This window comes from Roseateles sp. (assembly GCF_039595295.1).
In the GTDB taxonomy this organism is placed as follows: domain Bacteria; phylum Pseudomonadota; class Gammaproteobacteria; order Burkholderiales; family Burkholderiaceae_C; genus Roseateles.
Genome location: NZ_JBCNLU010000019.1, coordinates 57,672 through 102,989 on the forward strand (window position 1 = coordinate 57,672; position 45,318 = coordinate 102,989).

34 protein-coding genes (1 of these 34 cut by a window edge) are annotated in these 45,318 nt (G+C 63.2%); 18 read left to right on the forward strand and 16 right to left on the reverse strand.

All coding sequences use genetic code 11. From position 1 onward, the window contains the following. Window positions 1–2,897, forward strand: partial view of a calcium-binding protein gene (locus ABDW59_RS15080; protein ID WP_343630655.1) — the final stretch only. It extends 7,846 nt beyond the left edge of the window; the window shows 2,897 of its 10,743 coding nt (coding positions 7,847–10,743); its start codon lies off the left edge, out of view; its stop codon occupies window positions 2,895–2,897. Window positions 2,898–3,795: 898 nt separating this feature from the next. Here ABDW59_RS15080 and ABDW59_RS15085 read toward each other — a convergent pair. The 3 genes from ABDW59_RS15085 to ABDW59_RS15095 form a co-directional block, all read right to left on the reverse strand. Then, entirely contained in the window at window positions 3,796–4,599 is an 804-nt protein-coding gene (locus ABDW59_RS15085; RefSeq protein WP_343630656.1) for a hypothetical protein, read from the reverse strand. 161 nt (window positions 4,600–4,760) lie between these two features. Next, complete coding sequence (locus ABDW59_RS15090; protein ID WP_343630657.1) at window positions 4,761–5,882, reverse strand: hypothetical protein; 1,122 nt, start codon at window positions 5,880–5,882, stop codon at window positions 4,761–4,763. Beyond that, window positions 5,882–6,451: a hypothetical protein gene (locus ABDW59_RS15095; protein ID WP_343630658.1), complete on the reverse strand. Its 570-nt coding sequence runs from the start codon at window positions 6,449–6,451 to the stop codon at window positions 5,882–5,884. The genes ABDW59_RS15090 and ABDW59_RS15095 overlap by 1 nt, the downstream gene beginning before the upstream one ends. 393 nt (window positions 6,452–6,844) lie before the next feature. Between ABDW59_RS15095 and ABDW59_RS15100 the strand changes: the two genes are divergently transcribed. The 3 genes from ABDW59_RS15100 to ABDW59_RS15110 are packed head-to-tail and all read left to right on the forward strand — an operon-like array spanning window position 6,845 to window position 9,758. Then, a complete protein-coding gene (locus tag ABDW59_RS15100) occupies window positions 6,845–7,648 on the forward strand; it encodes a class I SAM-dependent methyltransferase (RefSeq protein ID WP_343630659.1) in 804 nt (267 codons plus the stop codon). Next, window positions 7,648–8,793, forward strand: a complete 1,146-nt coding sequence (locus ABDW59_RS15105) for an MFS transporter (RefSeq protein ID WP_343630660.1) — start codon at window positions 7,648–7,650, stop codon at window positions 8,791–8,793. Before ABDW59_RS15100 ends, ABDW59_RS15105 begins: the two co-directional genes overlap by 1 nt. Beyond that, window positions 8,790–9,758 (forward strand): hypothetical protein, encoded by a 969-nt coding sequence (locus ABDW59_RS15110; protein ID WP_343630661.1) that lies wholly within the window; start codon window positions 8,790–8,792, stop codon window positions 9,756–9,758. The genes ABDW59_RS15105 and ABDW59_RS15110 overlap by 4 nt, the downstream gene beginning before the upstream one ends. Before the next feature lie 289 nt (window positions 9,759–10,047). Here the strand turns inward: ABDW59_RS15110 and ABDW59_RS15115 are convergent, their stop codons facing one another. After that, window positions 10,048–10,494, reverse strand: coding sequence for a hypothetical protein (locus ABDW59_RS15115; RefSeq protein ID WP_343630662.1), 447 nt, complete (start codon window positions 10,492–10,494; stop codon window positions 10,048–10,050). A 351-nt stretch (window positions 10,495–10,845) separates the two neighbouring features. Beyond that, a complete protein-coding gene (locus ABDW59_RS15120; RefSeq protein ID WP_343630663.1) occupies window positions 10,846–11,055 on the reverse strand; it encodes a hypothetical protein in 210 nt (69 codons plus the stop codon). A gap of 859 nt (window positions 11,056–11,914) precedes the next feature. Between ABDW59_RS15120 and ABDW59_RS15125 the strand changes: the two genes are divergently transcribed. Next, on the forward strand, window positions 11,915–12,223 hold the full coding sequence (locus ABDW59_RS15125; RefSeq protein WP_343630664.1) for a helix-turn-helix transcriptional regulator: 309 nt from the start codon (window positions 11,915–11,917) through the stop codon (window positions 12,221–12,223). On the opposite strand, the gene ABDW59_RS15130 is transcribed toward ABDW59_RS15125, so the two are convergent. The 3 genes from ABDW59_RS15130 to ABDW59_RS15140 form a co-directional block, all read right to left on the reverse strand. After that, window positions 12,224–12,535, reverse strand: a complete 312-nt coding sequence (locus ABDW59_RS15130; RefSeq protein WP_343630665.1) for a helix-turn-helix transcriptional regulator — start codon at window positions 12,533–12,535, stop codon at window positions 12,224–12,226. It lies immediately after the preceding gene. A 157-nt stretch (window positions 12,536–12,692) separates the two neighbouring features. After that, window positions 12,693–13,013, reverse strand: a complete 321-nt coding sequence (locus tag ABDW59_RS15135; RefSeq protein ID WP_343630666.1) for a hypothetical protein — start codon at window positions 13,011–13,013, stop codon at window positions 12,693–12,695. A 716-nt stretch (window positions 13,014–13,729) separates the two neighbouring features. Further along, window positions 13,730–14,212: a hypothetical protein gene (locus ABDW59_RS15140; protein ID WP_343630667.1), complete on the reverse strand. Its 483-nt coding sequence runs from the start codon at window positions 14,210–14,212 to the stop codon at window positions 13,730–13,732. 17 nt (window positions 14,213–14,229) lie between these two features. On the opposite strand from ABDW59_RS15140, the gene ABDW59_RS15145 reads away from it, so the two are divergent. The 4 genes from ABDW59_RS15145 (at window position 14,230) to ABDW59_RS15160 (ending at window position 18,637) form a co-directional block, all read left to right on the forward strand. Continuing rightward, window positions 14,230–14,415, forward strand: a complete 186-nt coding sequence (locus tag ABDW59_RS15145; RefSeq protein WP_343630668.1) for a DUF3606 domain-containing protein — start codon at window positions 14,230–14,232, stop codon at window positions 14,413–14,415. Window positions 14,416–14,432: 17 nt separating this feature from the next. Next, on the forward strand, window positions 14,433–17,855 hold the full coding sequence (gene ligD, locus ABDW59_RS15150; protein WP_343630669.1) for a DNA ligase D: 3,423 nt from the start codon (window positions 14,433–14,435) through the stop codon (window positions 17,853–17,855). A 6-nt stretch (window positions 17,856–17,861) separates the two neighbouring features. Continuing rightward, the gene (locus ABDW59_RS15155; RefSeq protein ID WP_343630670.1) at window positions 17,862–18,206 is read left to right on the forward strand and encodes a hypothetical protein; all 345 of its coding nucleotides are present in this window, start codon (window positions 17,862–17,864) and stop codon (window positions 18,204–18,206) included. A gap of 158 nt (window positions 18,207–18,364) precedes the next feature. Beyond that, the gene (locus ABDW59_RS15160) at window positions 18,365–18,637 is read left to right on the forward strand and encodes an ATP-binding protein (protein WP_343630671.1); all 273 of its coding nucleotides are present in this window, start codon (window positions 18,365–18,367) and stop codon (window positions 18,635–18,637) included. Between the two features lie 25 nt (window positions 18,638–18,662). Here ABDW59_RS15160 and ABDW59_RS15165 read toward each other — a convergent pair whose 3' ends face one another. Further along, window positions 18,663–19,058, reverse strand: a complete 396-nt coding sequence (locus ABDW59_RS15165; RefSeq protein WP_343630672.1) for a hypothetical protein — start codon at window positions 19,056–19,058, stop codon at window positions 18,663–18,665. Between the two features lie 55 nt (window positions 19,059–19,113). Between ABDW59_RS15165 and ABDW59_RS15170 the strand changes: the two genes are divergently transcribed. The 3 genes from ABDW59_RS15170 (at window position 19,114) to ABDW59_RS15180 (ending at window position 21,136) form a co-directional block, all read left to right on the forward strand. Then, window positions 19,114–19,386: a hypothetical protein gene (locus ABDW59_RS15170; protein WP_343630673.1), complete on the forward strand. Its 273-nt coding sequence runs from the start codon at window positions 19,114–19,116 to the stop codon at window positions 19,384–19,386. Between the two features lie 491 nt (window positions 19,387–19,877). Next, complete coding sequence (locus ABDW59_RS15175; protein WP_343630674.1) at window positions 19,878–20,252, forward strand: hypothetical protein; 375 nt, start codon at window positions 19,878–19,880, stop codon at window positions 20,250–20,252. A 131-nt stretch (window positions 20,253–20,383) separates the two neighbouring features. After that, window positions 20,384–21,136, forward strand: a complete 753-nt coding sequence (locus ABDW59_RS15180) for a hypothetical protein (protein WP_343630675.1) — start codon at window positions 20,384–20,386, stop codon at window positions 21,134–21,136. A gap of 264 nt (window positions 21,137–21,400) precedes the next feature. Here ABDW59_RS15180 and ABDW59_RS15185 read toward each other — a convergent pair whose 3' ends face one another. The 3 genes from ABDW59_RS15185 to ABDW59_RS15195 all read right to left on the reverse strand — a co-directional run bounded on the left by ABDW59_RS15185 (window position 21,401) and on the right by ABDW59_RS15195 (window position 27,580). Next, a complete protein-coding gene (locus ABDW59_RS15185) occupies window positions 21,401–21,862 on the reverse strand; it encodes a hypothetical protein (protein WP_343630676.1) in 462 nt (153 codons plus the stop codon). 41 nt (window positions 21,863–21,903) lie between these two features. After that, the gene (locus ABDW59_RS15190) at window positions 21,904–24,204 is read right to left on the reverse strand and encodes an ATP-binding protein (protein ID WP_343630677.1); all 2,301 of its coding nucleotides are present in this window, start codon (window positions 24,202–24,204) and stop codon (window positions 21,904–21,906) included. A gap of 1,429 nt (window positions 24,205–25,633) precedes the next feature. Beyond that, window positions 25,634–27,580: a diguanylate cyclase gene (locus ABDW59_RS15195; protein WP_343630678.1), complete on the reverse strand. Its 1,947-nt coding sequence runs from the start codon at window positions 27,578–27,580 to the stop codon at window positions 25,634–25,636. A 274-nt stretch (window positions 27,581–27,854) separates the two neighbouring features. On the opposite strand from ABDW59_RS15195, the gene ABDW59_RS15200 reads away from it, so the two are divergent. The 3 genes from ABDW59_RS15200 to ABDW59_RS15210 all read left to right on the forward strand — a co-directional run bounded on the left by ABDW59_RS15200 (window position 27,855) and on the right by ABDW59_RS15210 (window position 34,068). Beyond that, a complete protein-coding gene (locus tag ABDW59_RS15200; RefSeq protein ID WP_343630679.1) occupies window positions 27,855–28,229 on the forward strand; it encodes a hypothetical protein in 375 nt (124 codons plus the stop codon). A gap of 289 nt (window positions 28,230–28,518) precedes the next feature. Next, a complete protein-coding gene (locus ABDW59_RS15205; RefSeq protein WP_343630680.1) occupies window positions 28,519–33,555 on the forward strand; it encodes an ATP-binding protein in 5,037 nt (1,678 codons plus the stop codon). A gap of 126 nt (window positions 33,556–33,681) precedes the next feature. Then, window positions 33,682–34,068 (forward strand): hypothetical protein, encoded by a 387-nt coding sequence (locus ABDW59_RS15210; RefSeq protein ID WP_343630681.1) that lies wholly within the window; start codon window positions 33,682–33,684, stop codon window positions 34,066–34,068. Between the two features lie 105 nt (window positions 34,069–34,173). Here the strand turns inward: ABDW59_RS15210 and ABDW59_RS15215 are convergent, their stop codons facing one another. After that, window positions 34,174–34,716 carry a hypothetical protein gene (locus tag ABDW59_RS15215; RefSeq protein ID WP_343630682.1) on the reverse strand — a complete coding sequence of 181 codons (543 nt, stop codon included), beginning with the start codon at window positions 34,714–34,716 and terminating at the stop codon, window positions 34,174–34,176. A 405-nt stretch (window positions 34,717–35,121) separates the two neighbouring features. Next, window positions 35,122–36,339 carry a tyrosine-type recombinase/integrase gene (locus ABDW59_RS15220; protein ID WP_343630683.1) on the reverse strand — a complete coding sequence of 406 codons (1,218 nt, stop codon included), beginning with the start codon at window positions 36,337–36,339 and terminating at the stop codon, window positions 35,122–35,124. 141 nt (window positions 36,340–36,480) lie between these two features. Here ABDW59_RS15220 and ABDW59_RS15225 point away from each other — a divergent pair, with 141 nt between their 5' ends. After that, complete coding sequence (locus tag ABDW59_RS15225) at window positions 36,481–37,521, forward strand: DNA-binding protein (RefSeq protein ID WP_343630684.1); 1,041 nt, start codon at window positions 36,481–36,483, stop codon at window positions 37,519–37,521. A 47-nt stretch (window positions 37,522–37,568) separates the two neighbouring features. Next, complete coding sequence (locus ABDW59_RS15230) at window positions 37,569–41,903, forward strand: hypothetical protein (RefSeq protein WP_343630685.1); 4,335 nt, start codon at window positions 37,569–37,571, stop codon at window positions 41,901–41,903. A gap of 69 nt (window positions 41,904–41,972) precedes the next feature. On the opposite strand, the gene ABDW59_RS15235 is transcribed toward ABDW59_RS15230, so the two are convergent. Then, window positions 41,973–42,128, reverse strand: a complete 156-nt coding sequence (locus ABDW59_RS15235) for a hypothetical protein (RefSeq protein ID WP_343630686.1) — start codon at window positions 42,126–42,128, stop codon at window positions 41,973–41,975. Window positions 42,129–42,236: 108 nt separating this feature from the next. Further along, window positions 42,237–43,850: a TIGR04141 family sporadically distributed protein gene (locus ABDW59_RS15240; RefSeq protein WP_343630687.1), complete on the reverse strand. Its 1,614-nt coding sequence runs from the start codon at window positions 43,848–43,850 to the stop codon at window positions 42,237–42,239. Window positions 43,851–44,854: 1,004 nt separating this feature from the next. Between ABDW59_RS15240 and ABDW59_RS15245 the strand changes: the two genes are divergently transcribed. Next, window positions 44,855–45,318 (forward strand): hypothetical protein (locus tag ABDW59_RS15245; protein WP_343630688.1); only part of this gene is annotated, 464 nt, incomplete at its 3' end.

A 45,318-nucleotide genomic window follows, 5' to 3' on the forward strand; every position in this document is an offset into this window, starting at 1 on the left:
CGATTCGCTGGAACGGACTCGCGGCTTTCTACAATTCGTATGAGTACACAGGGTTGCCGCGAGGTCTTCGCTGGCAGTCGGGCCTGACGCTCAGCTACGGGTCGAGTGGAAGCGCTTTGACGATTGGCGCCTTCAATTACACCTGGTCGCCCACGGAGGGCTACTACCCGCAAGGGCTCTTCGGGATTGATGGCGTAGCCTTTGCCGACGGGAGCTCGCGTTCGCTCGATAGCCTGGTGGCCGAGGCGAACACGGTTACCTCCGGAGATGACTTCATCCTCGACGCACTTGAGAAGAATGCCTTCCGCGCGGGGGATGGGAACGACACCATCTACGGCTTCGGCGGCGCGAACCGGCTCGAGGGTGAGGGCGGCGACGATCTGCTCATTGGTGGTGATGACGATGACTCGCTGATTGCCGGCGGTGTTGGGAACGATACCCTCGTCGGCGGGCTTGGCTCCGACCTGCTGGACGGCGGTGACGGAGATGACTCGCTCTATGCAGGCACCAATCGGTTTGGAGCCGGTCTCCCATGGAACTCGCAGCTCCCCAATGAGGAGCACAGTGCAGACCGAGATACGCTGATTGGGGGGGCCGGGAATGACCGCCTGTTCGCAGCCGATCGGGATGTGATCTTCCAGTTCGGCAGAGGCTTTGGACACGACATCGTGTCTGGTGGGCAGAAACGCGGCTACACCACAACGCTGCGCTTCGACTCAACCATCAGTGCCAACGAGGTCAAGTTCTCACGCGGCGTCCAACGAGCGCTGGTCATCTCGATTCCGAATACCGATGATCTCGTCACGATTCCGGACTTCTTCATGTATGACGACGACGGAGTCGATGCGAGTTCCTCCTACGCGACGATTCGTTTCGAGTTCTCGGACGGAAGTGTGGTCTTCGGTAGTGATATGGCTCAGCACCTGGTGTCGATCCATACCTTGGATGCGGACCTGTTCCTGGGCGGAGCTGGTGCCGATGTTCTCACTGGCGGGAAGCCCACCGATCGCCTTGTCGGAGGGGAAGGAGACGACCGTTTGACCGGTCCCGGGCTGATGATCGGTGATGCGGGGAATGACTCCTATGTCTTTGACTTCACTCGCTCACCGATGAGCGTGGAGAACAACCTCATCGTCGAAACAACGGCGCTGGACGAATCGGGTGAGAGCGATGAGTTCGTCGTTGCCGGCGGCGTTCAGCCTGAGGATCTCGTCGTCACCGTGGGAGACGTGTCGACTCCGAAGGGGATGCGATGGGGCTACACGCTCGAGTCGCGTACTACAGGGGCCAAGGCGGTACTCGTTGGCGTTGAGACTGTCAGGTTTGCCAATGGCGTGATTTGGGGTGATGCGGAGCTTCAGGCGAAGGCGACCGAACGATTCGGAACCGCCGGGAATGACACCTTGGAAGGCGATGATCAGGCCAACCGCATGAGTGGCCTCGCCGGGAACGACTCACTGGTTGGATATGGCGGAGACGACACGCTTGACGGTGGGCTGGGTGCGGATACGCTCAAAGGCGGAACGGGGGACGACCTGTACTACGTCGACAGTACTGGTGATGTCGTCTCGGAGTCCTCGAACCAAGGGATCGATACGGTCTTCTCCAACGTGACCTACACGTTGACCACCAATGTCGAGAACTTGACGCTGGGAGGCGACGCCAACATCAACGGCACGGGTAACGCACTGGCCAACATCCTCACAGGCAACGCCGGAGCCAATGTGTTGTCGGGCGGCACGGGCAACGACACCATGAGCGGCGGGCAGGGCAACGACACCTATGTCGTCGACGCGGTGGGTGATGTGGTGATCGAGAACGCTGGCGAGGGGATTGACCTTGTGCAAAGTGGCGTCACCTGGACGCTCGGAGCGAATGTCGAAAACCTGACCCTGACGGGCACCGGGGCGATCAATGGCACCGGCAACACCTTGGACAACGTGCTGACCGGCAACAGCGGTGCCAACAAGCTCGACGGCGGAACTGGGGCCGACATGCTGATCGGCGCGGCCGGCGCAGACTCGCTGACCGGAGGGGCTGGCAACGACACGCTCGACGGCGGAGCTGGCAACGACACGATGCTCGGCGGCGCGGGCGACGACACCTACTATGTGGACGCCACCACCGACGTGATCACCGAGAACGGAGGGGAGGGCATCGACACAGTGTTCACCACCGCAACGCTCACGCTGGCCACCAATGTGGAGAACGTGACCTTGCAGGGCACTGGAGCCCTGAGCGCGACGGGCAACAGCAGCGACAACCTGATGATCGGGAACTCCGGCGTCAACACGTTGACCGGCGGCGCAGGCAACGACACGCTGCAAGGCGCAGGCGGCAACGACTCGCTGGTCGGCGGAGCCGGGGCAGACCTGTACGTGTTCAGCAAGGGTGACGGGACTGACACCATCCAGGACAGTGACTCGACGGCCAACGTGCTGGACCAACTCAGCTTCGGCACGGGCATCACGCGCGGAGCCACGACCTTCAAGAAGGTGAACAACAATCTGGAGATCAGTTTCACCGGGACCACCACGGACAAGGTGGTGGTCAAGGACTGGTACCTGGGTGCTGCCAACCAGGTCGAGCGGGTGGTGTTCGCCGACGGCACCGTGCTGACCAATGCGCAGGTCAACACGGCAGCCGGGCAGGCGTCCACCGCCAAGGTGACCATGGTCCGCATGGAGAAGGAGCTAGGCCTGTTTGAGGACCTCGGCGACGACGCTTCGCTTGGCGATGCGTTCATCGAGGCCTTCGACGTGGATGTGACTCGGCAGGCCGACGCCCTCATCGCGGCGATGGCGTCGTTCGGCAACTCGCCCTCCATGGCGACGAACGCTGCGTTGCCAAGTTACTGGCGCGATGAGGGGACGCTGATCGCCGTGGCCGCGCGTTGAGCGCGCCCCTCGGTAAGTCGATAGAACATCCCGCCTCATGGCGGGATGTTCTGCTTCATCTGAAAGATCTCACCAGGACGCCACCTTCGCGGCTCTGCCGCTCTGCGCCGCGGCTCTAGGGGCACCCCTCGCCGCGCGGGCACCATAGGGGGATGTTGGGCCGCCAGTCCGTCGAAGACTAGAAGGCGCCTACGAGCATCAAGAGCTTGCACGAATGGCTTTTCCAGACGCTATGGCCACCATGATGCAGAAGTCGCAGGCCCAGTGAGCTCCGCTTTGAGCGAAGCGAGGAAGTGGCTGCTTCAGGCTGACGGCGTGTGGAAACGAAGTTTGACTGCGGCCCGCCACGAGCTCGGGCCGCGCACGTTCCCTGCGAAGCGCTGACGGGCTCTCCGAGGTCTCGTCTGAGCTTGAGAGGTGCTCTTGGCATCCGAGCCGCGATGCGGGGCTCAAAAGGCGCTCACGCGCCCCCCCAGTCTCATCGCCTGCGCTGCTTTCTTGATGCCCAAGATCTGCATCACCCGTTTGGGGGTGAGCTCGGTTTCAATGCAGCTACTGGGGTTAGCGTCTGCGGGATAACCCCCGGTCATCGCTCCCTTTCCCACCGCTTCCAAACCGGCTTGATGGTCTGGCTGAAGAGGGACGACGCAAGGTGCACCAAGGGGAGCGAGCTTGGGTGCGAACAGAGAAATTACGGTCGCGATCTACGCCAAAGAGCCTGCTGCCCTAAGCCGGTCGTGCTCCCGTTTTTCCGTGAGCGCCAAAACGCTCAAACGCCGAGCTGACCGACCCCTGGAAAAGCCGAAAGGGCCGCGGAATTCCGGGAGCCCCTCCAGAAGATTAAGGCGACGGCCTTTCATTCTCAGTGTCCCGTTCTCGCCCAACGTCGGCCCCAGGTCTAGGAAGCCATCAGCTCGCGCCTCCAGACATAGGGCGTCGTCGTGGACACCTTCACCAGTCCGGCCGCTTCGAGGATGGGTCGCGAGAACTCGGTCGAGTCGCTGTGGATCAGTGTCTTCCCCGCTGCTAACGCGGCCTGAGCCCGCGCGGAGGTCAATGCCCGATAGATGCCTTTCCCGCGCCATGCGGCGCGAGTGGCGCCGCCCCAGATGCCGGCGAACGCCGTGCCGCGGACAGGCTCCAGTCGGCCCGAGGTGACGATCTCGCCGCCTGCCTCCGCGATCCACAACGACATGCCGTCCTTGAGCGCGAGCCGCCTCAGCAGCGCCTGCGTCATCGCGTCGGACTCCACGTCGGCAAAGACTTCAGCCTGCATCGCGCACATGCGCGCGACGTCGTCGGGCGAGTCGATGGTGCGCAGCGTCACGCCTTCAGGCAAGGCGACGTCGCTGACCAGCGACCTGACCTCGCCGACCATGATCGACTCGGGCTCTTCCGGAATGAAGCCATGCGCGACGAGCGCGTCGTGCAATCCGGGCGCGCGGTCATGGCCTCGCGTCTTCCATTCGACGATGCGGAACTCGGGATTGCCGGTGAAGTGGCGATGCGCGCCTTCGACCAAGCGGGCGATGTCTGCGGCATCCGCCCCGCCGAGATCGCGGTAGGTCACGAAGCCGCGGCCTCGCGCGAAGGAGACAAGGCGAAGCGGCCCGAGCCTTGTCACCGCGATCGCGGTCGGTGTTTCCGCATCAGAGCGAAGCTGGTCATCGTAGGCTGCGAGCAGGGAGCTGGAGTCTTGCATGCGGCGCGATGGTGCCGTGCATGTGGAAGATGCGCAATGGGCACCACGCTCAGCGCTAAAGGCGGGTTGGTCCGCGTTGATCACTGCTGCGTTCACAGCCCAGATGCCGAGCGAAAGCCCCCGTAGAGGGTTGGCCGATGGATGAGCGAAGCCTCTGGCCTTCAAGCCGCAAGCTTGCTGATCACTTGGCGCTTGTCGCTTCTGAAATGCTGCGCGAGATGGGCAGGTGTGTGCTCCGCGTAGACGGCGTCAAGCAATTCATCCATGTCACGCGACAGCTCATTCAAGCTGAGGAGCTTTTCTCGTGTATCGAAGATCAGGCGGCTACCGTCGGGCACGTACAAGGTCCGCGCAAAATCGTGGTCGCAGGCTAAATGGTCGAGGTGACGCTGGGTCTCGGCAAGGATCGAAAGCTCGAAATAGATGCCGAGCTGCAGGGCATCCATGTTCGCGTGATACATGGTCGAAGCAATGTCGAAACTTGGCAGCATGATCTTGCGATCAGAGTCGGCCTTGACGTTCTTGCACAAGCGAATTGCCTTGCGCAGACCGCCTCCGATGCGGTCGCAGCGCGTGCCGATGAGTTCGATGTGGCGGAAAGGCTGGTTGTCGATCGTTGTGCCGGCCTTCTTGTCCAGAATTTTGGTCCCACGATCCGAGGCGAGGCCGGACTGTTGATACTGCGCAGTATCGAACCAGACGGCAGGCACTACGTCGACGTCTCGCGCGAGCGATCCCCCGGAGATCTTGACGGCCTTGGCGCCCGCTTTGTCCACTTTGGCTGCGGGAAAGGCGTCTTGCAGATCGATCTCGACGAAGCCACGCAGTTCTTGCAGCACAGCAAGCGCCGTGCGCTTCGCCGGATTGCGGTACTCACCCCGCAGCGCTTTGGCGCCGTGCGCGTCGTACGAAAACAGCTCGGTGGCCAGCGCCAGCAAATCCACGTCGCTGACACCCTTGATGTGAACGTCCAGCGGTACCGATCCTTGCAGCTTGAACTCAGCGCCGACGCCGCGCTTGCCCAAACGTTCGTTCAGTTGCTTGGCGACGCGAAACGCGGTCTCCTTGCTGACGCGGGTGTAGGTGTCGCTGACGGCCTGCATAGAGCCCAGCGCGTATCGGGTGTAGGGCTGATTCGCTTGGCCGCGGGACTCCCACGATTCGGCGGGAGTCGCGGACTCGGCAAAGGTCGCGTCGAGTCCATATGCATCCGTGGCCATGCTGCGCGTGCCATCGCGGCGCGTGCGCAGTTGCTGGATTCGCTGGTTGATGTCACGCGCCATCACTGTCTCCGGGTCCAAGTCATCTTGCCGAACGTAGCCCTCCCAACGCCGTTGAAGTACTCGGCGGCGGCGGAGGTGAGATCTTTGGAGAATGTCGCGCTGCAGGTGCCGACGTGCGAGCTCAACTCGGGCTCGCCGATCTTCGGGTCGTTGCGGTACTGATAGAGCAGCAGCCAACCGTCGACGCTATCATGCGTCAGCGCGGCCGCCATGCTGTTCGAACCCGACTGCGAGGTTTTGAGCCGCACGCGAAGCTTGTCCCAGCACTGGATGATGGTGACCTCGGCTACCCATGCGTAGGTGACCTTGCCGTCTCGATCCAGGGTCTCACCCTTGCAGTCCCAAGTGCCGGCGAGGTTGGGAACCTTCAGAAGCGCCGCCAGCGGGCGCCATTTCCACGCGTGATTTTTGAGCAGCCAGAACAGCACGGTATAGACAGCGCCGGCCCCGACGAGCGACAGAACGATCGGCGGCAGGTTCACGTCCAAGCCCATCTTCTCGGCATAGTCCTGCGCCTGCAGCAGCACAAAGACCAACCCTGCGGAGATCGAGCTAGACAGAATGGCCAAGTAGCGGCCGATGCTGGCGCGGTTAACGCCTCCGAGCACCGCGTACTCGTGATCTCTAAGTGACGTCAAGATTCATTCCCGGATCGTTGCTGTTGGGGCGGGCCACTTACTGCAGGTCCAAGCGGGCGTCCGCGCAGCGGCTCACAAGAACGGCGCGCAGCCCCCAGCGGCTCTACAGATCGGGACGCGAAAGTAGATTCCATCCCCCGCGAGCAGGGGCCGGGAAACCCCTATACGGGGCGATCTTGGATCCGAAGCAGGGCGCGGGACTACACGGCACCCCCATTGGGGGGGATGTTCGAGAGTCGGGTCGGAACTTGACCGCCCGGTATTGCGATTGCTCGTCAAGCGAGCCTCCGACGTGGAGGCGATATGGCCTCACGGAGGACGCCAATGAGCAATCAGCAATACGTGGATATGGCTCGCGACGCATGGAATGAAGTCGCGCCGATCCATTGGCAGCATACGGAGCAGTTGATCGACAAGTTCAAGGACCCGGCCACCAGCTTCCTAACGCCTGTCTTTGCAGCGGAGCTGCAGCGCCTCGGAGTCCAGGGCAAGCGGATCGCGCAATTGAACTGCAACAACGGGCGCGAGTTGATTTCAATCTTGCGACTGGGCGCCGCCTCGGGGACTGGCTTTGACATCTCCGAGGAGTTCATCAGCCAAGCCCGCAAGCTGGCGTCGTCGGCGGAGGTGAACGCGTCGTTCGTCGCGACGGACGTCTATCAGATCGCACCGGAGTTCAACGAGCGCTTTGACCTTGTGGTCGTGACGTCAGGTGCGCTTTGCTTCATGCCCGATTCAGCCGCGTATATCGCGGTGGCGGCAAGGATACTCAAGGCCGGCGGCCACCTGGCCATCTATGACTGTCACCCCATCACCGACCTCTTCGAGCTGGACCGGGACCGAGGCGACAAACCGGTCGAGTTCGTTCGCTCCTACTTCGACAGCACTCCGGTGAGCCATACCACTGGCCTCGACTATGTCGGATCGACCACCTACGAGGCGTCAGAGATCTTCTACTTCCACCACACGCTTGGCGACATCATCCAGGCGTGCCTTGCTGCAGGGCTAGCGATAGAGCACTTTGACGAGACCGCCGAAGACCCGTCCGGCGCTTTCCCCAGGCTTGCGCGCAGCAAGATCGTGCCGCCGCTGAGTTTCCTTCTGACGGCCCGCAAAGAGCCGGCGTGATGGCCAAGCGTTTGGAGCTTGGGATCAGCGTCGGGATCGCCGGCTATTCGGTCGGCCTTAGCGCGACCTATGCCGCGCTGGCCTTGCACCTGCAGTCCCAAGGGCACTCGGCCTTCGACGTAGCGCTCAATGCAGCGGCATCGCCGCTGGGGATGGTGCTATGCGCCGCGCTGCTTCCCCGGATCTCGCGAGGCCCTGCGCACAAATGGCTGCTGGCGAGTGCCTTCGTGTCAGCCGGTGCTCTCGTGCTTTGCGCGCTTCTCCCGACGTTCTGGGTCCTTTGGCTGCTGCGCTTCGTCCTTGGGCTATCGACCAACGTGATGTTCGTCGTGGGAGAAAGCAGTCTCATGACGATCGCCGAAAGGAGCGCCGTCGGTAAGACGATGGCCCTTTACAACGCCTTGGTGACCCTGGGCTACGCATGTGGTCCATTGCTGGTGCTGTCGGGGATAGGACATGCGGGCACGTTGGCAGCGGCTTCGGCAATCATGTTGGGGTTGTCGGCCCCTGCGCTCCTCAGTCCAGAGCTGCGTCAGATTGACCTGAGCCCCTCCAGAGACAAAGTTGCTTTGAGCCGTCTCTCATGGCTTGCAAGGCTGCTACCGCTGATTCTTGCCACGGCCGCCGTAGCCATCTTTGACAACGGCGCACTCTCGTTTTTTCCCACCAGTGCAATTGCGCTGGGATACGGGGAGCGCGTGGGGGCTAGCCTGGCGTCCGCGGCTCTCGTGGGCGCGGTCGTCATACAGATTCCCGCAGGGATCCTTGCGGACCGGTACCGAAAGGCCTCCGTGTTGTCGGCGTTCGCAGCTGCCGCATTCCTATCGTGCAGCGCAATCTACACCTTCGCTCTTGCTGAGGCGGCCCTTCTGCTCGCCGCATTCACGGCGGGTGCGGCCGCATTCGGTCTGTACACCGTCGTCTTAGCCAGTGTTGCGGAGCAGTTCAGCAAGGACCTGCTAGTCACCGCCAACTCCATGCTTGCTCTCGCGTGGGGTCTGGGCAGCCTGATGGGCGTGCCAACCGTCGGGGCTGTGATGGACGCCTTGGGCTCGAAGTATGTCGGCGTAGCCCTGGCGAGCCTCTTCGCGGTCGCGCTGATCCTCTTCTGGCGCAGAAGCGATTCAAAGCAGGAGCTCGCATGACGACCAGTCTCGGCATGACCCCGCCACACCTTGTGTCAGTCGCGTCGATGAGTGCGGATCAAGTTGACTCGCTGATCACCGACGCTACTCAGCTGGTCGATGCTGGTCTTGCTGCTGAGTTTCCCCGCCTGGATGGGCTCATCGTTGCGACGCTGTTCTTTCAGCCCAGCACGCGGACGCGACTGAGCTTCGAGTCGGCCGCTATGCGTCTGGGCGCGCGATGCCTCTCCTGCGCCGACGGAGCGACACTCAGAGCCGGATCGGCGTGGCAAGAGTCGCTTGCCGACACTGCTCGGGTAGTGAATGCGTATGCAGACATCGTCGTGCTCCGACACCCGGCCGCCAACGCCGCCAGTGAGTACGCCGCCATGTCCAAGATTCCAGTGATCAACGCGGGCGACGGCACGGAGCACCCCACACAAGCGCTGGCCGATGTCATGACGCTCTGGCGTGAACTGGGGCGTTTGGACCACCTCCGCTTGATGCTTGTGGGAGATCTTGACCAGCGGTGTGCCCGCTCGTTGCTGCTGGCGCTGTCGCTGTATGGCCGCGTCCGGGTACTTGTTGTGCCGCACCCCGGAAGCGATCTGGACCCCGGGTTGGCCAAGAAACTGGTCGACCGAGGCTTACTCATCGACTACGGGACTAGTATCTCTGCGCATCTGGAGCAGGTTGATGCGGTCTACATGGTGGGGATGAACGACCCGGCCAAGCAGCCTCTGCCTCGGTATTGCCTGGACCCGATGGCCCTGACGCGTTGCAAGCGCGTGCCCATCATCTTGCATCCCCTTCCCAGAGGCCCGGAGGTACCGAAGGCCCTGGACGGTTCGTCGTCTGCAGCGTACTTCCGGCAGGCGGCAAATGCAGTTGCGCTGCGCATGGCGCTGATCAAGCGCATGGTCGCGACGCCCACTCGGCGACTCGACATGGCCCCTCCGGAGGGGGCCCCCAAACTCCATTCGTGATAGGCATTCCACGCACTGCTTGTGCGACGACCGAGCGGCTATGGGAGAAGCGCTATCACTCAGTGCCTCCGGGGTACGCCGGCAGCAACTCTCTGACTCGCCGGCTCGGAGGTCCTGCCGACGCTGTTGGAGGAGGCCGTCTATGTTGATCTGACGCCTCGGACGCGGGCCCCTGCAGCCTTGTGTCTTCCTGTCGGACGGTGCCCAGAATCGCCTAACGGAGCGCCCCCTGCCGAGCTGTCGCTATGGGCGAGTCGGACGGGAGCTGAAGATGCGCTCGTGGTCGGGCTCAGTACTTGCGAGCCTCGTGTTTTTTCAGCACGTCTGCCTCCGCCGAGGCCGGCAGTTTTAGGTTTGTGCAGAGCCCGGCGATGTAGCGGGCGAGCTTCTCGTCAGGCTTGCCACCAACGATGCTTCCGATGTCCGTGCCAATCTCAGAGAGAGTCCAAGAGATGCCATATTTGCTCGACCAACGTGCCAAGCTGGAGACGACGAAGCGCGTGTCGCGGCAGACCATCAAGGCCTCTTCGTCACGCGGCACCTCGACGAGGCCGTAGCCTCCCAAGCGGATGCGGGTCGACCCTTGAAGGCGCCGGTCCCTCTGGCGCAGGTCAAGACTGATGGGCTCGGCCCACCAGTCGTGTTCGTCGACGAGCTGAACCGCATGTCGGATCATCAGAGCCGCGGTCGGCTCCGGTACAGGGTCAACCGACTGGTAGTCGAGCGTGATGCTCATCGTTAAGTTCTCCTTCGCTGTGTTGTCGCCGAGCCGCTTGGACCGAACTTCCCCCGGCAGGATCCTCGGACGCAAGCGACCTCGGCGGGGCGGGCTCCTGGTGCGTCGGTCAAGCGCTCTTGAAGAGCTCGTGAAGGGCAAGTAATAGCTTCCGCAATGGCAAGCAGGCTGGCCATTTCCCGGCATTTTGGCCAGGCTACTTGCCAGCGCAGCTATACGTGCGCGCACTCACCAGTCCATCATCCAGGTTAGTCCTGCGCAGCACTCAAAGGGCGATGCAGTTCTCGCACTACCCGGACTCCCTAGGTAGTGGCGCTCAAGTTCGCTGGACGAGGCTGCCGTTGGCCGGAGCTACTGACCGCCGCCCGCCATCGCCTTGATAGCGGCCCGCGCTGCAGCGCGGGCTTCGTCCGCGCTGGGGTGCTCGCCAGCGAGTGGAATACGAGCCGGCACCTCCTCAGGACCCTCAGCTTCCCGAATGCCGAGCACAAGCACTGCCCGAAAGAGGTCTGCCCCAACTGGCTCGACTTCCACGTCAACCCAGAACTCGTCGTCGTCCATGAGGTCGGTTCCTTGAAAAGAGGCTAGTGTCACCGGTAAAGGTGCTTAAGTCGGGTGCTTGTACGTGATGCGGACTAGCCGGTCGATCCAGCCGTCTGCTGGACCCGCAGACGCTCGATCTTTCGTTGAGCGGCACTCGGGATGCAATTATTGGCCGTGTCCGCCGCTCCGAGTCCTCGTGCTGGAACGGCGCCGACTCTAGCAACCAAGTGCCGACCATGAAGCTCCATGTCGCTCGGCAGCTCGGCCTCCTCCTGGTCCATTATCAGAAAGTCTTGCCCGGCCACGTCCGTGAAGATGGTGATTGGCCAGCGGTCGCGCGTTGCCACCCAGACCGCGGCAATGCGCCGGCATGCCCATCCTCCCTCCAAATTGCGAGGTGAGTAGCACTGGATCTGGAGGACCTGGTTCTGTGGCGACGCCCTGATCCGACCGACCAGCTCCGCACTAGTTGACGCGAAGATCTGCTCGACATGCCTGTCGACGCCACTTCCCTTGGCGATCCACGCGCATAGCCAGGGGGCGGAGCTGGCCATCCCGAGAACTCGCCACAGTGCATGAGCCGGCGCATCGCTGGGCACGGGGGGCGGTGGCGAGATTCCTCGCGGCGAGACAAACATCATCGAAAGGGCTCAGAAGAGCCGCGCAATGCGCGCCGCCCCAGGGCACATGCAGCGGCTGTCAATCCAGGTCGCTCACCCTTGAAGATGGGACGACCGCGTACGGCACATATGCCGTCAGCTATTCTCTCGACGTCGCGGCGGGGATAGCAAATCCCGGGCCAGTTGGTGCACCGTCGTGCAGGCGAATAGATGCACTTTCCGGATATTCCGCGGAAGGGATAGCGTGCTCGACAGCCATGCACAAGTCTCTGTACAGCCGTCCCAACGATGTCTTCCTCATGCTGCTGCGCGATGTGCGCATGTCCAAGCGTCTGCGTCAGTCGGACCTAGCCGTGCGCCTAGGCCGATCGCAGGCCATCGTGAGCCGAGTTGAATCGGGCGAGCGGCGTTTGGACATCACAGAGCTTGTTGCCTGGCTCGCGGCCATGGATACCGACATCGTGACATTCGCGAAGCAGTTGCACGCTCGCCTTCAAGGAGATATCGCTGGGACCGGCCGCCGGGGTCAAAAGCGCCTGCGGCCTGCCGCCCATCGGGGACCGTGATCAGCTCCTTGTGCGCCTGCGGCTCGGCGGCTGGTCCATCAACGCCTCCGCCTGCGCCAGAAGCTCGGCGCCCGTCACATCGAGTGCCTTCGCGATGCGAAGAAGCAGTCCCACGGTCGGCTGCCTCTCTCCACGTTCAAGCTTGCCGTAGTAAGAGCGGTCCACCCCGGCGTGCAGGGCGAACCCGTCCTGGGAGAACTCGCGAGCCTCCCGAACGATGCGGATGACGGTGCCGACGGCGCGCGCAACCTCGGGCTCGAACGAAGTCGAGCGCTTGGTTGTGGTTGCGGTGATGGCGGCGTTCTTGGGCACGGCGCGCAGGATCGGCGCCCCGTCGCTTTCAGGCCACGGCATATAAGCCGTATTTGTCGATCGACTCGCCGCGGTCGCGGCGCCCCCGAGCTGTTAGTCGCAACCTAGTCTCTTAGTTGCAACTAAGAGTCCACTTTCATCCAGCGCGAGCGATCGCCTACCCCCACGAATGCAGCTTTTCTTCCTCAATGAACGAGACGCGCCAGACGTCGCCCAGCAGCCCGATGTAGGTCTTCATCATTGGCGTCTGTACCGCGCGGCCGACGGTGCCATGCATATATGCGCAGAGATCGCGCCGGGAACGATGCGCATCACCACGCCGGTCGTCGCCCTTGAAGTGGCCACCGCCAGCTGCGTCACGTTCTCCGGACGGCGGTACCGGCTGTGCTGTGCCCCAGAGACTGGAGAGCTGCTGCGCGCATTGCTTCAGGCAAACGCAGAACGCCGATTGGTTGAGCCGGTCGATGTCAGTGTGCAAATTTGGGAAGAGATTGCGTGCCGAAACGAGGCCGCTTCTCCCTCGCGGTGCATACCTTGACGAAGCCTGCGACGTTGCGCGGGCGTCCTACTTTGTCCGTCGCGTCGTGCGCAAGACGGAACACGGCCGACGCAGCCACCGCGCCGCGCACCAACTTCGCTGGACTGGCGCGGGCTGCACTCGGTCCACGATTCACAGCGACCGCCGCCAGACTATGACCTTCCGCCGCGTTTTGTTCGTCGATTTCGATGGGGTGCTCCACCCCTCTGGCGGCCCGCCTGGACAAGCGCTTCCGTTCGAGTGGGTGCCCGTCTTGGCCAAGCTGCTGGCGCCATTTCCTGACGTCAGTGTGGCAGTGCACTCCAGCTGGCGAGAGCAGTTCGCTGCGGACCTTCTACGGGACTTTCTCGAGCCTATGGCCGATCGCATGCTGGATGGCGTCCCGCCCGGGCCCAAAGCGGTGGCGATCACCACGTTCCTCCATGCGCATCCTGAGATCGAGGATGCCGCCGTCCTTGACGATCAACCGGCCGACGTGTTTGGCGCTGGCGTCCGAGTCCTTGCTTGTGACCCGCTCACGGGAATCTCCAGTCCTGAAGTTCAGGCGCAGCTGAGAACTTGGCTAGAGCGAGGGAGGTGACGCGAGCGACCGAGGCCGCGGACGTGGGCCGACTTGTGCGAGGTGCCCGCCATTCGTCAGCACCCTGTGCCGCCTGCTATTGCAGACCTTGATACGAGCGCTTCGCTGGAACGGTCACCGTCTTGGCAAGGGCGTCGGCGCGGCCCTCAAGACGCGACGTCCACGCCTTGACCTGGGAATTCAGGACACCCGGATCACGCACACTGAGGCCCGATAGCGTGCGAGCCATCTGACAGTCGAATGCTTGGCGCAGCGATCTTGGGTCTGGGTGCGTGTCCACTGCGGCGCAGGCGATGGCCTGCAGGCAGACGTTTTGCGCGTGCAGCGAATAGATCGCCTCGCTCATCAGCCGAAGCTGCTCTTGCAAGGCGACGATCGCCTTGACCACGTCATTCTCTTCAGCCATGTCGATTCCCGGTCGGCCCGATTGGCGGACAAGGGGCAATTTTCCCTCCTTGCTAGACATCACCATTTCAGAGCGAAACGTGAACCGGCCAAGCTTCCGCTCCAGCAGCCAGGCAGCTAGGCGGGCAGGATTTTTGCCGTGGTGCGGAATCAAGAACTCTGGAGTGACCGATGTCCGACGACAAGACCAAGTCTGGTGGCCAAGACCGCTCGCGCATCAACGTCCACGAGGAGTATGAGCTTCGCGACTGGAGCAAGAAGTTTGGCGTTTCGCCCGACGAGCTGAAGCAGGCGGTGGCTGCCGTGGGCACGAAGGCCGATGACGTACAGGCCCACCTCAAGGGACGGCAGCGCTGAAGTCGCGCTCGTCTGCCGTGCTCGTTGCGACCTGGAACGTCAATAACGTCCGCAAGCGTCTGGACCAGTTGCTCGACTGGCTCGAACGCCGCAAGCCGGACGTCGTTGCGTTGCAGGAACTCAAGGCGGTCACCGAAGACTTCCCCGCAGCCGAGCTTCGCGCAGCGGGATATGAGTCGCTGGTCATCGGCCAGAAGAGCTGGAACGGCGTGGCCCTGCTTGCGCGTGGGCACGAGCCGCTCGCGGTGCTCGGCTCGCTGCCCGGAGACCCCAAGGACCGGGAGGCGCGCTACATCGAGGCCGCCATCAGCGGTGTCCTCTTCGCCTGCCTGTACGCCGTCAACGGAAACCCTTGCCCCGGGCCAAAGTTTGACGCCAAGCTGCGATGGCTTGAGCGCATGCGGGGCCGCGCTCAGGCGCTATGGGTCACCGGCCAACCCGTGGTGCTCATGGGCGACTGGAATGTCGTGCCCACGGACGCGGACATCTACAAGCCCGACACGTGGCGGGACAACGCGCTGCTTCAACCCCAGGCGCGTGACCTCTTCGCCCAGATCCTGGTCCAGGGCTGGACAGACGCCGTCCGCGCCGTTCATCCGGAGGATCCGCCCCCGTTTACCTTCTGGGACTACCGGCGCAAGCGCTGGGAGCGCGACGCAGGGCTTCGCATCGACCACATCCTCACCAGCGCCGCGTTCAGTGTCGTCGACGCCGGCGTAGACAAGGACGAGCGAGGCTGGGAGAGTCCGAGCGACCACGCGCCGGTCTGGGCAGAGTTGGGACCGGTGACGGCGAGCGCCAAGAGGAAGCGTTCGAGCAGCCGGCAGGCGTCAGCGCCACCGCCGCTGCCACCCGCCGGCGCCACCGCGCCGCTGGCCAAGTACAACCAGAAGCGCGACTTCACCAAGACGGCCGAACCGGCGGGCACGGTGCCGACTCGTCGACGTGGCAAGGACGAGCCCCTGCAGTTCGTCATTCAGAAGCACTGGGCCAGTCGGCTGCATTACGACTTCCGCCTGGAGCTCGACGGCGTGATGCTGTCCTGGGCCGTACCCAAGGGGCCGTCGTATGACCCAGCGGTCAAGCAGATGGCGATTCACGTCGAAGATCATCCGCTCGACTACAACGAGTTCCAGGGCACCATTGCGCGCGGGGAGTACGGCGCCGGCACGGTCATCGTCTGGGACCGGGGCACCTGGACGCCGACCGCTGATGCGCGCGAGGGCCTGGCCAAGGGCAAGCTCATCTTCAAGCTGCATGGGCAAAAGCTCGCCGGGCTGTGGGAGCTTGTGCGTATCTCCAAGCCGGGGGAGAAAAAGCAGGACCAGTGGCTGCTCCTCAAGAAGCGGGGCGACGCCTGGGCCAGGCCGTCCAGCGAGTACGACGTCATCACCGCGCTGCCCGACAGCGTCGTCGACAAGCCGCTCGGCCTGATCGAGGAGCGGGAACCCCGCGAAGTGGTCGTCGCCGCGCCACATGCGGCCGTCGACGCCAAAGAAGACCTCAAGCGCGCGAAGAAGTCGGCGCTGCCGGAAAAACTTGCGCCGCAGCTCGCCACGCTGACCTCTTCCGTACCGCCCGGTGACTGGGTCGTTGAGACCAAGTTCGATGGCTATCGGCTGCTGGTTCGTATCGACCGCGGCGCGGTCAGACTTTTCACGCGCAACGGCAACGACTGGACGAGCAAGTTCAAGCCGCTCGTGGCCGCGCTGGCGTCACTGGGCATCCGCAGCGCGTGGCTCGATGGCGAGATCGTGGTCATGAACGACCGCGGCGTCCCCGATTTCAATGCGCTTCAGAACGCGATCGACAACAGCACAAGCCAGAGCATTCAGATGTTCCTGTTCGACGCGCCGTTCCTGGATGGGATGGACCTTCGCGACGTCGCGCTGGTCACCAGGCGTGCGCTACTCAAGCAGCGCCTGGCGGAGCGAGGCGCCCCGGGTCACGCCGACAGCGGCCTCGTGCACTTCAGCGAGTCCTTCGAGGCGTTGCCGCAGCAGCTTCTGCATGCGGCGTGTCAGCTGGGGCTTGAGGGCGTCATGCTCAAGCGCGCGGATGCACCCTATGCCTCTCGTCGTACGGAGACCTGGCTCAAGCTCAAGTGTCAAATGAGGCAAGAGTTCGTCGTCATCGGGTTCACCGATCGCTCAGGTTCGAAGTCGGAGGTCGGCAGCCTGCTGCTGGCCTATCACGAAGGCGGCACATTGCGCAGCGCCGGCTCTGTTGGGACCGGCTGGAACGCGGGGACAGGAAGGTCGCTGCACGCGATGCTCAGCAAGCTAATCACGCACAAGCCGGCGGTGGATGCCAGCGGGCTCAAGCCGGGCCGCTGGACAAAGCGCACGCCCGGATCAGAGCGATGGGTGAAGCCCACCACGGTGGTCGAGGTTGCGTTCTCCGAATGGACGCCCGATGGTCAGATTCGCCATCCCGCGTTCCGCGGCGTGCGCACCGACAAACCCGCCAGCGCCATCATTCGGGAGCGAGCCAGCGGCGGACCCGCACAGCCGGGCGCCAAGCGTGCAGCCGGCGTCGCGGCCCGCAAGCGTTCGGGGCCCCCGGCGCCAGCGCTCAAGATCACCAATCCGGACCGCGTGATCGATCCCTCGACCGGTCTGACCAAGCTCGACTTGGTGCGCTACTACGAGTCGGTGGCGGACTGGATCCTCCCGCACATCAAAGGTAGAGCCATCTCGCTCGTGCGGGCCCCGCAAGGCATCGGCGGGCAGCTGTTCTTCCAGAAGCATCCCGAGGTCAAGATGCCGGGACTGACCCAGCTCGACGCAGCCTTGTGGCCAGGACACAGCTCTCTGATGTCGGTGGACTCGCCGCAAGCGCTTCTCAGGGCGGCGCAGATGAACGCGGTGGAGTTCCACACCTGGAACTCGAAGGCCAAGGACATCGACCGACCCGACCGGGTGATCTTCGACCTGGATCCCGGCGAAGGCGTCACGTGGACAATGCTGCAGGAGGCAGCGGTCCTCATGCGCGCACTGCTCGACGAACTGGGCTTGGCCGCTTGGCTCAAGACCAGCGGTGGCAAGGGGCTGCATGTGGTGGTTCCGCTCACCCCGCAGCTTCCCTACGATGAAGTCAAACGTTTCTCCCAGCTCGCCGTGCAGCACATGGCCAAGACGATTCCAAGCCGATTTGTCGCCAAGGCTGGCGGGGCCAACCGGGTCGGGCGGATCTTCATCGACTACCTGCGCAACGGCCACGGGCAGACCACCGCAGCAGCGTTCTCCGCGCGCGCGCGGCCCGGCATGGGGGTGTCGATGCCTGTCGCCTGGGAGCAGCTCAAGGAACTCAAGAGCGGTGCCCAGTGGACGATCGCAACGGCGCGTGAATACCTGTCGTTTCAGCACGCTGATCCCTGGCAGGCGTACTGGAAGAAGCGGCAGACGGTGGGCAAGGCGATGAAAGTGCTCGAACCGTGAGCGCCCATGAACGGCAAACGCTATCCGGTCACGCCGGACGGAAGGTACTTCGTCGTCAGGGGGCGGCTCTGGAGATGCGCTAATCCCGATCTTCCTGAGCCCGAGCGCCAAGCGCTCGTTGCGTCCCTGATGCGCGCCCGGCGCCAGCTACGCGATGCCAGCGGCTCGATGCGCCTGGCTGCCAAAGCGGAAATCCAAAGAACCAAGATGGCACTGGGTGAACGGGGCCCGGTTTGGTGGGATGACGGGGCGCCCGACTACAACCGCTGCCTTGCCAAGAACACCCCTTATGCGCTTTGGTGGAAGCATCTCGACGGTCAGGGCGCCGGCGGCCCGCCGTCGCGCCGCTAGACGTGCAGCGCCATGTGACAAGTCATACAAAATTCGCGATCGATCAGATCAGGGAGAAATCATGGCGCCGCAAGTGGGCGACTTCGTCGACGACACGTCGGCGAACGGTCAGTTGGCGCCGGTGATCAGACTGCTAGATCGCACAGGAGCGCCTGCGCTTGCGGCGCTTCCCGGTGGAGCGGTGCTCGCTGCCAATGCCGCAGCCCGTCCAGATCACCGATTTCGGCCAAGGGATCGAGCGAGCGCACTTGGGCCGCGTCTTCGACAAGTTCTATCAGGTCGGATCCGGAGCGTCGCGCAAGAACGGCCAGGGCCTGGGCCTGACGCTCACTAAACACACTGTCCAAGAACATGGCGGCACCATTGCCGTGGATGGCGCGGGGCTAGGAATGGGCTGCGCCTTCACGGTTACGCTCGCGAGTGTGGCTTGATCTCCGCGCAGGGACTGCCTCTGGTTCACGCCATAGCATCGAGGGCGTCGAGCAGTCGCCGCACCTCGGGGCTGCTCACGGACGAAGGCGGCTTTTCGTCTTTCGGCTCGGGGGGAAGCGGCCACGCCCACAACACCTGCACGTAGGTCGTTCGCTGCTTCCGGTTCCAGAACTCCTCATGACCGCCGATCAGCACGCCACGATCCTCGATCCGCAGCACCCTCGCTGAGTACAGTTCAACGATGGGGGCAAGGCCTCCTGTTGCAGGCATCAACAGGCACACCTGTCTTCCGCGGCCATCGCGCCCCTGATAGGCGCTGTCGCGCAGGCGAAGCGCGCCCAACAAGGGCACTTGGGCGCGCAGTTCCGAAGCTGAGCGTCGCTGCCCTTGCTGCCGTAGAAGAAGTGCCTGAACCAACATGTGAATACTGTATGCATATACAGTATAGTCCAAGCATCAACCTCAAGGGGCTCTCATGCTGCTGGACTTGAACGACGCTTCAACGATCGTGGAATGGTGGGCTGTTTTCCCTCAGCGCCATGGGGAGCTGCTTGCCGACTGGGCCCACCGGCGACCTGAGCATCGACACGCCATCATGGAGGCTCGGCGGCGAATCAGCGCAGATCCGCTGAAGCGTCACTTGCTTGAGCGCAGCCGGGCTGAGCAGCAGCACAACGAGCCGGTGTCCGTTCCGCTCACCCAGGACGAAGTCGCAGCCGGTGAAGCTGGTGACGTCGCTCAAGGATGAAGGGCTCCCGCCTGCCCCCCGCAGAACTGCTCACTGCGACGTGGGCGCGGCACCAGTTCGAGTTCACGCTTCAAGTCGAGCTGGCTGAGCACGACCCTCTCATGGAGCCGCTGCTTGCGCGTCTCGATGAAGCATGTCTTGAGACCTTGGTAGGCGCGGGTGCGACGTGCTGCATCGAGCTCCAGTTCGTGGCGCCGGCGCGTACTGCTGAAGGCGCCTTGCGCAGCACCGCAGAGGCGGTTGGTCGGGCATTCCCCGGGGCGAGAATCGTCCGAATCGTTCCTGCTCCGGATACTCCATCGGCTTCAGACGCCGGCCCGGAAGTGAGACTCGCACGCTAGGAACGGGTCGCATGCGTTGATGCATCTCTTGCGCGCCTGAGAGGCGATGGAAGCAAGAGCTCTCGAATATTGATAGCCGAATCGCTTCGATCCAAAGGCGCAGACGCCTTCATATGCTCCGACGGCAGACCGCGGTGCCAAACGTCGATCGTGACGGCTTACGGTTCACGGGTGGTGCCCTGCGATGAGATCAGCCTGACCGATCTCTTGCCTATCGGCATTTCGAATGACAGCCGCGGCGGTCTCGTCGAGATCGTGGCGGCTGTTCAAGTGGATGACCTGGGAAAGATTGCCAGCATCGCAGCCGGCGAGTGGCGCAAGAACATTCCCTGCGTGAAGCCAGGCGAGTCGGGGCCTGCTTATGGGATTCGCGCGAAGGCTGATTGCACGTCCCACGTGTACGATCAGCTGCCGACCCTTGGAACGCTTGGACAAAGGCAGACCGCTGCCGCTCAGGCCTGCAACGCGCTCAGCGCGGAGATCGCGGAGCTATATGCGGTGGGCAATCATCAATGCAGTGGTTGACGCGGAATCGATGGACAGCTGCAGCTTTCGGAGCTGTAGCTGTAGTGGTGCTGACGTTACTTCTTCTGAAGGACAGCGATAGTGATCACCCTCGTGTACCGGTGCCCCCAGGTGGTCGGCCGTCCGCGCCCGTGACCGCAGACACATTTCACGGAGGTGCGGCATCCACCCCCGCGAGCACCTCACCGGTTCATCCCAACAGCTCCGGGTGGCCGATCGACCCGGACCTGGTTCGCCTCGATCAGATGCTTGAGGCCGCAGCCAAGTCCCCGGAGGATTACGACCGGTGGGTGGCGATGCGCATCGCGGCCACCTGCGCAGCGCTGCCCGAACAGGCCGTGTCGGAAGAGTCGGTGAACGTGAGTGTTGGCGGAACGCAAGAACGCAAGCGTGCCGTCGCGGAGGCTGCCCGGCAAGCCTATGGGCGCCTGCAGCGTTTCTGCGGAACGGGCGACTCGGCGCAGTACCTTGAGGACGTGAGGGACAAGCGACTGGCCCTGGGAACTATCGGGCCGAGCAGCCGAGCAACGACCTCCAGCAGCCCCTCTGACCGGCTGCAATGGATCCCAGTGGTGCTGGGATCACCACAGCGCTATGCAGCGTCCGCAGAGCTATGGATTGAGGAGGTGGCCTCAAGGTCGCTTCCGCCGCAATTGGCAGGCAATCCGGATGCGTCGGCGTTCATCGCCGAGACGCTCTCGGCCCGTTTGCTAGGTGGCACAGCCTCCAATTCGGTCACGGCACTTGGCCGCTGTGCATTGCAGCTGAGGTGCCCTGGCCTCAGCGGTCTCTCCGAGGCTCAGCTAGATGTCGCTGGCTCTGTTGTTGACCAGATTGAGAACGACGTCCGTCGCCAGCATTGGGATGCACTGTCCGCTCGCTGACCCGGCACACGGCAGTCGCCTGTTCCTCGCCCCGTGTGCCGGCTGGCCCGGCATGCCTCAAGGATGGGCTGGGCCGGATTCGTCCAGGTAGTCATATCGGCCACCGTCCACACGCAGGTGCGATACGTCCACGAGCAGGCCGATCTTGTAGACCGCAAGTTGTTGGGCCATCCTGGCGAAGCGAGATTTATAGCTGGAGTGTGGCCAGTACTCGCAGGAGACCCGGATCGCAAGCGGCTTGCCAAAGGCCGCACTGCATGCTGTTCAACCCAGTTGCCTTCGCGCTTGGATCGACATGCGCAGCGCTGATGCGAACCCGACACCTGCCGCTCCCCAGACGAGCGCCGCGACGATCTCGAATGTGTTGCGCAGTTCAGGATGCGTGACGGCGAGCACCGGAAGAAGAAGCGCTCGAACCAGGCAAAGCGCAGCCATCACGGTAAGCCCGGTTCTCAGCAGCGGTGGCCGCCAGACCCATCCCAGAGCCGAAGCCGCGTAGTACGCGCACATCCCCATGAGAGCGGCAATGGCCAGGCCGCTCACCGGCGCTAGCCAGGTCTCCGCACGGGCAGACGCGATGACGGCGGGCGGCGCGTTGAAGAACACGAACCAGGACTCGCCGGCGATGAGGGCGCCGGCATGAATTACCACCCCCGCAGCCGCAATCAGTATGGCCATCGTTGCCCAGATGCTGCTCAGATTCGTCTTGCCGTGTGGGGATGTCATGAGGATGTTGCCAGCTTGAGAGAGAACGAGTCTGCCCCTGGTCAATCTTCTGCTCGGGGGCCATCGAGCTCGTTGAAACCGGAGTCCGCGCCCGGTCGACGACCGCTGATTGCGGCCATGAGCCGCTTGGCAATGTAGTCGACGTCGTACGGTTTGGGCACGAACACGATGTCCGGGGCGCCTTCGACCCGCATGGGGTGGCCGCTTGCAAGAATCACGGGCAAGGTCGGCCTGAGAACGGCCAATGTGCGAGCAAGGTCCACCCCGCTGCGAGTGCCCGGCATCACGATGTCGGAAAGCACGACATCCACCGCCGATCCGCCTTGCAAGTGCTCCAGCGCAGCATCTGCAGTCGGCATCGTGACGACGGTGAAACCTCGCTGCGACAACGCGCTGGCTGTCACTTCACTCACCAGCGAATCGTCCTCGACGAGCAGCACCACGCCGCTAGCGGATTGGGCGGACGGTGCGGGCTCTGGCGGGGAGGCTCGGGGAGCATCAGGGGGCGCGGCCACCTCCGCCGTTTGGGGAAGCCAAATGTCCACCTGTGTGCCTTGACCTGGCGCGCTTTCAAGCATCACAGAGCCGCCTGCCTGCGTCGCAAACGAGTAGACCTGTGCCAGACCCAGCCCCGTCCCCTTGCCGACGGGCTTGGTGGTGAAGAACGGCTCAAAGACGCGAGAAAGCAGTTCCGGGCTCATCCCTTGTCCATCGTCCTTCACGGAGATGACCACGTAAGGTCCAGCCCTCAAGCCGGGCCGATCAATGTCAAGCCCCTGCATCCTGCCTTTGACGCAGATCGTGCCTCGTCCCGCGATCGCATCGCGAGAATTGAGAACGAGATTGAGCAGCGCCATCTCCAGGTGCACGGGATCGATCCTGACGCAGCCGATGCCTTCCTGCACTTGGAGCTGCAGATCGATGGCGCTGCCGGCCGCGCCGCGAAGCAACGGCGCGAGGTCCGCGAGTTCCTGCGCAACGTTCAGAACGACTTCGTGCCCGGCTTGCCGACGGCCAACAGAGAGCAGCTGACGCGTGAGCTGCGCGGCGCGTGCCGACGCCCGCTGGCAGGCGTCAAGCGCTGCATCAGCCCGCTTGTCGTGGCTCAGGCGCCGCGCCAGTTGAAGACCTGTGGTCATGGTCTGCAAAAGGTTGTTGAAGTCGTGGGCGATGCCTCCCGTGAGACGCCCAAGTGCCTCCAGCTTCTGGCTGCGCAGCACGGCTTCCTGCGCTGCGCGAGACGAGGACACGGCAGCGTCCACCTCGCGCTTCATGCGCTGATCCGCCTCTTGTCTCTCCTTGCTCGCTTTGGCCAGGGCGGCCTGCACCGTGTCGATTTCTGGCACCCCACTTGAGGACGGCGCCACGGTAATCCCTTCTCCAAGCTCGCGGGCATGCACGGTCAGTTGGCGCAAAGGCGTGAGCACGGACTGAGTGATGCGCCGCGCTACCCACAGCAGGAACAGTGCGAACGTGAACGACAACACGAGCGTGGATGCGAAGGCAGCCCATGCCCCTTGAGCCAGCCGAGAGCGGTATAGAGATACCAGGACCGACCAGTCGTTGCCCGGACTTTTTGTGAACACGCCGAACACGGGGCGACCGTCGAGATTGTTTGCCTCAACCACGCCGCGGCCGTTTGCCATGATGGCGCGCCGGGTGGGCTCGCTGATGCGCTGCCCCACCCGGCGCTCGCTGTCCTGCGTGCGGGCCGCCACCTGTCCCTGGCTGTCCAGCACGGTGCCCATCCAGCCCGCGGGCAAAGGCTGCTCTTTGAAGAGCGCCTGAAGCTGAGAGGCGCTGCTCACGAGCGCCAAGGACATCGCCTCACCGCGAACATCCACCGGCACCCGCACAGCGAAGATCGCGTTGCCCGTCGCGCTTCGATGCAGATCTGACACCGCAGATGTTTCGTTGGTGCGGAAGGGGTTCTGCTGCGGCAGTGTCGCGCCCCAGGCGACGGCGGTGTTCATGATCTGCCGTCCGGACGCATCGAACAGAACGATGGCGTCGCTCGGATCGCGCTTGACGTCCTTGGCCTCGCGCCAAAAGGCACCCAGCTCGCCAGTGCGAAGTGTCGGCGAGGCGGCCAGGCCTGTCAGCAAGGCAGCGCGCACCGCCATCTCCCGCTCGACCACGGCGGCCAGCGCCTGGGAGGTCTGGGTCGCGGCATGGACCGCAGCATCCTTCTCGGCGCGAAAGACGGCATAGCCGGAGAACACGCTCAGCAGCACACATGGCAAAGCCATCAGGGCGACAAGGCCCTTGAGCTTCGCGCTGATCGTTGAGAAGGGGCGATGCGGCTGCTCCTGCGGCAGACCGTTCACAGCTGAATCGTCCATCCGATGATTCTAGGAGCGCGCTCTATGGCACAGACTTGGCACTGACTGAGGTGCACTCGTGACCTGGAGATCGCGACATCACCACGCGGCTGCGCCCATCGATGCGGATAACAGCGAGCGAACGTCCTGCGTGCCGCCCTGAAGCGGTAGCGGCTGACGTGGAAGCTCGCGGCGGTGAGCGACGATTCCGTGCAGCTTTCATCGCTTGCGGCCACAACATGCCCGTGTCGGGCGATGCCCTACATGGCTTTGAGCGAGTGGCTCATGGAAACCGCAACGACCCACCCCCACACTCCGTTTCCCACAGGGAACTCACTTCATCATGAGGATCGTTGTCGTATCTGACCGTGCTTGTATGCGCCGAGCTCTCCTTGATCGACTTCGCGATGAACCGCTCATCGCCGTCGCTGGCCAAGCCGCAACGGCGAACGAGGCTGTTGTCACCGCCAGGCTATGCCGGGCCGGTGCGGTGGTGGTTGACGCTGGACTCTCAATCGAGAGCGCCGATTTCGTTCTAAGCCGCTTGGCTGAAAGAGGCTTCTGCGGCCAGGCGCTTGTGGTGGCTCGCGACTCCGATGAAGGACCCAGGGCCGCGGCGAAGCACCGCGCCGCGATATCTGCGGGATCTCGGAGTTGCAGGCGGTACTCGGTGGACCGAGAGTTGGAGCACCTTGTGGCCGATCTGCGCATGGTCGCCTTGGATTTGCGCCTACCCCAGGGTTTGGCGCACACCCCGATGGCTTCGAGAGCCGCCTAGACTAGCCGAGTGCGACCCGGGGACCGGGGCAACTCTTCATTCACGCATCAGTCGCTGCTTGCCGCGGCCGTGAGTGTGCCGTTGGCGGTCGCCACCTGGCTACCGGACTGGACGTTCACGTCGGTCTTGCGCGCTGGTCTCGACCCGCGCGCACTGAGTCACGATGCCGTCGAACTGGCCAGAAAGCGCGTTGGCGGCGCGCATCGTATTCGCCTACAACAACGGAGCGCTCGGCGAGCGTTTGCAGCGTCTCAAGTAGCACCCGTACGTCACGACACGAGGTGGTTGAACGCGCCGCCAGCGACCTGATCTCCGAGGCCACGATGGAGAGGCGGCGCTGCGCTCTTCCGGTTTGGTAGGCGTCGGCATGATCCGGCGCTAAAGCTTCGATGGTGGCGTTGATGCCCAGTATGGTGGGCACGCTGGAGAGGTCCGCCGTGGCCTACACCAGGCGCTGCGTCTCAAACGGCGCCGCTGCCGTCGCCAGGCCCCGTACCGGGGGCAATAGCAAAGCAAAAGAAAAGGCGCCGGACAAGCCAGCGCCTTGAATACTGTCGCCGCTCAGGGAGGAAAAGCGTGATGCAACAGCCGACTTAGTCTAGCTGCTGGCCGACCTGGCGACAACCTGCAACGCGCACCAAACCTTCACGAGGACACACGAGCCATGGGCGTTCACGCAGCGACGGTCAGGTCAGACCGAATCGGCCTGATTACGCGGTCGTCGGATCGCTGCTCCACCAGCTCCGCAACCTGATCGGGCTCTCCGCTCTGGCTGGTATATGCCGCGCGCAGTCCGTGGAACTGGATACGGCCTTTCCCGGCGCGCTTGGCCGCATACATGGCGGAGTCAGCATCGCGCATCACCTGAGAGGTAGGGCAAGACCCGCTCGCGATAGCCACGCCAATGCTCGCGCTGACGTGAACCAGCTGACCACCTGCAAGCTCGATGGGGCGCTCGATCTCGAAAAGGCATCGCTGCAGCACGGCGCGTGCGGACTCCGCAGTGCCGCTGGCCGGAAGCACCAGCGCGAACTCGTCGCCTCCAAGGCGTGCCACCACGTCGGTGCCGCGCAGCACCTCCTGAAGTCGCGAGGCGACTTGCTGGAGCACGTGGTCGCCCGACTCGTGGCCGTAGACGTCGTTCACGGGCTTGAAACCGTCAAGGTCCAGGTAGCACACCGCCACCGGGTTGCCGCTGCGTGCCGCGCCTGCTTGCGCGTCAGCGAGCTTCTCCTCCAGCAGGCGGCGGTTCGGCAGGCCTGTCAGGGAGTCACGGAACGCCATGCCGAAGGCGGCTTCCTCGCTGCGCTTGATCGCATCCACATCCACCATCAGCCACAGGCTCTCGTCCTCAGACACCTGCATGCCGCTCAAGTCCACCCACAGCGCGCTGCCGTCCTTCTTGCGCATCTGGATCTGCGTGCGATAACGGCCAAGCGTTTTGAGTGCGGCGTAGCCGTCGACCCCAATCCTGGCAAAGGCTTCTTCGTCCAGGTAGAGGTCCCGCATAGAGGCGCCTCGCAGCTCGCCGCTGGCGTAGCCGAAGATCTGAGCCAGGGCCGGGTTGGCCCACTGGATGACGCGGTCACGAAGGCGAACCATGCCCACCAGATCATTCTCAAGAAGCAGCTGCTGTTCTTTGGCCAATCTGTCGACGGCCAGGCGCCCCGCGCGCTCACCGGCCTGGCGTCGATACAGATGCACGGACACACCAGCGATCAGGCCGATGAGCAGCACGACGAAGCCCGCCATCTCGGCCACCTGACGGCGCCACGGCTCCAGGTACTCGCTCGTGCTCAAGCCGGCGAAGACGAGGAAGGGGTAGCCCTGCACGCGGTGGTAGGCGGTAATGCGATCCACCTTGTCCAGCGCGGTGGGGGTGATGTACCAGCCGCGCTCCTCGTCCTCGCTCAGGCTCTTGCGCAGCGCGTCCGACACGGTCACGCCGCCAAGTCCCTTTGACGAGCGAGGCTCGAAGGCGGAGTGACGAGCGACCAGGCGTAGGTTATGGTCGGTGCGCATCGAGATTGCGCCGGACGTGCCCAGCTCCATCGTGCTGAAGAGGTCTGCGAAGTGGTCCGAAGTCACCACGGCGAACACCACCCCGGCGAACTGACCGTCCGAACCGCGCAAGGCCCTGGCCACGCTGATGACCCAGTCACCCGAGAGCTTGCTGAGCAGAGGCTCTGAAACGATGGTGCCCTCGGTTGCCTTGGCTTGCAAAAAGTACTCGCGGTCGGCCACATTGCTGGCCGGCGTCCCCGGCTCATTGCCCAGCACCACCTGGCCCTGGGGGTCGGCCACCTTGAGCGCACGAACGTGCTTAAGCAGTTGGCGCTGTTTGCCCAGCATCTCGCTCAGGACTTGGGCTCGGACCGCTTGGCTGCGCTCGCGCGTGAAGCGATCGGACACCGTCTCCAGCGCGTTGTCGATGAGGCGAAGCTCCGCGCCAACTTCCGTGCTCATGCTGCCGGCCAAGTTCTGAGCGGTCAGCCGTGCGGCGCTCTCGTCGCCCTTCCTTGCGTTCTCCAGACTGACCCAAGCGCCGGAAAGCAACGCTGCGGCCACGAGCAAGTTGCCCACGACCAGCCAGCGCTTGAGCGTGCGCAGCGGGGGCATCGGTAGGGTGTTGCGGTGTGGCATGGTCAGCAGGGCAAGAGTGATGAGGAGATCTACTCAGCGTGACCGCAGTTGTACTGCCTCCCGGTCGAGCGTCCTATACGGCGTCAGCTAAATGCGCTGTGAGGAGATTGCCTACACAAGGATCAAGCGAGCCATTTGTCATGGGGCCGACGCAGGCCCAACTTCACGCCCCTGGGTCCAAGACTTGCCGAACTTGTATGGACACGAACCTTGAAACTTTGGAGTTGGGAAGTTCAAGATGCACGCTCGAATGCTGATCGTGGATTCGCTGTGGGACTCTGCTGTCGGGCTCGAACGCCTCGCCGATAGCTTTGGATGGGATGTCAGAACCGCAAACTCCGCCGGCGAAGCTCAGCGCGCGGCGGCAACCTTCCATCCGCAGCTTGTCATGATCTCCATGGCGTCCGTCGAGGAGCTTTGGCTCGCCTTGGCGCAGCGCCTTCGCGGCGACTTAGGAGGCGACGTGCAACTCGTTGCGCTGAGCACGGCGTGGCCGGCCAGCCTGGGAAATCTGAAGCCGTATCCGTTCGACGAGGTCCTGCAGAAGCCCCTGCATCTCAGCGACGTCCAGGCGTTGAGCGATCGGATGCGAAGACGCATGCCCGAGCTGGTCTTCAATCCGTAGCTGTCACTGCGTTCAGCGCGTGCGGAGGTTGGGGGGAAACGCTTTGACTATGCAGGGCGTTCGAGAGGCAGGGCACAGTGACGGCCGCGATCGCCGACAACTCGCGCGCTCGGCCCACCGCAAGCTCAGTTCGCGGAACGGACGGCGGACGCCGGCTGATCCTGAGGTTGACCGCAGCATAGGAACCCCTGTGCGGCTGCGGTCGACCCGATTCTGATCGTCCTCGTCCCTCCTGGCCGGTACATTCCCGGCGTTGGCGCTCGATAGAGTCTTCAGGGAGGCACGGCGCATGAGTCTGCAACAGATCTTCCAGGGCGACAGCGAGATGGCGCAGCGCATGCGGCATCTCGACTGGTCCAACAGTCCCTTGGACAACCCCGAGCTCTGGCCGCAAGCGCTGCGCGCGCCGCTGGACATCTGTATCGGCTCGAGTTTCCCCATCGCCATCTACTGGGGCCATGATCTCGCGCTGCTCTACAACGACGCTTGGAGCCCGATCCTCGGGGACAAGCACCCATGGGCGTTGGGCAGACCCGCGCGAGAGGTTTGGCCGGAGATCTGGGACACCATCGGACCTCAGTTCGAGCAGGTTCTCAGGAGCGGGGTTGCGACGCGCTCTCCCGATCAGTTGCTGCCCATGCGCCGACAGGGCTTCACCGAGGAATGCTGGTTCGACTACACCTTCAGCCCGATTCGAAACGCTGATGGCCGGGTCGGCGGAATTTTCAACGCCGTGGTCGAGACGACGTTCCGGCATATTGGCGAGCGCCGCACTCAGCTGCTCCGCGGCTTGGCCGAGGCCGTCTCCAACAGTCAGAGCGCAGGCGAAGCCTGCCGTAGGGCTTCGTCGGTGTTCGCCGGTGATCCGGAAGACGTTCCCTTCGCGTTGCTTTACCTGTGCGACGGCTCTTCGTTTCGCCTTGCAGGAAGCAGCGGCCTGCCACTCGGGTCGCCCTATGCGCCACAAAGCATTGATCCGGACAGCCCAGAGAGCGTCTGGCCGCTGGCTGCGGCCTTGCGTGAGAAGGCGGTTCACAAGCTGGGCAGCTTGGGCTGCCGCCTTGGCGGGCTGCCGCATGCGGGCGTTTGGCCCGAGCCATGCGAACTCGCAGTGTTGCTGCCTTTGACTGAAGGAGCGGTCCAGCAGGCAAGCGGTGTCATGGTGGCGGGAATCAGTCCACGTTTGAACTTCGACGGTGAATACGAGGCTTTCGTCGAGCGAGCGGCAAATGCCGTGAGCAATGCGATTACCGGCGCCCGAGCGTTGCAGCATGAACGGGACCGGGCGCAGGCGCTGGCGGAGCTCGATCGAGCGAAGACCTCCTTCTTCACCAATGTCAGCCATGAGCTACGTACGCCCTTGACCCTGATGCTCGGGCCGCTTGAAGACGCCGCGAGCGAGGAGGAGCTTTCTCTGGCGATGCGGGAGCGGCTGACGCTTGCGCACCGGAACAGCCTTCGCTTGCTCAAGCTGGTGAACTCGCTGCTGGACTTCGCGCGGATCGAAGCGGGGCGCATGCCGCTCAACCCTCAGCCCATCGACCTTGCCGCGTTCACGAGGGAACTGGCGGGCGTGTTCCAGTCCACCGTCCAACGCGCGGACCTAACGTTGAACATCGACTGTCCTGAACTTCCCTGGGCCGTGAGCGTGGACCGAGACGCCTGGGAGAAGATTGTCCTGAACCTGCTGAGCAATGCGTTCAAGTTCACGCTGCAGGGCGGTATATCGGTGAGTTTGGCGGACGTGGGTCAATCGGTCGAACTCTGCGTGGCAGATACCGGGATCGGCATCCCCGAGACCGAACTGCCGCACATCTTCGAGCGGTTCCATCGCGTGGAAGGCAGCGTTGGGAGAACGCACGAGGGGACGGGTATTGGCCTGGCGCTGGTCCAGGAGATGGTCAAGCTTCATGGGGGCTCCGTCAAAGTCCAGAGCAAATCTGGCCAGGGCACTCGCTTCATCGTTTCGCTGCCTGCAATCACGGACCCCGCGAGCCGGGCCCTTTCCGCGGCTGCGCCGGCGGCATCCCTACGCGCCGACGCGATCGTGCGCGAGGCCTCAAGCTGGCTCCAGGATACTGAGGAGGCTTCGCAGGCCAAGAGTCCGTCGGGCTTCGGCGACCTACCCCCCGCGGGTCGATTTGCCGCCACCCATCAGGCCAGGGTTCTCGTCGCCGACGACAACTCTGATATGCGTCAGTACCTGATCCGAATCCTGCGACCTTGGTGGCGGATTGAAACGGCTTCCGACGGTCACAAGGCGCTTGAGGCAGCGCAGCGGAACCGACCCGATCTGGTACTGACCGACGTCATGATGCCCGGACTTGACGGCTTCGGCCTGCTCGCAGCGATCAGGTCCGATCCGAGGCTCTCAGATGTCCCGGTGATCGTCTTGTCGGCCAGAGCTGGCGAGGAATCTCGGATTGAGGGGATGGAGCAAGGGGCGGACGACTATCTGGTCAAACCGTTCTCCGCGCGCGAGCTCCTTGCAAAGGTGGGCGCGCATCTCGAACTGGCACGCGTTCGGCGGGAAGCGGCGGCCGCGCTACAGCGCAGCCGTCAGCAGCTAGACCAGGTCGTCGATAGCATCCGAGACCAGTTCTTTGCCTTGGATCAGGAGTGGCGCTTCACGTTCGCCAATGATCGCGTCATCGCGATCACCGGCCGCTCTCGCGAGGATCTGCTGGGGCGAAGCATATGGGCGGTGTTCCCCCGCTTGGTGGGAACACTGTTCGAAGTCAAGCTACGTGAAGCGGCCCGTCGTGGGAATCCGTCGCGCTTCGTTTATGCCGATGCAGGTACTGATGACGAGCGGAAATTCTCCCACCACGTGTACCCGACCCCTGATGGCGGCGTCTCGGTACTTGTGGTGGACGTGACCGAAGCGATGCGCAGGGAGCTGAACGCATCGTTTCTTGCGTCAGTGAGCGATGTCCTGGCACGCAGCTTGGAACCCGCGGAACTGATGCAGCAGGTGGGCGAGAAGATCGGGCGGCACCTGCGTCTGTCAAGTTGCGCATTCAACGAGGTAGACGATGCACTGGGTGTGACAGCGGTGCCGTACGGCTGGTTCAGACCGGACGTACCATCGCTTGTCGGCGGCCTGTACCGCCACGTGGACTACGTCGACACGACCGTCATCGAATCCAATCGTCGAGGTGAGTCGGTGGTGGTCCGTGACACCCTCGCGGACGCGCGCACGCGGGCGGAACCCTTCGCCACCCTGAAGGTTCGTTCCTTCGTCACTGTGCCATTCCATCGCGACGGCCGCTGGCGGTTCACGTTAGCGGTGACAGATGACCAGGCACGCGACTGGCATGGCGATGAACTGGAGTTGATCCGGCAGTTGGCCGAGGTCGTGTTTCCCCGCCTGGAGCGCGCCAGGGCAGAGGTCTCGGCGCGTGAGGCGGAGGCTCGGCTACGTATGGCCGCGGAAGCTGCCCGACTTGGATTCTGGACGTGGGACTTGGCGAGTTCCCGCGTCCAAATCGATCCAATCTGCTGTGGATTGTTCGGGCTGCATGGCGCAGACAGCGTCGAGGCGGTGCGCCCGACCGAGGGAAACGGCATTCTGAGCTTTACTACCACTGAGCAGGTGGTGCTCGATCGGATCCATGCCGACGATCGGAAGAGGATCGCCCAGGCGCTTGAGGTTGCGATGGCCGGGGCGGCGCCATACGACGTTGAATTCCGTGTCGTCATGTCGGACGGTTCGGTCCGGTGGTTGGGCGGTATGGGAGACGTCCAGCGAGACCAATCCGGCAAGACGACAGGAATGGCCGGGGTGAATCTCGACATCACCTCTCGGCGAACGGCCGAGCTTGCGCTCAGGGCGAGCGAGGCGCGCTTCAGAACCATGGCCGACACGGCGCCCGCGATGCTGTGGGTGACCGACGCTGACGACCATTTGGAGTTCATCAGTCGCGGTTGGTTTGAGTACACGGGTCAATCGCAGGAAGAGGCATATCGCGACGGGATTGGATGGACGGTGCAAGTCCACCCCGATGACCGCGAAGCGGCAGCTCGCGCCTTCCTCGCGGCATCAAAACAGCGTCTGCCATTCGAGCTGCAATATCGTCTGCACAGGTCGGATGGCGTCTATCGCTGGGCGATCGACGCGGGAAGGCCGCGATCTGACGACCGCGGGCAGTGGCTGGGGTACATCGGATCAGTGATCGACATTCATGAGCAGAAGGTCGCGCTTGATGCGCTGCGCGAAGCCGACCACCGCAAGGACGAGTTCTTGGCAACGCTCGCCCACGAGTTGCGCAACCCCTTGGCACCGATTCGCAACGCACTGCGACTTCTGGACTTGGTCGAAGCACCGGCACAGTCGCAGCGCATAAGGGAAATGCTGCAGCGACAGGTCTCCCACATGGTCCGCCTTGTGGATGATCTGATGGAAGCCTCGCGCATCTCGCGCGGAAAGCTGGACCTGCAACTGGAGTCCGTCACGCTCAACGATGTCCTGCGCGACGCCGTGGAGACGAGCCGCCCGCTGATGGAGCGCTCCTCGCATACTTTGCGAGCTCGGATTCCTGACGAACCAGTGTGGGTTCGAGGCGATCCTGTACGGCTCGCTCAGATATTCGCCAATTTGCTCAACAACGCGGCCAAGTACACAGCTGATGGCGGCAACGTCGACCTGCTTGTCAGCCGCGCAGGGGGGCAGGCGGTGGTCACCGTTCGAGACAACGGCGCCGGCATTCCGCAGGAGCACTTGCCGCGCGTCTTCGACATGTTCGCTCAGCTGGACTCCACCGCTTCTCGCCAGCATGGGGGGTTGGGCATAGGCCTCGCACTCGCCAAGCGATTGGTAGAGATGCACGGGGGGCGAATCGAGGCAGCGAGCCCGGGGCTTGGCCAGGGCAGCTCGTTCACGGTCTACGTTCCATTGGATGTACCCGCGTCAAGCACTGCCGTCGCTCGCCAGCCCGTTGTCCAGCGCAGTCTTCCGAGAGTGCTTGTCGTTGACGACAACCGTGATGCGGCGGACAGCCTCGGAATGCTGTTGCGGTTTAACGGGGCCGACGTCCGGGTCGAGCACAGCGGTGAAGCTGCGCTTCAAGCCTGCGCCGATTGGCGACCGACCGTGGTTCTGTTGGACCTTGGCATGCCGGGCAAGGACGGCTTTGACGTCGCACGCGAACTGCGAGCCGATCCTCAAAATGCGCGCATGAGAATCGTGGCGCTAACCGGGTGGGGCCAGGAGCGCGATAGGCGGCACTCCGAGGAGGCAGGCTTCGACCATCATCTCGTCAAGCCCGTACACCTAGACACGTTGCAGGACCTGCTCGACTCCATGACCGATTCAGCTGTCAGTTGACACTGCGGGATGGAGCCTGCGGGGGCGCCATATGCAACCACTGCATGCGCCTGCTTTGCTCTCAAGATGACGCACGCATAGCCACGCAAGTCTGCCGGCCGCGACTACCTTTAGCTTCTGACTTCCATGACCACACCCCAGGAACGCTTCCGCACGCTGGCCTGCTTCAACGAGCTGCTCGATCTTGCTTGCGTCGACTCTGAGCTCCCAGAAGCTCTTCGGGCAGGAGCTTGGGCGCTCCGCGGCAGCTTTCCCGATGGCTCTGGACTTTCAGCGCTTGTGGAGTCCGGCCGTCAGGGCCTGCCTACTGAGACCGCCGAAGTACTGCTCGCGGGGGACAAATGGCTCTTCGAACTCGGTCGATGCGAGCTGCTGTCAAATGAGCTGCGCCGCTGGTGGGTATGGATGGACCGCCATTTTCCGACAAGGCGCGACATCCAAGACCAAGTTGAAGCAGCCAACCACCCGCGCAGCACCCTGCGGCCGGGCATCGACTCTTGGATCCAGCCATAGGAGACCACCCAGGCAAGGATCAGCGCAGACATCGTCGACGACCTTCCGTCGAGCTCCGAAGGAAGACGAGATCTGGTTCGTGTCGTTCCCCATTAGCTCGCCGGTTCAGGCCGCGTGCCTTCCTCGGAGCTTTTGGTCCCGAGCGACCCGGCCGCGCACTGCCAGTACCCCGATTCCGGTCAGAGCGCCCCAACTCTCATTGACGGCCTCAATTACCGGTGAAACGCTCAGGCCATCGGTGAGCAGAACAAGTATCAGCGAGCAAATCCCTGCGCCGATGTACGCCGCGAGCAGTTCCCAACTCGCTGGGAGACAGGTTCGCATCCAACGCAGCGCACTCACGTAAAGCACCACGCCTGATACCCCACATACTGCGCGCATGGCAGCGTTCTTCCAACCGATAGGAGCGACCGCGTGCAATGCGAAGGCCCAATCGCCTGTATCGGTGACCGCCGAATACATCAGATACCCGAAGCCCCAGCATGCATTGAACGCGACGAAGAGACTCAGGAGGTCGCGACTCGGCGATCGCCTGTCTGTGCGCGCGACGAAGATGGACCCGATGAGAAAGGCAAGGCAATTCGCCATGGGGCCTGCGACGTCAACCCAGACGCTTCCCGGCGCACATTGAAAGACGGCACTGCTCATCGCAAGGATCTGGCCTCTCATCAGCAAGCATGTGCCGGCATGACCGAACCCCTCATGCGCGATACAGGCCGCAAGAAAGGCCACGGCGCCGAGGAGGCAGCCCCGAAGCAACGATCCAGAGTGCAAATCGCGTCTCCAGTCCGCGGCCGTTGCTCCCTTCGCCATGTTGCTGGTACGTGTCCCGTTCATCCCATCTCTCTCATTAGCCCGGCCGCAGGGTAAGGCATGGTGGGTTAAGCGACCGTGAGATCGCTGCTCACAGATCGAGCCACCTCGCGATCAAGTGCCGGCGGCGTGAAGAGTCCTTGACGTCGCATGCACCGGAAACTGCAGGCGTGCGTCTTGTCCGGCGCTCGTCGGGCCGAATCCAGAGCAAATTGCGCGAGTTGCGTGGTCTGCGCTGAGTCAAAGAATGTGGGCGCGGCCGGCCGCTTCCCAGCTCATGCGGTGCGCTTTGCTCACCGCGTCGTGCCGCGCATCATCCTCTCCGTGGACATAGATGCTGGTGGTGGTCAACGACGCATGCCCGAGCGTGTCGCGCACATGCTTCAGGTCGATCTGATTGGACATGATCGAACCTGCTGTGTGACGCAACCAGTGGGCCGATGCCGCCTCGAGCTTCGCAGCCTGCGCGTCGCCGCGGCCGTCTTGGCGCCACCGCTGAGCGGCGAGCGCAAATATCTCCTTCAGGACGCCGTGAATGGCGCTGCGGGTCAAGGGCTCGGGCCAGTTCGAGTGAGTGGCTCGACGCCAAGCAACAGGGAAGACCAGCGGCGAGGGTTCTGAAGTCTGCGGCAGGTCGGTCAACCCCAGCGATCGGCGGTAGCCCATCAGTTCGACCATCAGCTCCGCGGTGGCCGGGATCAGCCGCTCCTTCTTCCCCTTGCCAGTCGCTTGCAGCCACCAACGCTGATCTCCGCTCTTGGAATCGGAACGCATGAAGAAGTCACCCATGCCATTGCCCACCACTTCAGAGATCCGCAGGCCGCCGAGGAACATCAAGCTAAAAAGCCAGCGGGCCCGCGCGTAGACGGCACATTGCCGAGGCGTCTCCTGCGGCAGCGCCAGAATCGTCTGGCGTACGACCTCCCAGAGGTCGCTTTCGAGAAAGCGCAGGACGCGCACTGGAGGCGCCTTACGTCGGGTTCGACTCAGTGAAAGGGGGTTGCCTGCGAGATACCCGGCCTCGACCAGCCACGACATCATCGAGTTCAACACCACCATGGCCTGGCGGATGCTGGCCTCCGATAGGGGCCCGGCGAACGGTCGCCAGCGTGGATCGCGGCGGCCGGCCTTTCGCCCTGGCGCCATGATCCATTTTTGAGCCGGCTGAGGGTTGGCAAGGAAGCGGCGATAGACAAGCAGGTCCTCGTGGACCAGCGACGACAACGGCTTGTTGCGCTCCGTGAGGGACCAGAGAAAGAGGCGCTCGGCTTCACGGCGAGCGTTGGCCAACGTGTTGGGGCTGTCGGCGAATCGCGCAAGCCAGGCAAGGATGGCGCGCTGGTCCGTGTCGGCGTCGAGTTGCCGGTTACCACCCCGGGATCGATTTGACCCATCCCGCCCCGACAGAGCATCGACCAGGACGATTTCGCCGATGGGCGCGAGCTTGGCGGGCAGCAATTCACCGACTTCATCTTGGTCTGGAGACTCCATGATTTCCCAAACAGTCTTCTTGGAGGAATTTTGACACTATAGAGTTAATGTCAAAACTTCCCAATTCCGCGTTGGAAATCTAACGTATTACGTCATATTATTCTCCATATGAGCACCGAGACCGAGATCCTGTCTGAAGTTGAAGCCCTGAAGGTCAAAGTGAGCGACACACGAACGCTGTACCGCGAGGTCTGCGCGCTCTTGTTCTTCACCTTCGGGATCACGCCGACGGCCAACAAGCTCTACCAGTACGTGCGGCGCGGCTCGATGAACGTGCCGACCGAGGAAGTTGGGAAGTTCTGGGATGACCTGCGACACCGAGCGCGCGTGGACATCGAGCGACCGGACCTTCCCGATCCAGTAAAGGCGATCGCCGCGGAGGCCATCGCCGCGCTGTGGAGACAGGCGACAGAAGCGGCCCGAGATGAACTTGCTGTAGCTCGACTGCAGTACGAGCAGGAAGCGGAGCAGGCCAGAGCAGGTCGCGACGCCGCAGAGCGAGCGGTGGTGGGCATGCATGCGGCGGCAGAGCAGCATCGAGCAGACCTTGAATGCGCCAGAGCTGAGACCGATGCGATGCGCGAAGAACTGGAAGCTGAGCGCCGCGCGCACGCCGGCACGCTGGCAACCATTCAGCAGATGCAACGCCAGCTCGAGGAGGCTTCGAGGCAGCAACAATCGCTTCAGGAAGGGTTTGCGGCCGAGGTGGCCAAGGCTAGGGAAGCGGCTGAAGCCGCCAACGAGCGTGCCGCCGGCGCTGAGCGCCGAGCGCTGAGAGAAATCGAGCAAGAGCGCCAGGCGCGCGCTCGGGCAGATGCCGCAGTAGATGCCGCGCGGGCGAAGTTGGCCGAAGTCGAGACTTCGGGCCGAGAACTGGCGGTCCAGCATGCGGCCAAGGCGACACGGCTGGAGATCGACGCTCACCAAGGCAAATTAGCCTTGGAGGCAGCGGCGAGAGCTCGTGACGGTTTTGCGCGCCGAGTGGCAGACCTTGAGCAGGAACTCGCCAGCTGCCGACAGGAGGTTTCGCGTCACCAAGCGGAAGCTCAAACTTTGCGCGCCCTCGTAGAGCGCCTCACACCGGCGCATGAGGTGGGGTTGGCAGCACGTCGCGCCGGGCGGCGCAAAGCCGAGCCGACTGACAGCTAGAGAGCTTGGGCGCTTCATGCACCTAGCGCTGCCATATCCTTGCCGCCATGCACATCGAATTGCACCGCACGTTCCGGGAACTTCTGGGCAAGGAGCCGGCCGACGACACTCGAACTCTGTACCCGGGCAGCGCGACGATGACGCTGCCGGCGCTGTTGGACGAGCTCCGCGTGGTCATCCTATCCGAAGGGGGGTCGGGCAAGACCGAGGAGATCAAAGAGGCGGCCCGGCGCCTGCGCGCGGAGGGCAGGGCGGCCTTCTTCTTGCGCCTCGAGCACGTGGCGGACGAATTCGAGTCGGCCTTCGTCGAGGGCGATCTGGAGGAATTCCAGAAGTGGCTGGCCTCGACGGATCCAGGTTGGCTGCTGCTCGACTCCGTAGACGAATCACGACTGCGCTCTTCGCAGGACTTCGAACGGGCCATCCGCAAGGTCGCGGCGCGCCTATCGAAGGCGAAGCAGCGCACGCACCTGCTCATCACGGGGCGGACGGCAGCCTGGCGCCCGAAATCCGACCTTGATCTCTGCAGCAGCCTGTTTCCGGTGGCCAATGAGGTCACAGCGGGCGGTGAGAACGAGAAGGGCGATCAGAAGAAGAAGCGGTCCCAGTCCGACGCGTCTCCGTTCAAGGTCGTCACGCTGCAAGATCTGTCCGCGGACCAGATCAAGATCTTCGCGAGCGAGAAAGGCATCGAAGACACGTCGAAGTTCCTGGGTGACATCGACCGGGCCGACGCATGGTCCTTCACCGCCCGGCCGCAAGACCTGATCGAAGTGACCGAGTATTGGCTGGACAAGGGCAAGATCGGCTCGCGGCTGGAGCTCATGCAGAACAGCGTAAAGCGCCGGCTCCAGGAGACCAGCGAGGATCGCATCCAGGCACGGTCGCTGTCGGATTTCGAGGCACTGGAAGGCGCCATGATGATCGCCGGCGCACTTGTGCTGACGCATGCCCAGAACATCCGCGTGCCGGATGCAGGCAATGGCGTGCACGGGCTCGATGCACGCGACGTGTTTAAGGGAAAACACCCTTCCGACCTTGGCGCACTGCTGCAGCGTCCATTGTTCGACCCAGACATCTACGGCACGGTGCGCTTTCATCACCGATCGGTGAAGGAGTACCTGGCGGCGCAGTGGTTCCTCAAGCTGCTTCAGCAGGAGGTCTCACGTCGCAACGTCGAGGAATTGTTTTTCCGGGAGCAGTATGGCCTCGAGGTTGTCGTGCCGTCGATGCGCCCATTGCTGCCCTGGATGGCCATGGCCGACAGTCGCATCCTCGACAAAGTGCGCAGCCTGGCGCCGGAGATCGTCTTCGAAGGTGGGGACCCGGTGCAGCTGCCCGTCGACGTGCGACGCGAGATCCTCGAGCACGTCTGCAAACAGCTGGCCAGCGGCGCGACGCGCCGCTCCATGGCCGACTTTGCAGCTATCCAGCGCTTTGCCGCGCCTGACCTGATCGGTACGGTGCGCCGCTTGGCCAAGAAGTACTCCGACAACGACGAGATCGCCTCGTTCTTGATGCGCATGGTTTGGCAGGGACGTCTGGCCGAAGCGCTACCTGAGGTGATGGCCGTCGCGCGCACGGCGACGGCCGGTCAGTACGCCCGGATCGCTGCGTTCCGTGCCGTTGCCGAGCTGGGTACGTCCAAGGACATGGCTTCGATCCGCGAGGGATTCGCGAAAGAAACCGGTGAGCTGAACCGCAGGTGCATGGCTGACTTGGTCGGCCACATCGCGAAGCCCGATGCGCAGACGCTGGCGTGGCTCCTAGAGTGCATCCCGCGGCTGGTCCAATACGATCAGTACGAGGGCACGGGCCTGTCCGAGCAGTTGTCCGAGTTCTTCGAGCGTGCCGATATGGCCGTGGTGGTCAGCGCGATCGTCCCACTGCAGGCGTTGCTGGCCAAGAAGCCTGTGATCGAGCGGCGGTACTGCGAGGTCTCCCAGCGCTACCAGTGGCTGCGACAGTGCGTCGGCGTGGCTGTGCGCCGCTTGATCAAGGCGCAGGACGCCGCGGCGCTGAAGCGAGCCTCACTCTCAGTGCTCCACGTGCTGCCGATCGACGGGTTCTATAACGTCCGCGCCTTCGACGTGAAGCAGCTCGGTCTGGCCGAGCTGGTGCGCCAGTGGCCGGCTTTGCACTGGGCCCTGTTCTGGCACGTCATCGAGCAAGAGCGAAAGGTCAGGGAGAAGAAGGGTGAGCGCGTCACCGATGCGTGGATGGCACTGTCGGTTGCGTCCTATCTGCATTTCGAGATCCATGACTTCGACGAAGCGGTCCAGGCCATCGCCGAGCGCCCGCTGGCCGATGACAAGGAAGTCGCGCTGACGTTGGCCTATCGGATGTACGTGGGCTCAGATCTCCAGCCCGCGCGCCTCGTGGTGTTGAAGGCAGCCGTCGCCGCTGACAAGCATCTAAAGGCCCGGCTGGACGGCATGCTGAAGCCGCCCAAGAAGGATGCCGCGTGGAAGCGCATGGAGCTTGAGACCAAGCGTGATAGTCGCAAGGCAGCGGCCTACCGCGCTCGCGAGGAAAAAGCCCGGATGGAAGCTCCGGCGAAGCTTGAGCTTCAGCTGGATACGCTGCGCGACCCAGGTTTCAAAAATCCGGCTGACGTGTCCAAGGCGCAGTACTACTTGTTCGACCGGATGCGAAATCTGGACGGGCGCAAGCACTCACGGTGGAGCATCGGCAACTGGCGCGACCTGGAGCCCGAGTTCGGCCCCAAGACACCACAGGCGTTCCGTGACGGCATGGTCCGCTTCTGGCGCCGGTACACGCCGAAGCTCGCGTCTGAAGGTGCAGTGCCGGGGTCCACGCCATTCGCGGACATCTTTGGCTTGGCCGGCCTGACCATCGAGGCCGCGGAAGATCTGACGTTTCCCCGGAACCTGACCTCCGCTGAAGCGGCGGTCGCCTTTCGCTACGCGATGCAGGAGCTGAATGGCTTTCCGCCCTGGTTCGCAGCGCTTTCGTCTGCTCATCCAGACGTCGTGAAGTCGATGGCGTTGACCGAGATCATGTTCGAGCTGCAGAACGACGAAGAGGGTGCGTCCAGCCAGTACATCGTTTCTGATTTGAGCCGTGTCGGCGACTGGATGTGGGACAGTATTGCCCCGGACATCCTCAAGCTGCTGCGCATCCATCCGCCCCAGGGCATTCAACGGTTGCAGCATCTAGTGGACATCGTCTTGGCGTCCAACCTTCCGGACGCGGCACTCGCCGCGATCTCCGCGGAGAAGCTGGCCGCCGACGGCGACCCGAGGCAACTGGCGCTCTGGTCCGCTGTATGGACCGGTGTGGACCCCGATGCCGCCATTGACGCGGTGGAAGGCCATCTGGCGGCGCTGAATGAACAGAAGAAACGCACGGTGTTCACGATGAGCTACGTCACCTACCTGCTCGGTGGGCGACACATGGAATCCCGCATGCGCAAGGCATTCCGGACGCCCGCAGTTTTGAAGCGGTTGTACATCCTTGTCCATGAACACGTGCGTTTCAGCGAGGACGTCGAGCGTGCGGGCAAGGGCGTCTACTCGCCCGGTTTGCGAGACAACGCCCAGGATGCGCGCGAGCGGCTGGTGAACATTCTGGGCGAGATCCCGGGCCGCGATGCCTACCTAGCGTTAAGGGAGATCGCCGAGCGCCACCCAGCACCCAACGCGCGCCCCTGGTTCGCCCTTCGCGCCCGGACCAAGGCGGAGGTGGACAGCGAGCGTCCAGTATGGACCGCTCCGCAGGTCAGCCAATTCGGCGCGGACTACGAGCGCACGCCGGCCAACCACCGCGAGCTATTCGACCTCGCCGTGCTACGTCTGCTCGACTACAAGCATCACCTGGAAGAAGGCAACGACAGCACGGCCAGCGTGGTGATCGCCACTGAGCGAGAGACCGTTCTTCGGAACCAGATCGGCTCGTGGTGCATGGACCGCTCGCGAGGGCGGTACATGATCCCGCAGGAACTGGAACTTCCGGACGCGAAGCGGCCTGACCTTTGGTGGGCTTCAACCGCGTTCAATGGTCCGGTCCCGACCGAGCTGAAGATCGCCGACAATTGGCCTGGGCCCAAGCTGTTTGAGCGGTTGGAGAACCAGCTCGCGGGCGACTACCTGCGCGACAACGCATCCGTGCACGGCATCTACCTGTTGGTCTGGCGCGGTGTCCAAAAGCGCTGGCTGCTACCGAACAAGAAGTGGGTCGACTTCGATGGGCTGGTCAAGGCACTTCAGGACCACTGGGCATCGGTGACAGGGGCCCATCCTCGCGTCGAGGAAATCAAGGTGATCGGCGTCGACCTGACTAAGCGTGCCGTCGCCCCCAATCCGGCCCAGAAGACACCGGCTGCCAAGAAGCGTGCGAAGAAGAAGGCGGTGAAGAAATAGACCTGCCGCCCGCGCTAACGACCTCGGCGAAGTGGCGCGCAGCCATTGGCTGCCGCCCGATTCAGCGGATCACTTGTTCCCGCGCAGCACCCAGTTGTCCGGGCCGTCCCAGGTGATCCGTTCGCGGAACCGGCCCGCGCGGAGTTGCGTGCTGGGGATGACCGAGTCGACGACGCGGATCTGGACTTTGCCGTTCGCATTCACAGGCTGCTGGTTGTGTGTCAACTTGATGCGGACGGGCCAACTGCCCAGAAGCGCCTCTCTTGATCGGTGGTGATCGGTCCGACACAGGCTTCGATTACGACGTCGCCGGACCGCGGCCCGGGTTCACGGTCAGGGGCGGTTGCCGCGCAACTTGGAGGTCCTGAGCCAGTCACCGTTAACGGGGATGCGGGTCAGGGCCACGTCGTAGTTCAGCGCACGCAATGTGCGGGTCGCGTTCTTGAGCGTTACCTTGGAGAAAAAGGGCAGCTCGGCAGGCAAGGCCTTGTTGGTCGCGATGGCATAGATCACGCTGTACTGCCGAGCGTCGGGCCGAGCCTGTGGGTTGGCTAGCCGGCTCGCTGCCGGCAGCTTGGTGTTGAGGCGCTCACGGAACTGCTCGTCCTTCACGAAGGTCTCTGCCGCCACATGCCCCTGCGCAAACAGATGGCTGAGCGTGCTGGAGCTCCGATAGAACTTCACATGGATCAGCGTCCGATGGTCTTTAAGCAGATCGCAAAACTCGATCTTGTCGTAGGAGCCGCCGAGCCGGATGGTGTTCGCGTCAAGGTTGTAGTAGCTGGCGTCCGTCGTGGCCACGTGGACGTTGTAGTCGCCCTCGCTGGCATGCTGGAACTCGGGCAGCGCCAGGTCCCGAATCGAGAGCGTGCGAAGTGACTCGTCGACCTGAGCGGCGAAGGAGGGCTTCACCTTGAGCCAGTTGCCGTTTCTGAGCACGTACGTGGCTTCGTTCTCTCTGATCTCGGCGTTCAGGCACCTATACGCATGCCACACTTTCAGCGGCTGGTGGTTGGCGTCGACCAGGTGGACCCAGTGCTTGCGCAGGCTGTCGACACATAGCGGTTCGCCCGCGGCATGGAGGTGGGCTGTTAGATGGTCCAGGTCCAGGGTGGGGTGCATTGGCGTTCTAGCGCGCAGGTCGAATTGGTAGCCGGCCACGTGCTCCCAGTCCACGATTTCCGGTTCACCCATCCAGAGCATGGCGCCATTGGGCTGGGCGAGCATGTCGTCGAGCACCATGTCGAGCAGTTGCAGGAAATCCGGGTCACGTACGCGCTGAACGTTGTCCACCCAGTCGAATGCGGCCGGCAACTGTGCCCGATAGCGGGTAAGGACGTGCGCCAGCAGCGCGGGTAGGGCGTCGGCTTGCACCGCCAGTTGGATGGTCAACGCGTCCCGCCCCATGACCCGAAGTCCGAGCCGCGGGTCCTGAGACAGGCCCGTAATGGCATATAGCATCTCGGACTCGCCATCGACATCCAAGTCGAAGATGTCCACGCCACGGGAGCTCTGGTTTCTGGAGACGAGCGGCCTATGCGTGTAGGTGGCCTTGTCCAGCGCGCGCAGTTCGTTCGGGTTGACCGAGTTCAGCGTGACGCGCAGACCGAAGTCGCGCTCCACGGCGTCCTGCTGGACAAGGTGTTGTCCCATGCCGAACGAAAGCAGGAACGTCGCATCGGCGGCGCGGTAGATCAGCACGGCGCCGACGCTGTTGGGCCTGCCGAAGGTGTCGTCGGGAACCTCGGGGAGGGCGGTGAACAACCGCGTCCAGGGCGGTTGCTGCCGCACGACATCGGTCTTCACGTAGAGCCGCGCCTGACCATCCCCGATGTCCAGATCGATAGGCGCGTCGGCCTTGTCCAGTTTGATCAGTTCAGGATCCGGCAGGTCCTTGTTTTTGATCAGGTAGATGGACAGGCTCAGCACTTTGGGCTTCGTTGCCAAGCTTCCTCCCCGGCGGGTTGATCCCGCTCATTGAAGCAATTTGATGGTGCCCATCGCGTTCGTCAAGCGTAGTGACGCACAGCGCCAGGAAGAAGTCGCGTTGGCGAGACGGCTCCTCTACCGCCGCGCTGACGACCACTGGCATCGAATCGATTCAGGTGACGTGCGCGCTCATGTCGTAACCGGTTGATTTGAAGAGGACATTCGGCAACGGCGCACTCGGTGCTGTTCAAAGATCGGCGCCCCGCCTCGAACCGGCGGCAGGGTTTTTACGGCGTGACCGGCGGGAGCAGCTTCGTCGTCGCGCAGAGTGCGGCGCTGGGTCTTCGGCGCCCGCCCGGCTCAAGCCAGCTGGCCAGACTCCGGCGCTCCCCAGTGGCGGTCGATTCGGGGCGGTGAAGACCGGTACTTCACAGCATGGGAAGCCCTACACATCCGGCAGCCAGCGGGTGGCGGGACCGAGGTCCTGGGTCCGCCACCACAGAGATCGGCACTGGGTGGGAACAAAATCTAGAAGAAAGGACGAACAAAATTTAGAGAATGGACGGACGCGGACTAGCGCGCCGCTGAACAGCGACCGGGGAGGGCAGTAGAGCAGTGTTGCAAGCTCACTGGCTAGAGCCGCAGCCGCCGATAGCGACGCTGCGAAAGTCGAGCAAGTTGGCGACAGGCACCTTAACTACTTCGTTCTCGTTCGCCCTCACCGTGAACTGCAGTCCCGGATCGAGTCGATTGGAATCACCTCGTCCTCACGTCGCAGGAGGGTTGTCTCGCCGGGCAGGCGATCCGCCGCCGAGTGCAGCCCGGGAAACACCCCGCGCAGCGGCAGGTGGTACGGGTTTCACCTTCCCCCTGTCCGCGCGTGCAATGCGAGCGCCTGGGGCCGCCGTGGGCTGTCCCGCGACACAATGGAGTAATGCAGGGCTGTCGCGGTGAACTAGCAGAATACGGCCGGCGTGCTCCCTCTGAGCTCAGCCGGTTACGATGAGCTAAAGGAGGGCAAGATGACTATCAGCGAGCTGGGGGGCGAGAAGGCCTTCGTTGCATATGCGTCTAAAGATGAGCGTTTGGCCGCGATGATTGCGTCAGGCGTTGCAAAGGCTAATCGAAAGGTCGGAAAGACCATTCAGTATTCGCCATGGCCATTTAACGACATTGCTGGAAATCCACTAATATCACCAATTCTCGAGGGGATAGAAGGGTCCAAATACGTCGTTGCCGACATAACCTATCTGAACCTGAATGTTGTATACGAAGTTGGATATTCAATCGGGAAGTCCCGTCGCTGTTTTCTTGTCAGACATTCCCCGACGGAGGGTGACAAGAGGATTGCACGCGAAGCTGGAATATTCGACACGCTGGGATACGACACATATCGCGACGACGAAGAGCTCGCAAATTCCCTGACTGCGTTTGTTGATCCGAAACCCTTACCTCTCCCTGCCGAATTGGATCGGTTAGCACCAGT

What these genes read in the sequence shown, in the direction of transcription:
- ABDW59_RS15185 (WP_343630676.1), bottom strand. Translation starts at nt 21,862, where the DNA reads ATGACATCCCCACACGGCAAGACGAATCTGAGCAGCATCTGGGCAACG.
- ABDW59_RS15200 (WP_343630679.1), top strand. Translation starts at nt 27,855, where the DNA reads ATGCTGATCGTGGATTCGCTGTGGGACTCTGCTGTCGGGCTCGAACGC.
- ABDW59_RS15195 (WP_343630678.1), bottom strand. Translation starts at nt 27,580, where the DNA reads ATGCCCCCGCTGCGCACGCTCAAGCGCTGGCTGGTCGTGGGCAACTTG.
- ABDW59_RS15090 (WP_343630657.1), bottom strand. Translation starts at nt 5,882, where the DNA reads ATGGCGCGTGACATCAACCAGCGAATCCAGCAACTGCGCACGCGCCGC.
- ABDW59_RS15105 (WP_343630660.1), top strand. Translation starts at nt 7,648, where the DNA reads ATGGCCAAGCGTTTGGAGCTTGGGATCAGCGTCGGGATCGCCGGCTAT.
- ABDW59_RS15125 (WP_343630664.1), top strand. Translation starts at nt 11,915, where the DNA reads ATGCACAAGTCTCTGTACAGCCGTCCCAACGATGTCTTCCTCATGCTG.
- ABDW59_RS15100 (WP_343630659.1), top strand. Translation starts at nt 6,845, where the DNA reads ATGAGCAATCAGCAATACGTGGATATGGCTCGCGACGCATGGAATGAA.
- ABDW59_RS15225 (WP_343630684.1), top strand. Translation starts at nt 36,481, where the DNA reads ATGAGCACCGAGACCGAGATCCTGTCTGAAGTTGAAGCCCTGAAGGTC.
- ABDW59_RS15215 (WP_343630682.1), bottom strand. Translation starts at nt 34,716, where the DNA reads ATGAGCAGTGCCGTCTTTCAATGTGCGCCGGGAAGCGTCTGGGTTGAC.
- ABDW59_RS15155 (WP_343630670.1), top strand. Translation starts at nt 17,862, where the DNA reads ATGAACGGCAAACGCTATCCGGTCACGCCGGACGGAAGGTACTTCGTC.
- ABDW59_RS15170 (WP_343630673.1), top strand. Translation starts at nt 19,114, where the DNA reads ATGCTGCTGGACTTGAACGACGCTTCAACGATCGTGGAATGGTGGGCT.
- ABDW59_RS15230 (WP_343630685.1), top strand. Translation starts at nt 37,569, where the DNA reads ATGCACATCGAATTGCACCGCACGTTCCGGGAACTTCTGGGCAAGGAG.
- ABDW59_RS15115 (WP_343630662.1), bottom strand. Translation starts at nt 10,494, where the DNA reads ATGAGCATCACGCTCGACTACCAGTCGGTTGACCCTGTACCGGAGCCG.
- ABDW59_RS15210 (WP_343630681.1), top strand. Translation starts at nt 33,682, where the DNA reads ATGACCACACCCCAGGAACGCTTCCGCACGCTGGCCTGCTTCAACGAG.
- ABDW59_RS15120 (WP_343630663.1), bottom strand. Translation starts at nt 11,055, where the DNA reads ATGGACGACGACGAGTTCTGGGTTGACGTGGAAGTCGAGCCAGTTGGG.
- ABDW59_RS15085 (WP_343630656.1), bottom strand. Translation starts at nt 4,599, where the DNA reads ATGCAAGACTCCAGCTCCCTGCTCGCAGCCTACGATGACCAGCTTCGC.
- ABDW59_RS15165 (WP_343630672.1), bottom strand. Translation starts at nt 19,058, where the DNA reads ATGTTGGTTCAGGCACTTCTTCTACGGCAGCAAGGGCAGCGACGCTCA.
- ABDW59_RS15145 (WP_343630668.1), top strand. Translation starts at nt 14,230, where the DNA reads ATGTCCGACGACAAGACCAAGTCTGGTGGCCAAGACCGCTCGCGCATC.
- ABDW59_RS15205 (WP_343630680.1), top strand. Translation starts at nt 28,519, where the DNA reads ATGAGTCTGCAACAGATCTTCCAGGGCGACAGCGAGATGGCGCAGCGC.
- ABDW59_RS15110 (WP_343630661.1), top strand. Translation starts at nt 8,790, where the DNA reads ATGACGACCAGTCTCGGCATGACCCCGCCACACCTTGTGTCAGTCGCG.
- ABDW59_RS15190 (WP_343630677.1), bottom strand. Translation starts at nt 24,204, where the DNA reads ATGGACGATTCAGCTGTGAACGGTCTGCCGCAGGAGCAGCCGCATCGC.